A 57,191-nucleotide genomic window follows, 5' to 3' on the forward strand; every position below is an offset into this window, starting at 1 on the left:
CTTCACAACCGAAAAAACTTTTTGCCATGTTTTTAGCTTCCGCTTTAATTTCTGTAAACTGGTTTACTTATATCTGGGCTGTTAATCACAATCATATTATAGAAACCAGTTTGGGTTACTATTTAAACCCTCTCATTAGTGTATTGCTTGGGATCATCGTATTAAAGGAGAAACTCTCTTTTTGGCAGATGTTTTCTTTCTTATTAGCTACCCTAGGGGTTTTGAATATGGCTCTGCACTCAGGTGCCATGCCTTGGATTGTCATTATCTTAGCTACAAGTTTTGCCTTATATGGCTTAAGTAAGAAAATGGTAAATGTAAGTGCTATCACCGGTATAGCGATTGAAACACTATTTATGACACCCTTTGCCCTAGGGTATTTGTTATATGTTCATAAAAACGGCGCCGGTGCCTTTGGCCTAGATGTTCCCTATCTATCCTTGCTGTTAATGGGAGCTGGTGTGGTTACAGCCGTACCGCTGATTCTGTTTGCCAGTGGGGCAAAACGCCTCCCCCTCTCTCTGGTAGGTTTTTTACAATATATTGCTCCCACATTGGCATTAATGATCGGTGTATTTATATATCACGAACCCTTTAACCATACCCATTTACTCTCTTTTTCAATCATCTGGTTTGCCCTGGTTATTTTTTCCCTGGCCAAAACGAAGCCTTTTATTCAATTGGAAACCATCCTTTACAAGAAGTTATCCCACGGGAAGCGACAGGTTACCTAGGAAAAGCCAGCATACTGTCACCCCGAGCAAAGCAAAGGATCGTTAGGAATCCACAAATTGTTAAAAAAGGAGTATTGCTTGCTACTTGAAAGTAGTTTTGCAATACTCCTTTAACTTTTATCCTAAAAAGTACAGGGGAAAATTTTCATTATGACGGGCAATTATTATTGATTTTTTCTAAATCTGAGTACATAATTAATTTGAGGAGTCTTCTATGCCGCCCTGCAGTGAAATCGCTGTGGGACGGCGTCTTGTTTTTGTTACCACTAAAGCGCTTTGTGACCGAATGGTTTCCTAATACTTAAATCGATTAATCTCTTCTCTCATATTGGCAGCCAAGTTGTTTAATTCTTCTGCAGAACTGGTTAACTCCTCAACTGTGGCTGTTTGCTCCTGGGTATATTCCGCAATACCAACCGCATCTTCTGCAGTCTTAGCAATAATTGAAGCAAATTGCCCTACCTCTTTTTCTATTAATTGACTATCACGTCGGATTTCCGAAGACACTGCAACCAAAGATGCTACTCCGTCCGATGTAACCTGGCTTTTTGCCAATATATCCTCAAAGGCACTAACGACATTATTCGAATTACCCTGTTTTACAGTTAGGACAACCACTGAGTCAATGTCACTTCTAATATCCTGGACTAAGGCCCCGATTTTGTTGGTAGCATCAGAGCTTTGGGATGCCAGCTTTCTTACTTCCTCTGCTACCACGGCAAATCCACGGCCCGAATCACCTGCTCTGGCAGCCTCAATGGCCGCGTTTAGGGCCAGAAGATTCGTTTGATCAGCAATAGAACTAATGGTATCCACAATTGTATTTATTTGGTGGGTTTTTTGGTTCAGTGTCTCAATTGAGGAAGCCATTTGTTTTACCAAATGCTGGCCATTTTTTGCAGTAAAATAGGCCTGGTCTGAAGAACTTTGGCTGTTTTCCAGTTCTTCCTGCATTTTTAATAGTTGCTTATTTAACTTGCTGATAAAGGTATTAATTTCAGACATTTTACCCCTTTGAACCTGCGCTGCTTCTGCAATATTCTGTACCTTTCCAGAAACGTCATTGGCAGCTGTGGCAGAAGTCTCTGAAATATTTTTAAACAACTCAGAAGATGATGTTAGTTTTTCAATTCCACTGTCAATCGATGCCAGCATCCTTTGTAAATCATTAGCTAATTTTTTAAATGCTGTTCCTAATTCATCATTCCCTGTAATCCTGTAGGAAAAATCGCCTTTTTCAACCAGTGTCACATATTGCTTAATTGGTTTAAGAATGGAGTTTGTTACGAAGGTGACTACTACTAAGAGAAGCAGCGCAATGATCAGCATTGCCTTCCAGGTATCCTGCTCCAATTTGTCAGACAGAGCATAAACTTCTTCCAGAGGGCTTACGGCAGCAATAGACCACCCGTTTATATTGGCTGGTTTATAATTAATAATCATTTTATGATCATTAATAACCGTTTCCTCAACACCACTTCCCTGGGCCAGCATCTTTTTTAGGATATCTTTGTATTGTTGATTCGTGGCGTTATCTTTGAGAGGGTTTTCCTCCAGTAGCTTTTTCGTTTCTGGGTGACCAATGTATTCACCATTTTTATTTAGCATAAAGGTATAGCCATTTTGGGATATCTTCTTACTGGTTACACGATCGGATATAAATTCTAATTTAATAAAACCAACCACGACCCCAATCTTTTCATTGGCTTCATTATAGATAGGGGCACCCAAACCGACAATTTTGCGACCTGTGCTGGTAGAAAAGGTAGCATCGGCAATAACAGATTTACTCGTTTCCCAAGGTGTTTTGAAATACTCCTTATCCGCAATGTTTTTCCCATGATGTTCAGCACCCTCTGAGTGGGCAATTTCAGTTCCTGTGGGATCACAAATTAAAAGGTGAGAATACTGTGGGTTATCCTTAATAAAACGTTGAAAATATGGCTCCGCTTGTTGGTAATTCATCGATTTTACAATGGGGGTATGGGCTAGTTCCATGACAATTCTTTGTTCAGCCTCTAATATGTCACTTAAATTGGTGCTTAATAACTGTTGTGTTTGGATACCATATTGTTCTTTAAGAATCATTTTTGACTTGTTAATGCTATAAAAACTGTAGCCACCCAGGGGTAGTAAAGTTATTACAATAAATGAGATTAACAACCTCACTCGTAAACTTCCCCACCATACTTTGCCCGCTCCCTTCATTATGCAACCCCTTCCAGAATATTATAAATTTTTCATGGCATTAATAACATATTTTAACAACTATCTAGATTGTGAAATGTCTTGTAATTGACAATGCCAAAATATTGACCTAAAAGGGTCAATTAAATCAAGGAATGTACAAGGTATACGGCTGTACCCCAAATAATCAATGCTGAAATTTTGTTTAACCCTTTAAGCCACTTGCCCTCCCCATCTTTTTTGCCTAATAGTCTACCTGCCAAAGCTAAGCCAATAAACCAAAACCAGGAAACTAGAATGGCTGCTAGGGCAAACAGCCACTTGTCATTACCGGAATAATGAAGTGAGCTGGTGCCAATGACACCTACTGTATCAAGAATAGCATGGGGATTGAGTAACGAAACTGAGGCCGCAAATAATATCTGCTTTTTAGGAGGCGTCGCTTCTGGTTGTTCCTCGGCGTTGCTGCCAACTGTGCTGCGCCAAGTGGCCCAGCCCATATAAATTAAAAATATTATTCCTAAACCATACAATACAGTATTTAACCAGTTAAGCTTTAGTACGAGGACGGATACACCTAGTACAGCCATCGCTATAAGCATGGTATCGCAAATTGCGGCAGTAATAATAACCGGAGCTGCCTTAAATAGGGTGGGTTGGTTGGCTCCCTGGTTAAATACAAAAACATTTTGTACCCCCAAGGGGAGTATTAGACCAAAGGCCAATAAAAACCCGTGAATAAAAGCATCCATTTCTAATCCTCCCATCCTCTGTTACTTCTAGTACGAAGGACCAGAGCAAAATTAAGCTCAGCCTATTTAATATCTGGCTGAGCTTGGTTAACGCTATTTATGATAGAGCGTTTTAAACTGAACAACAGCCTCAGCAATGGCCTCGGCTATTAGCATCTGATTGCTGTCTTCAAACAAGAACTGATCTTCCTGGGGATTTGAAATGAAGCCTGTCTCCACTAGAACGGACGGCATTTTGGTATGTTTAATAACATAGAAGCCTGCTTCCTTCACCTTACGATCCACTTGATGGGTCTTGGTTAAAATAGCTCTGTGAATTAAATCCGCAAGGGTTTTATCGCTACCGTAAAATGCATAGGTTTCTAATCCTGATACCCCGGAATTCGCCGCAGCATTGGCATGGATGCTAATAAAGCAAAGGGGGTTGAGCCGATTGGCCAATTGAGCTCTCTCGTCTAAAGATAGGAAAGCAGCATCTTCTTCCCTTGTCATTACCACAGAAAAGCCACGGTCCTCCAGAGTATTTTTTAATTTCTGGGATATGGCTAGGTTGACGGTTTTTTCCCATCTGCCGCTGGCTCCAATCGCTCCTACGTCTTTACCTCCATGGCCCGGATCAATGACAATAAGGTTACTCTGACTGTTAACCACTTTATTGGTGTACCCTTCTTCGGGTGGTGCTGGTTCCCTTTTGGTCAAAGTGATCATCAGCTTGTCCTCCAGCTGGTTTGCTTGATACCCAGTGGTACTCCGGTCCTTCAGTTGGAGCACCACCCTTGTTACGTCACCAGGGTGAACACCCAATTTTATCGCATCTAAAAATTGACTCTCTATGGTTGGGTCAGCACCCACCCTTTGGGCTGTATTCGCTAGATCAAAGACAATCCGATCTGGATTCTTTAACTCAAAAACATTGTTCGTGCCTTGTTTTACGGATATTTCAATTACCGCTTGGTCTTCTGTTTCTACAAGGGAAATATCCGTAAGTTCTCTGTTAACAGACCCACTTCCATCCGCATCATCATCTTGGTCCTGGTGGTTATTCTGAACCCGCTCAATAATAACCCTTTTTTCATTGCCCTGCCAATTTACCGTTGCACCTAGCTGTTCACTGATAAACCTCAGTGGTACCATTGTCCGATTGGCCATCATCTGTGGCGGAACATCCATCTGGTTGGGTATGCCATTTATATATGAAGTTTTATTATTAAGTTTTAATTTAAGTACATTGTTCTGGTCCGTAATCGTTACAGTTTGCGTGCTTTTTTCCCAATCCACAAATGCCCCAAGGGATTCGGAAATCACCCTTAAAGGAACCAATACCCGGCTATTAATAATTTGTGGTGCAACATCGGTCTCAATGAATTGGTCATTAATCATCAATTCTGGTGTCTTGGCCAGTGCCGGTGTTGCTGCGAATAGGAAGCAAACAATCATTATGATACTGTATAGTTTTTTCAATGTCCTCTCCTCCCCTATCAAATTATACTGTAAAATTAAGTGGTTTAGGGGGGAATTTATAACTTTTTAAGATTATGACGGACAAACGCCCTTTCCTAAAAGGAAAATTAAAGGGTATGAAAGGCCGTTAGCCTTCATACCCTTTGTGTCCTCCGCTAAATTGCGATTCTCCGGCTGGTTTTCCAATGTAATAACCCTGGGAAAAATTTACCCCCAGTTTCCTGAGTTCTTGAATAATTTCATCATTTTCAACAAACTCCGCTACGGTCTTTTTGCCTAGAGAATTGGCAACTGTTTGAATTGCCTGCACAAAGGCCAGCTGAGTAGGGTCTTGGTGTATATTACGCACGTAGGAACCATCAATTTTTATATAATCCACCGGTAATTCCCGAAGATAATTAAAGGAAGAAAAACCAATACCAAAGTCATCCAAGGCAAAGGGGCAGCCCAGTTCTCTTAATCTATTAATCCAGTGCCCTGCTTGAACAAAATCCTTTACTGCCACGGTTTCCGTTATCTCAAAACCCAGACGAGAGGCATCTATCCCGCTGCTAAAAATCTCTCCCTCAATGATTTGTAACAGTTTCTTATCTCCCAGACTTACGCCAGAAAGGTTGACAAAAAGTTTGATTTCCGGATTCTTTTCTAGGATTTTTATGGCACTCTCTACCACTAACTGATCAATCTGTGACATTAAGCCAAATTTTTCTGCGATGGGAATAAACTCCCCGGGTAATAATATCTGCCCCTGTGGGTCCCTTAAGCGCAGCAGAACCTCGTAGTGTACGATGTTTTCTTCGTAATTGTTTACCACCGGTTGAAAGAGTAAGATAAAGCGGTTTTCTCTAATTCCCGTCCGAACAATATCAACCATTTCCGTGGTCCTAGAAAAATTGGCAGCCGCTATTTCATTGGGGGAAATAAGCACGACCCTGTTTTTCCCCCTTTCCTTGGCCATACGCACTGCAATATCAGCATGGGTTAAAAGTTCCTTGCTATCCAGTGTTCCATCCACCATGACAACACCCATACTGATGGTTAGGTAATAACAAACCCTTTGTCTGACAATACAGATCTCTGCTTGTTCAATGGACATTCTGATTTTTTCCGCTACCTCATTTACTTGCTGTAAATTTTCCGCTTCTAGCAATAAAGCAAATTCGTCCCCGGATAAACGGGCAATGAAATCATCCGCTCCAAGATGATTTTTTAAAGCTGACACCAGTGATATTAATAGTTCATCGCCGCCAGCATGACCCAGCACGTCATTAACCAGATTAAAATTATCTACATCGATCAGTACCAGTGCCTTTGCCTGGCCGCCCTTGGCTTCCTCGATAGCCTTCTTTAGCCTTTCCTCTAATGAATATCGGTTGGGTATTTTGGTTAAATAATCATGGGTAGCCAGATAGGCCATTTGCTCTTCGGCTTTTTTTCGTACGGTTATATCCTCCACCAGACAGATAAATAATTTTTGTTGTATAGAAGAAACAATAAGCCTAGCCCAAATAATTCTGCCGCTCTTATGAAAATACCGTTTAACCATTTCGAAGGAGTCACGTTTTCCCGTTAATATTTCCTGATATAAATTCGTACTTTCCTGTAAGTTACCAGGGTGAGTAACTTCCTTGTAGGATTTACCGATCAATTCTTCTTCACTATACCCCAGTATTTGCTGCAGTGCTGCATTGCTTTCAATTAAACTGCCATCTAAATCTGTGATAGCAATACCCATGGCTGCCTTTTCGAAAATAGTTTTAAAGTATTCTTTATCAAACTGCTGCAAGTTCACCTGTTCACAATGCACCTAACATCACCCCCTCGCCTGTTAATCTAGCTAAAATAGTTTATTCACTAACTTCCATAAATAATCAGGATTACCTTCAGTTGGTAATAAAAAAAGTACTGTCATCTATTTATTTTTGTATGACCTCTTCGGTTTATGATAGAATAACAGAAATTAACTCTTGGGGAGCAATTTATGGAAACTACGATAAAGAGGCATTATCAAAACAACAAGAAACAGTATGAAGGTCAGCTAGCTGGGCTAAGGAAGACAGATAATTCACTTGTTCTATACCGCAGTCTGGCCGCCCTAAGTATGGTTGGCTTATTGATTTATGGCTATATGAAGGGTTTCCCAAACTTTTATTTTTATGTTCTACCCGTTCTTTTCGTGTTTGTGCTAATGGTACAAAAGCATAAAAAAGTAAGAAGGAAAATAATTCATATAGAAAACTTGCTTCAGATTAATCTTTGGGCCTTGGCCAGAATTTCCGGCCACTGGACAAAGTTTTCCTGGCGTGGGGAATCATTTCTAGATCCGGAACATCCCTTTGCCAGTGACCTCAATATCTTTGGTCAAGACTCACTCTTTCAATATATCAACGCCGCCAATCTGGTTACGGGAGAGCAGGCACTAGCAAAGCTGTTCCTTGGCCCAACCCGTGCGGAGGATATTAACGACCGCCAGATGGCGATTCAGGATTTATCCTCCCGCTTGTCCTGGCGCCAACACCTGCAAGCCACTGGTATGTCCACCCAGTACAGGCAAAATGACCTGGTTAATTTATGGGAATGGGCCAAACAAGGACCCCTTTTGGCAAATAAAACATACATTTATCTACTCTGGCTATTGCCCTTGACCACCTTGGTCTGTTTAATTTTAATGGCATATCGCATCGTTCCTACCTCTGTGCCTTTGGCCCTCTTAATTTTGCAAGTACTATTGGTAGTTGTGGGTCAGGTTTTTATAGCCAAATCCTTGCAAAATACGGAAAGAATCTCAGAAGAATTGGAACGTCTTGTGCTGCTTTTGAAGCATATTGAGGAAGCAACTTTTCAGGCCCCACTGCTGGTGACACTCCAGAAAAAATTGATGCAGAAGGATCAAAAGGCTTCCCAACAAATTAAGGCACTGGCTAAAATAGCTACTTTAATTAATTTAAGAAACTCGGTGGTCTATCATTTTATTAATGCCTTAATCTTCTGGGATCTCTATACAATACGTGCTATGGATCAATGGAAGTCTCGGTATGGTCTATTTTTGGAAGAGTGGTTTGAAATTATCGGTCAATTCGAAGCTTTGTCCAGCATAGCAGCTCTGGCCCATGACAATCCACATTGGGTCTTTCCCAAGGTCTCTGAGGCTGGGCCATCCTTTTCGGCCACCGACCTGGGACACCCATTAATAAATGAAGCATCCCGAATCTCTAACAATGTCTCTTTGCCTCAGCCCGGGACCATCCATATTATTACCGGTTCCAATATGTCCGGCAAAAGTACTCTGCTGCGCACAGTGGGTATTAACCTTGTGCTGGCCTATGCCGGAGCACCTGCCTGCGCCAAAAACATGCACTGTTCTCTCATGAACATTTACACCAGTATGCGAATTCAGGATAACCTGGAGCAAAGTATTTCTTCCTTTTATGCGGAACTGAAACGCATAAAATTAGTCATAGAAGCTGCCAACCAGGGCCACCCTCTGATTTTCCTGTTGGATGAAATATTCAGAGGTACCAACTCCCGGGATCGCATAGCCGGCGCCAGAACAATTATTAAAAATTTAGCCAAGCAATCGGTGATTGGTTTTGTTACCACCCATGACCTGGAGCTTAGTACCCTGGCATCAGAATATCCGCAACGCATTAAAAATTACCATTTTACGGACGCAATCATAAATAATGAAATGACCTTCGATTACCGCTTGAAGGAAGGGGTTTCCCAGACTACCAATGCTATCGCTCTAATGAAAATGATTGGTATTGATGTTTAATCTACACAAACAAGCAGTCATTGTGTCGACACGACAAATACTTCTAGCGAAAAGAAACCAAAATTTAAAACCCGGTCCTTATCTTTCAAGGCTTACCGGGTTTTGAGTTATTCATCAGGGTTTAAGACTGTTTCTTATCGATTCAACTGCAAAAGTCAGGTTGTATAACTAGACCCCCCCTTAAATTCAGGATGCTTTTTATCAAAAAGGCATTCATCATTGAAAAGTACCTTTTTTACCTGGAAACAACATATTGTCCTCTGCCATTGCCCTTTGCCTGATATAGGGCAGCATCCGCCACTTGAAACACTTTTTCATATGGTTTTGTTTCATTCACCAATACGATGCCAATGCTGACGGATATTGTTATGCCATCTATGGTTTTATGCACAAACTTACTCAATTGCTGACATTTTCTCTGCACAAATTCACCCGAAGGGATATCCTTCATATATATGCAGAATTCATCACCACCAAGACGTCCAATGATATCGGTGTTTCGGAAGATACGTTTCAAATCCCTTGCTAAATCTTGCAGTACCCGATCACCTGTATGATGGCCAAGACGGTCGTTTACATTTTTAAACAAATCCAAATCTACCAGCAAAAAAGCATCCATGGTACCATGGCACCGCTGAGCGATCCTTTCCACAATCAGCTCCTTACTGGTTGCAGCATTATACAGACCGGTTAAGCCATCCCTTTGGGCCTTGGAAATAAGAGCTTCTTTTTCTGCAGCTTCCTCACTGATGTCAATTAGTTTTCCAATGATATATTCTACTTTTCCATTGCTGTCACATACACTGGAGTTAATTACTTTAAACGTGCCCACCCCACCGTCAGCCAGAGGCAGTTTTATTTCGTAGGTTGTGTTATATCTTTCCGGTTTACATAGCAATTCCGCATTGGGGTTTTTAAACTGTAAATTCACCAAGCTATTTTTCAGCATGCCGCTGGATTCATCAATGGTTCCCTGCATTTCAAAAAGCTGGCTGCACTTCTCAGACAACACCAGCAAATCCTTCTTTATGTCATATTCATAAAGATACTCGTTGGAAATTTCAGCCAGAACCTCATACCGTTTATTCTGCACTTTTAGCTTGATATTTGAGTTGATATTGCAATAAATTCCATATGTCAGTAAAGCAATGACGACAAAAGCAATGACCGCTATTTCTGAGCCATAGGATTTAAAAAGCATTGCGGGGGTAATTTTTCTTTCAACATGGGAGGTAACATCCAGAACGATATTCTGCATTTGATTTTCACTGATTGCACCCAATGATTTATTTATAATAGCTTCTAATAATTTATCTTTGTTGATAAACCCCAGGCAGTATTCCCTTGGCTCCTTTTCCTGTGGAATAGTCACAATATGATTATAGCCATTCTGAAGTGTATAAAATACCACCGAATATGCATTACCATAACCATAATCTGCTTCTCCAGATTCTACGGCATCCAAACTCTCTTCCCGGGTGTTAAAGTAAATCGCATTTTCTTCTTTGATTCCTTTCGGAAGTTTACTGCCTTTTACAGCAGCATAGATTTTATCATTCAGTTTATTTGCATTGACTGAAGAATGTACATAGAGAATCGTTGAGGACTTTAGAAACGGTCGGGATAAAACCATGTCAGGAAAGGAATAACTGGAATAATTATAGGGAATCCCAACAAAAATATCCGCTTTTTCTTTTAAGACTTGATCCAACGAATCTACCATCTTATATTCAAAAACAAGCCCTGTCAGCTTAGAGATTTCATCCATTACATGACGGGAAATGCCCTGCATTTCTCCATTTTCATCAGCATATTGAAGGGGTGCTGCTCCATCTAGCGTTATTACCTTTAGTACCGGATTTTTTGAAATATATTCCTTTTCCTCCTGTGTCAAATTTAAGGGCCGGGCCTCTGCCGTGATTGCCAATACCATTACAAAAAACCAGCAAATACTTACCAGCAGGGTTTTTTTAACCATCCGTTTGTAAAAAATAATGTTTTTGTACCCATCAAGAATCATGTAGCATTCCCCCATCAGCTAAGCAACGGATATATGTACCCCACATGGATTATTTACTCAACCAACCCTCTATGCAAAAAACACAATTCAAAATTTTGCAGGCTAAGTTAACCCTTATTATACTATCTAATATATATCTCCTCCATACAAGTTTAAGGTTTTCAACTGCCATAATAACCCAACAACGGAAGACTTAAGGAAACTGAATGGGGTCAGGCCTGCAGCATGGCAATATTGTAAAAGTAAAACATAATCCTGCCATGCTGCGGGCCTGACCCCAGCTACTAATCTACTTTCATTTTTACAACACTCAAAACGCCGTCCCGTTCATTGGTCAGGACAATTTCACCCTGATGTAATTTAAGTATTCGCTGTACAATGGTTAGACCCAGGCCATATTTTCCTTCATGGCCTTTCTGAAAGGGCTTGAATATACCCTGTAAAATATGGGGCTCGATCTGGGAACCATCATTCCAAAGGGTGAGCATTACTTCGTGATTCCTATTAAACTTGAGATTGATCTCAATTCGTGACCTTGCATAACGCAGATGATTGTCGAAAAGGTTTTCAACCATGGCCCGCAAGGTTTCTGCATCACCCATTACGGTACCTTCCTGGAGGTCTAACTGCAGGGTTATGTCAGGCCTTTGCAGGCTTAGCCGCTGGACACTTTTTTCGATCAACTTATCAAATTGTACCTCTTCCTGCATCGGCTTTCTGTTTGACAAATAATCCAGACGTGTTAAATAAAGAAGTTGTTTAATTAATTTCTCCAATCTGGCCCCTTCTTCGTCGATCACCTCGATACTCCCGTTCGGATCACCCTTTGGGTAGATACCATCCTTCATCGCTTGGGCATAGCTGCGAATAACCATCACCGGTGTTTTCAATTCATGTGATATATTTTGCAGCATGGTTTGCTGCGTTTCATCTTGTTGAATGAGTTGCTGTCGCATGGTATCAATCGAGGCAGCCAACTGGCCAATTTCATCATTTCTCTTTATTGCCAAAGGCTCATGCCAATTCCGATTGGCAATGCGCTTAACATGCTGTTCCATCAGCGTAAGGGGTCGGGTGAGGTAGCGCACGATGAATAGCGACACAAACCAACTGGCCACCAGAGCAAGCCCCACATAGAGCATCAGATTAAATAAGAACTCCTTGACAAACCGATCCTCCTCCGGTTTTCTTAAAAACATAACCTGATACAGGGGGCGTTCATAAGCCATGTCTTTGATTATAACGTAGCGAATGGCAATCTGCCCATTGCGGCTTTCATAGAGTTCCTTAGACAATAGCTGGGATTCTGCATTTTGCTTTATTTCTTGTAAAAAGGACTGCTGAAAAGCTTGTTTAGCCTGCAGGGGTAAGGTTGTTCCATCCCCCAGCATGATAAAACTGCGGATATGAAAACCCCGGTCATTCAGTGGTTCCACTTGACTCCTGGGTGGTTCGCGGGGCGGCACCGGTTCCAGCATTTTATCATTAAAGAAACTGCGAATGAGATGAGGGGTGAAGATTAGTACCACCAGGTATAAGGATAAGCTAACCACGGAAATGGCCAGCCATATTTTAACCGTCAGCGATAGGTTTTTCATTTTGCCAGCACCCTGTAGCCATAGCCATAAACCGTTTCAATGCGTAACTCCGGCAGCTTTTTTCTGATGCGCCGTACCAAGTCATCCACCGAACGGTCGGTACCAACATAATCCTCTCCCCAAACCCAGTTAATAATTTGCTCCCGAGAAAGTGCCTGCCCCTTGTGCTTAGTAAAAAATAACGCTAAATCATATTCCTTTGAGGTTAACTCAATAACCCGGTCATCCCTGCTGATTTCACGCTTCGACTCATCCAACAGATAGGGTTCCAGATATAGGTTTGGTTTTTCTAACTCTGCAAACTTATTGTATACCCGTTCCAGAACCCTCCGGGCACGGATAACCAGTTCCCTGGGCAGGAAGGGTTTAGCCAAATAATCATCGCTGCCCATTTCTAGACCCATGATACGATCTATATCAGCATCCCGGGCTGAGATAAAAATTACCGGCATGCCTGGTGCTTCCTCTTTAATGCGTCGCAGCAGTTGGTAACCATCAATGTCCGGCAGCATAATATCAAGAATCCAGAGATGGGGACATTCATCAATAACGCCCAAGGCAGATTGCCCATTTGTAAATGACCGCACTTCCCAACCTTCCTTTTGCAAATAGGAGGTTAGGATCTGGTTTAAGTTTAATTCATCCTCAACTAAAAAAATTTGATACATCTCCCACACACCCTACCTGTAAATTGGCCTTCCGCCCCATATGAAAAAGCCCAGACCCCCAATCAGTAGGGAGTCTGGTTTTGCTTCCTTAATTTGATTCTGTTAATTTATTGGACAACTGCTGGTTTTTCTCCTTCAATTGTTCTAACATCTGAGGCAAAAATTCTTTAATTTTAGTTTCATCGTTGGCTGCTATTGCCTCATGGAACGAAGCCATTGGGTTATCTTTAGCGTCTTTTCTAAGATCAAGATTGCGTTTTTTCATTTCTTCTTTCGTTTGTTCCTTGGTCAATTTACCGCTTTTTACATCTTCCCGGATCGCTTGGAGTTGTTGCTTTGCTTCATCGGATAGTTGAGGTTGCCCTTTGAAGCCTTTTTTATCTCGGATCTTTTCTAGGCCAAGGGCCTGTAGTTGTTCCTGTGCTTGTTCTTTGGTTATTTTTCCATTTTTAACATCTTCACGGATGGCCTCTACTTTAGCTTTTACTTCCTCGGATAATTCCGGCCTTTGCTCATTGACAGGCCGCTTGTCCTTCATCTCTTCCCTTAACTGGTCCTGCTTAGCCAGGGCACTTTGCCATTCTGTCAAGCTGTCTGGTGTATATTTGGTTACCAGTTCAATAAGCTTCTCATTGAACTCCTGCTGTTTTTCTTGATTAAAGGGTTGGTGGTGGGCAAAGCCTTTATGGCCTGCCAACTCCGCCTTACCATTGACTGCATCAGCGGCAAAGGCAGCAGAGGGTACCAATACAGCAAAGGCCAAAAGAGTGGATACAGCTTTGGTTTGCCAATTTTTCATTTTGTTTATTCCTCCCTTGAATTTTTTCAGTGTGACCATGCTTATACGATAGGTCAAGAATGCAGCACAATTATCAAAGAACTGTGAAAAATTGTGTAAAAAACATTTCTTGTCAAAAACCAGCAGACTGCTTATGCCTGGTCTGACGTTTGGAGCATCCAGGTTAAATTAATTCATCACAATACCCTCTGCAGCCAATTTTAAAGAATGCTGGCTCAAATAAAGGCTATAGCTGGCTGTAACCTTTTGATTTTTTACGTTTAGATAGTTTAGCTCGCTCTCCAACAGAGCTAGCTTGGAAAGCTGCCCCATTTCGTAGCGTTTTTGGGCCCACTCATAGGATCTTTGGGCATTGGTGTAATTGGTTAATGCCACTTGATAGTCCTGTTGTTTGGAAGTTATATCTGTCAGCAGATTATTGACCACTTCGTTTAAATTATTTTTTTCGTCAACCAGTTCTAATTCCTTGGCCTTTATTTCTTGCCTTAAGACCAAATATTTGTAATAGTCAAAGTCATCTTCATCGTCCAAATCGTCCTCCATGTCCCTCAGATCCCTTTGCAGTCGGGAAAGGGTGCTATAGGCAGAGCTGACATCGGACAGTAACGTTGCGTACTCAGGTAGTTCAACCTTTTGCGAAGTCTCAAAGGGGACCAACTGCAGCTCAGCGTCATAATCCCTGCCCAGCAAATCGTTAAACTGACCCTTCTTCGTTTTGATACTATTCGTTTGATCCATGACCTTTGTCTTTAGGGTCGTAACACTGGCAGCCAATTCATCTACCTTATATTGACTGCTGCTGCCTAAAGTAAGTTTTTTTCTTTCCAGTCCGAGCTGATATTGTTTCAGTTCCTGCTCCTTATGTAAACTGTTTAAGGAGTCCTCCTGGTTTAAAAGGGAAGTATAGATTTCTTCCACAATGTAATCCATTTGTTTACGATAATTTTCTTCATCCTGCACAGCATCATGATAATTATTCTCTGCATTTTGAATATTACTGGAAGCTGATTTTATTCTTTCATAGTCTTCGCCATTATATTTGTCAATGGCCTCATAATATTGGTAATTGGCTTGCTGTTGCTGGTACTTTGTTCTGTCTGCATTAATTTCATACTTCTTTAGGCTGCGGCTGTTTTCTTTGACCAACCCCTTAGCTTGTTCCAAGGTAATAACCTCTGTCTGGCTAACCACTTCCGTGTCCGCAAAACAGAGGGAAGCACTGCCCAGCACAAAGAACATGGCCAATAGAAGGATTCGCATTTTGCCCATCGCTATCACCCCTTATTCATAACGTAATGCTTCCAGGGGACTAAGTTCCGCAGCCTTCCAGGCCGGGTAAAAACCAAAGAACACCCCTGTCACAACCGAAAAGGTTAATCCTAGGAGAACCCCACTGATTGAAGGAAGGGCCGCCAGCTCAAAGTATTGTAATATTGGTACCGTCATAAAGCCCACGCAGACACCAATCAGGCCCCCTACTAAGCTGATAATCACCGCCTCAATCAAAAACTGGCTTAATATCTCCTTTTTTTTGGCTCCAATGGCCTTCAAGGTGCCGATCTCCTTGGTTCTCTCCTTGACCGTGACGAACATGACATTCATAATGCCGATGCCGCTCACCACCAAAACCACCACGGCCACCGCCAATAACAGCAACGACATGGATCTGGCCGTCTCTTGGGCCGCAGCCAATCTGCTGCCGGCATCCATAATGCGGAATTGATCGGCCCCACCTGCCCGGTGATTTTCATTGAGACTATTGGTAATATCCTCAATGGCGGACTGAACGGTCTCTAGGCTGGTGGCCTGCACATTAATGGTGGGGTTCGCCCTGGTTCCTAATAAAAATCTTTCTCCCACCGTATAGGGCACAAAGGCGGCATCATCATAACTCTGGCCGGAGCCGGTATCGCCCACCCGATCGTAGATACCGATTACCTCAAACCGCCTGCCACTGATGCTGATACTTTGGCCAACAATTTCTGCTGAGTTACCATCCGTCAGGGTATTGGCAAGTTCCGCACCCACCACAGCAACCCGGTTCTTTTTCGTTTCGTCTTCTTCCTCGATGGCCCGACCTGTTTCTACCATTAGGTTGTTACTGGTCTGAAAATCTGGTTGAATTGCCATAAAGGTTCCAGAAGTAGAATAATTATTGAAGTTAATATCTCCATTGCCGCGCAATAATGGATAGGCCTGGGCAATGTTTTCGCTGGCTAAAAATAGTTCGGCATCTTGTTTGGTAAGGGGATCGGCCACCCTTCCCCTTTGGGCGGGCATAACGATAATCGTGCCGACATTCAGCTTGGAGTATTGCTCATTGACCTGGGCTTCACCACCGTTACCAATGGCTACCACCAGGAAAATGGTGGCGGTTCCCACGATCACACCCAGGGTTGTCAAAAAGGTCCGCACTTTGTTTTGGGTGATATTGGTAAAGACTAATTTAAGCAGTTGTTTTAATTTCAAAGCATCACCTGCTTCTTTGGCTAAAGTTTGTCTGGGTGGCAGTGGTTGTTTTGCCTGTGCTGGCCCGTTGGTAAACAACCGTTTCATTGCCCCGCAGGCCTTCTATGACCTCTACGCTGGTGCCATCCGTAAAGCCTGTCTTGATTTGTTTTTCCACCTGTTGCCCCTGTCCATCAAGTACCTTCACCACTTGTTTACCCTGCACCAGCTTCACAGCCTGGTAGGGAACAATTAAACAGTCCTTAACCTCTTTAATGACAAAGGATACCGAACAGGTCATCCCATCCTTAAGTTCTAGCCCGGGATCATGAAGGGTCACTTCCACCGCATAGTTAACCAAACCGTTGGACCCTTCACTGGGTAAGGCATTGACCTTGGTCACTTGACCAGTAAATTTTTTGTCTGGTACAGCTTCCACCGTTGCATAGACCCGTTGTCCCACTTTGATTTGGCCAATATCATACTCAATCACATTCGTAATGGCCTTGATGGTATTGTTTTCATGGATCGTGGCAAAGTCTTGTTCATCCGTAAGACTTTCCCCAACCTTGTTAGCAAAGTCCAAAACAACACCGGAAACCGGGGCATATAAGATCGTATCTTCTAAATTTTCTTTGGCCATTTTGACCTCTAATTCATTTTGGTCTAAGCCCCTGGCCCTTTGCAGCTCAAACTTTTGCTGCAGATTGCCATATTCTGACTCTTTGTTAGCCAGCTCTAATTTTTTTAGTTTTAACTCATTGGCTGCATAGGCATCCGCAATGGTTTCCATCTCTGTATATTCATCCCGTAATTTTTCCAATTCAGCCTCTGCTTTTTTGAGGGTCAGTTCATTGTCTAACTGATTCGTTATGTTTTGGTCCTGGGCCTCCTGCAGCTTGGCTAAGGCCAGTTGGTATTGGTCTTGATAATCCCTGTCATCTAATTTGGCGATCACATCTCCCTTTTTGACCTGATCACCTTCCTTGACTAGAATTTCAGCAATGGTCCCCCTGACATCAAAACGTAGGGTTACTTTCGAAAAATCAATGGTTCCATCCGAATCCAAACCAACCAGAATGTCACCCCTTTGCACCTGAGCCTGCTGGATTTGAACCTCTGTACTTGGCTGGCTGCCTTGTCTTTGCCACCAGTAGCCAGTGCCGCCGATCAAAACAAGGACCGTTAACAAAACAATCCAAAATGATTTTTTCGTTTTTAGTTTGGCTAAATTCTTCAACCTCTGTTCACTAATGATTTTCATATAACTTACCATCCCGTATATAAACTAACTTTTTGACCTGATCAGCCACTTCAACATCATGGGTAATAATGACAATGGTATTTCCTTGTTCATTAAGCTCCTTAAATATTTGCATGGCATCTTCACTGGATTTGCTGTCCAGGTTCCCGGTGGGTTCATCCGCCAATAACAACTTAGGGTTGCCCACAATGGCCCTGGCGATGGCCACCCTTTGCTGCTGACCGCCGGAGAGCTCATTGGGGCGATGACCCAGCCTTGCTTCTAAGCCTAACAGCGTTAGTTTTTCTCTGGCCAGGGCCAGAGCCTCTGCCTCAGGCTGCCCACGATAGAGCAAAGGGAGCATAACATTTTGCAGTGCCGTTAATCGAGGCAACAGGTTAAATTTTTGAAAGATAAAGCCTATTTTTTTGTTGCGAATCTCCGCCAATTCATTTTCTGTGGCTTTTAAAACATCGAACCCATCCAACGAGTATTGGCCGGAGGTGGGAACATCCAGACAACCCAGTATATTCATCAATGTAGATTTTCCCGAACCGGAAGGCCCCAGAACAGCCATGAAATCACCGGCAAGCACCTTGATACTGACATCATCCAGCACCTTAAGTTCCTCGGTGCCATTTTGATAAATCTTTACCAGGTTCGCAGCATCAATTACGCATTTTCCTTCCATTATATTACATCCCCGGCGGCGGGCCACCCATGCCACCCATGCCACCAGCACCACGTTGGAAGCCACTGTTCTGGTCGTTGCCCGTCCTTTCTCTTGTAGTTCTTGTAGCACTACCTCCCATCACCTGAACAAAGGAAATCTCACCATTGGTTTCCCAAATGCGTAATAGGGTATCCTTTTTAATCTGGGAAAGTCCTACCTCCGTTACCTCTTGGCTCCCCCGCTGCATACTTACAATGGGAACCCCAACCGGTATCAGCAAGGTCTCGGCTTCTTCACTGAAACTCATTCCCGGCCCTCCCTGATTAGCCCTTGCCCCGGAATTTGCTGGTTGGCTACCGGCTTGATTGGTTGGCCGCTGGTTTTGGCTTTGTGGCTGGTTTGCCGGTGCTCCTTGGGGTACCTCCCCATTTGGATCGATTTCCGCTTTAAAAATAGTTGCCTCATTACCGACAATCTCCTTCACTTTCCCCATAAAGGCCGGCCTATCCTCTGGCATGGTAACTTTCTGAGTTCCTGAAGTCTCCGACTGCACCGCTTTTTCATTCGTTGCTGTTCCACCGCCGCTGCAGCCAACCATGGCTACGGCAAGAAAGATGCCTAGAAAAATATGTACTCCTTTTTTAAAACACATAACCTCCACCCCATCTGCTTCTTTTGGTAAAACTTTACTTACTGAATGCAAGTGTACAAAATAATTATGGGCAAAGTATGGCCAAATTGTGGGAAATTGTGAAATCCGCTAAATAGGGGTCCGGTTTGACCCCTATTTAGCGGATTTTACGGTATAGCCTTTCCTTTGCATCAATCTCATGATAGCAGTGTGCTAATTCTGAGAGAGCAAGGGTCTCCTTATTGCCCAAGCCAAGAAATCCATGGGTACTCAGACTGTCATGAAATAATCGATATACTTTTTGTTGGAGGATTTTATCAAAATAAATCATCACGTTGCGGCAAATAATTACATCAAATTCATTAAAGGACCCATCCGTTACCAAATTATGTTGGGCAAACAACACCCTTTTGGAAAGGTATGGTTCAAAAATCGCATTCTCCCCGATAACCTTATAATAGTCGGAAAAGGCCCTAGCCCCCCCAGCCTTAATATAATTCTTGGTGTAAACCTGCATTTTGGAGATTGGGAAAATTCCTTGTTTAGCCCTATTTATTACCTCATCATTTATATCCGTAGCATAAATATTGGTTTTATCAAACAAACCCTCCTCATTTAAAAGAATAGCCATGGAATATACCTCTTCCCCGGTGGAGCATCCTGCATGCCAAATCCGAATCTGAGGTTTGTTGATTAACAATGGCAATATCTTTGTTCTAAACGCTAAGAAAAAAAGAGGGTCCCTAAACATTTCTGTCACACGGATACACAAATCATCTAATAACCTCTTCATCGATCCCGTGTCATGCAAAACCTTTTCTTGTAAACCAGATATGCTTTTTACATCTTCAGCCCAAATCCTATGCCATATTCTTCTACGAACAGAGGGATAAACATAATTCCTAAAGTCAAAGCCATAAAGCTGGAAAATTCCCTCCAGTAGAAGACTTATTTCAAGCTTCTCCAATTGACTATCATAATCTTTTTCTTTATCCTCTCTGCCCATCGTCTGCACCTAGCTTCTCGTTCCCTTCAAATGACTATAAATATGTAATAATATTTTTTCGATGGCAAACCATGGTTTCCTCTTACAAAATATTTTAATTTAGGTATTTTTTCACTATTTGTATCATAAAAAAATGCCCCCGGAGTAAACCCTAGGGCATCAAATATTTTTCTGATGTATATAATAGCCAGATTTTTTATATATCTTGTTTAACAAAGAGGCGATATCCTTTTGTTCTGGCCAGGGCAAGTCTAGTTCCTGAAAGATCAGCTTTACAAATGCAAAACCCCGTTGCACTTCTTCCTCTGTCAAGGCCTTCGATAACGCCTCTTCTGCCACTTCAAAATGGCCAAGTATAGATAGATCTAGATTATACCCTGCTTCATCAGCCAGGGAATAAAAACCATTTACACCATTAATAAGCTGCAAGCCATGGCTCAGCCCACCGGATTTTATGGGCAGGGATACTTCTGCCACCTGAACCTCTAATTGGTGGTTATTTAAGAGATAGCCCTTTAATTTCCCTATTTCAGCCTCGGTAAAAAGTTCATTTAATAATAATTGATCACACCAGGCCTCCTGATCTTGTTCATCGTAATTCTCAATTAGTTCCTCATAGGAACCCACAGGAATTTGCCTGCCTACTGCGAACCAGTCAAACTTCACCCGATCTTGTCCCCTATAATGATCAACCACTGACCAAGCTCTAAATAACCGCACCATCGTTTCTATCCCCCTACCTAGCCTTGTGCAAATACTGATTATACCAGCAGCGGACTGGCTACTCTTTTGTTTTGATCGTAACCTTGATACTTCTGCAACAATGATCATTTTGTACAATAATGCACTCTGGTTTATCAATCACCTTATATCCGCCATTGGATTCAATAACTAAATCTTCTACCTTTAGATCCCCTTGTTTGGGAATAAATAAGGGACGATTAAGCGGAATGATTACCGAATCTTTTATAATAGCCATTTATAAACCCCCATTCTAATTTTTAAACGATTGGATTTGGTAATGACCAATAGGTATAAAAATCTCCGGGAGAAAAAATTCCCCGGTCTGTGATTATTCCCGTAAGTAAATGGGGCGGTGTGATATCAAAGGCAGGATAAAAACCCTCTACCTTTTCACCACTGATCTTTGTCCCATTAAAAAATAAGATTTCCTTGGGATTCCGTTGTTCAATTGGTATGTCCTGGCCCCTTAGACATTTTTTATCCGGTCCCCCATAGCCCAAAATATAAAAGGGCAATTGATGGTATTGGGCGGCAATGGCCAATTGAAAGGTACCTACTTTGTTAGCCACCGCTCCATCCAAGGCTATTCGGTCAGCAGCAGTAAAAACCTTTGTTATCATACCCTGGCTCATACAATAGGCTGCCATATTATCGCTTATTAAGGTTACTGATACGCCCAGTTCGGAAGCCGACCAAGCCGTAAGCCGGGCACCCTGCAGATAAGGTCTGGTTTCGTTGGTGATTAGTTTTATTTTTTTGCCATGCTCCAGTGCCAGCCGCAGCATATATAAAAGGGCTGGGCCGGGAAAGCAGTGGGTCAGGAGGCAGTCTCCGTCTTGCAGCAAAGTCTCAGCCCATTGGCCCGTTAACCGAGAACGTACATCTGATTTTTTATTGATTGCGGTAAGGCGATTTAATATCTGTCCTGACCAGTTATCATCTTGCCAAATTACTTTATCTAACAATCTTTCCAAGAGAACCTTGATATGAAAACCAGTGGGACGGGTATTAACCAAGCGATCCTTGACCATTAATAAGTTTTTCCGGGCTTCTTCAATACCGATGCCCAGAGACTCCTGCCGACGCGCTGCCAAATAAAGTCCATAGCCAGCTGTAATGGCAATATCCCCTGCCCCTTGTACTACCATAGCTTCAATACTCTTGGCTACTTCTTCATAGTTATGACAAACCACCTCTAAAATTTGCTGAGGAAAATGACGGCGATCTAAAAGTACCAGACAATCATCCCTTAGATAAACATTGTGATCGATGTTCATTAACAAAGGTTCTGCCAAATAGCTTCCTCCCCTCTAAGCTATAGGATTAAAGGTTCAGATTATTATTATTAAGCCAAGCGATAATCTTACTGACGGGGGTACCTGGTTCGAATATTTCATCCACCGCGCCTAAGGCCTTTAGCTCCTGCCTATGCTGCTCAGGAATCATTCCTCCCCCAAAAACCAGGATGTGGCTTGCTTTTTGGGCAGCGAGCAATTCCTTCAGCCGAGGAAACAACTCCCGATGGGAACCATTGTGTACGCTCAACCCAACAAAATGCACCTTATCCTGCACAGCCGTTTGAACAATTTCTTCCAGTGTACCATATAAACCAGTATAAATAACTTCCATGCCACCTTGATCCCTTAAACCACGAGCCAATAAACGGATTTCTTTATTTTGATGATCTAAGCCAACCTTTGCCAGCAAAACCTTAATGGTCTTCTTTTCCATATTTAACACCCTTTATACTAAATAATATTCGATGATGGGTTCGTTAATTTAACTACCCATCATCGAATCTAGGTTTAAATGGCCTTATTTAACATACTTACTGGCTATTTGATCCGCTAATGTATAGGGATCTATTTCCTTTTTCAATACCTGCTCAACCATTTTTTCAATCTCGCCATCTTTTTCCAGATTGTTTAATACTGGCTGAAGGATTGCTCCCCAGAGGGCTTCATTAATCTCCGCTGCGGTCTTACGGCGCATACGTTCGACCAGCAGGTTATTATCAACCAGATATTGATAATGCTCCTCCACCTTTTCCCGAATAGCATCAACACTTTCGGCAAATTTGTGGGGTTCAAGGACACTTTCAACCAATAGTACCGGTATATTCCAACTATTATCTGCAGCAGCACCCTTAGACATGTGTACCATATTTAAGGTTTCCTTATATAATTTGCCGGCCCCATCACGGTCCGCCTTATTAATAACAAAGATATCTGCCACTTCCATTAAGCCAGCCTTGAGGGCTTGTATTTCGTCCCCCATACCAGGTACCAGTACAACGATTACAGTATGGGCATGATTGATAATTTCTACCTCTTGCTGTCCGACACCGCAAGTTTCAACAATTATTTTCTCCTTGCCCAGGGCATCCATGACATGGATACCTTCACCAACGGCCTTGGATAGGCCACCCATCGAACATCTGGTGGCTAGGCTCCGGACAAATACTTTTTTGTCCTCAGCATGTCTCAGCATGCGGATTCTATCACCCAAAAGGGCTCCCCCGGTAAAGGGGCTGGTGGGGTCAACTGCTAATACTCCCACACTTTTATCCTTTTGACGAAAGGCATAAATAAACTCATCCGTAAGGGTACTCTTGCCGGCACCGGGTGCCCCGGTGATTCCTATGACATGGGCATTACCGGTATTATTAAAGATTTCCTGCATGGCTATATGGGTATTGGGGATTTGGTCTTCCAGATTTCTGATGAGGCGGGAGGCAGCACGGATGTCTCCGGCTAAAACCTTTTTGCCCAGTTCTTTCATGTTACTCACGCCCTCGGAGTTATGTTTTTATTAATCCACTCAACCAATGAATCAAGAGTGGCTCCCGGAGTAAAAATAGCCTTAAGTCCTGCCTCATACAGGGCATCCATATCCTGCTCTGGTATAATCCCCCCACCAATAACCACGATATCCTCGGCGCCTTCATCCTTTAGGAGTTTGGCTACTTGGGGAAATAGGTACTTATGAGCACCTGATAAGCAGCTTAAACCAACAACGTCAACGTCTTCCTGTAGGGCAGCAGCAGCTATCTGCTCTGGGGTTTGGTGACAACCAGTATAGATTACCTCAAAACCGGCATCCCGGAAGCATCTAGCCAATACTTTAGCACCACGATCATGGCCATCCAACCCGGGTTTAGCGAGTAATATGCGAATTCTTCTCTCCGACATCACGTTACCTCCTTTAGGGATTTAAAAAGATTTAATTAATAAATGCCAGGGTCACGGTATTCACCGAATACTTCTCTATAAACATCGCAAATTTCTTGCACGGTGGCATAGCTCTTAACTGCTTCAATGCAATAAGGCATCACATTGTCGCCTCTTCTGCAGGCATTTTCCAAATCCTTCAAGGTCTCAGCCACTCTGCGGCCGTCACGCTTTCTCTTAACCGCAGCGAGACGCGCTAACTGTTCGTTTTCAACAGCATCGTCGATTTCCAGGAAGGGAATGTCAACCTGTTCATCGGCTTCTACATACTTGTTGACACCGATCATAACCTTTTCCTGGGCATCAATTTGCTGTTGGAACTTATAGGCCGCATCGGAGATTTCCAGTTGTGGGAAACCTTTATCGATGGCTGCAATCATGCCGCCCATTTCATCAATCTTATGGATGTATTCCCAAGCCTTTTCTTCCATTTCGTTGGTCAGTGCCTCTACGAAATAGGAACCGGCTAATGGATCAATGGTGTTAGCAGCACCGGTTTCTTCGGCAATAATCTGCTGGGTTCTTAAAGCAATTTGAACGGCATGGTCCGAAGGCAGGCACAAAACTTCATCCAGCGAGTTGGTGTGCAGGGACTGCGTTCCTCCCAGAACAGCAGCCAAAGCCTGTGTGGCGGTTCTGACAACGTTGTTGTAAGGCTGCTGAGCAGTTAGTGAACAGCCGGCTGTCTGGGTGTGGAATCTCATCCACCAGGAACGTGGGTCCTTAGAGTCATAACGGTCACGCATGGCCTTCGCCCAGATGCGGCGGGCAGCTCTTAGCTTAGCAATTTCCTCAAAGAAATCGATGTGTGAGTTAAAGAAAAAGGATAATCTGGGAGCAAACTCATCTACATGCAAGCCCTTACGCCGAATGGCGTCCTCCACATATTCCATCCCATCCCTTAAGGTGAAGGCCAATTCCTGAACGGCAGTGGCTCCGGCTTCTCGAATGTGATAGCCGCTGATACTGATGGTATTCCACTTGGGAACATATTTGGTGCCAAATTCAACGGTATCACTGATTAATTTTACCGATGGCTCGGGCGGGCACATAAAGGTTTTCTGGGCAATAAATTCTTTTAACATATCATTCTGAATGGTCCCGCCGATTTTGGTAAGGGGAATTCCCTGCTCCTGTGCCGATGCACAGTACATGGCCCATAATGCCGTGGCCGGCGGGTTAATGGTCATGGATGTTGTGATTTTATCCAGGGGGACGCCTTTAATCAGATCTCTAAAGTCATCAATGGTATCGATGGCTACACCACACTTGCCGCACTCACCCTTAGCTTTGGGGGAATCCGTGTCATAACCCATCAAGGTGGGAAAATCAAAGGCGGTGCTTAGGCCGGTTTGGCCAGTTTTTAAGAGGTAATGCCAGCGGTTATTCGTCTCTACGGCAGTACCCATACCTGCAAACATTCGGAAGGTCCAATATTTTCCACGATAACCAGTTGCTTGGTTCCCTCTTAAATAGGGGAATTGTCCGGGGTAAGCAATGTCTCTTTCAAAATCCATATCCTTGATGTCTTCAGGTCCATATATCCTTTTAATTTCCAGATCAGAAACAGTGGTCCATTTTTCCTTTTGGTCAGCGCGCTTAGCAATGGTTTTCTTGACTTCATCTTCCCACTTTTGCCTTAAACTACTTGCTTGATTCAATAATTCTTCAGTAAACAAAAGGTATTCCCTCCTAACGTATATTTTGTGATAAGGCTAATACTCTATGCCCGCCCTATCTTTAATCCCTGCATTGTAGTGATGTTTTATTTCCGTAACTTCACTTACTAAATCAGCTATATCCCTGAGTTTCTCTGAAGCATATCGACCTGTTAAAACCAGATCCAATTCAGTTGGTTTGTTTTTGGCCAGGTTTAAAACGTCTTCCTCGGGAATTAAATTAAAGTCAACTGCAACATTAATCTCATCTAAAATAACCATGTCATATTGACCACTGGCAATGATCTCTTTGACCTTTTCGAAACCCTGCCTAGCCAAATCAACATCCACCGGCGCAGGATTATCTCTCATAACAAAACTGTCCAGGCCAAATTGGTGAATCTTAAGATCCGGCAGATATTTTTCAGCGGCTAAAACTTCCCCATATTTTCTCCCCTTCATAAACTGAACCAAACACACCTGATAACCTTGCCCAACTGCCCGTAAAGCCTGCCCAAAGGCAGAGGTTGTTTTACCCTTTCCATTACCTGTGATTACCATTACCAGGCCTCGTTTGGCTATGCTGGCGGTGGATTTCATCTCCCCCAACTTTTCACCCCCTATTAATTGTCCATGTGTCTAAATAAGTAATAGTTTGTATCTAAAAATTCTGAATGTTTAATCTTTTAATAGCAACTTTCATGCCAGTATTAAATAATCTATTTCTGAGCAATAACTGTTTTATTCAGAACATAATTGCTCCTACCTAAGCAGCAGAGCAACACCTTTGGTTTGCAAGAGCTGTTGCATCGTTTTTCAGAATACTCCTAATCTTATGCAATCGCCTACATCTACTGTTGTTTTTTGACAATTTCTCGCAAAGAAAGGAATAGTCCCTCAGACTATTCCTTTCAATTTGGTTTTTTGTGGTTTTAACCTGTTGCTGTCTAACAACATTTGGCCTAAAAACATGCTGTTGCACATTTGGTGCACTGTTGTTGTAAAGCAATGCTTTACGGACTAGGATCATCAATGCTGCTGACTCTTAGTTTTCTTTGAAAACGTTTTAAAATTTTAACAAAATTTGCCCCAAACAATAAACAAAAAACAATATTCCCCACAGCATGAAAAGTATCAAACCAGAAGCTGGCAGCATAGGTAAGGACAAAGGATTGCCAATTTAGAGGTTGAATAAAGGCAGCCCATGACCATAGAGTCATGATGCAGCCAAAAAGATAGCCCCAGATAAAGTTAAAAAAAGCTAATCCCTTAATCCCTATATTGGGATAAACCCCTTTGAGCAGCCCCGCTGAGGCGCCGGCCAGTCCCCAGCTAAACATTTGCCACGGTGTCCACGGTCCCTGACCTAAAAAGAAATTTGATACCAAGGCTGCCGTTGATCCAATCATAAAACCAGCGTTAGGTCCTAAAACAAACCCAGAAATGATTACGATAAAGGTTGTTGGCGTAACACCGGGCAGAGCAGCAAAGGGTATGCGCCCCACCGCAGCAATGGCCACCATCACAGTAATAAAAGCTATTTCCCTGGCTGTATCCTCTCTCTGCTCAAAGCCCCAATAAAGAAAAATCAATGCTATCATCAGTATTTCAAAGGAAAGCATGCCCCAGCCTTGTTTGGCCACAATATTATTATTATTTATACTGACTAGCAGTAACCCCAGCACAATCACTAAAAAAATCGGCAAAGCAAATCGACGTACTCTCACCTAAATCCCTCTTTCAGCACTGGTCTGATAGGTTTTTCTCTCCTGCATCAAGGGTTGGATCTTTTCATAGGCCTGTTGAACCGTCAGGATTCCTGGGCAGTATCCCCGGAAAAGTTTACCCATCTGTGTGGAATAATAGATTGATCCGGCAAAGGTTTCACCGGTTTTTCCGTCACTAACAATCCTTCCATCAAACATCATGATCACCCGGGAGGCATATCTGGCGGCAAATTCAATATCATGGGTAACCATGACCACACTTACCCCTTGTGTCGTCTGGTTCATTAAGAAATTAGCTAACTCATCCTTTAAGCGATAGTCCAGTCCACGGGTCGGTTCATCAAGAACTAAAAATTCTGGTTTGGTTACCATGATCGAAGCCAATGCCACCCGCTGCCTTTCACCGCTGCTTAAATCCCGAGGATTTACTTGCCTGTTAACGCTTAGCCGCAGCTTCTCCAGCAGTTGGTTGACAATTTGCTCATCCCGGATCTTAAAATTTTTCAAGGTAAACCTTAATTCATCTTCTACCGTATCCTGAAAAAGATAGTCGTTGGGATTTTGAGAGAGATAGGCCACCCGGCAGTCTTTATGATTAAATGTCACCTTGCCTCGCCCTGGTTGCAGCAAACCCACTAAGCTCTTTAATAAAGTAGATTTGCCGGCCCCGTTTTCTCCTAAAATAACAATAAATTCTCCCTGCCGGATGGTTATATTGATATCCCGCAGTACCTCCCCGCCATCATCATAGGCATACCATAATTTCTTGACCTCCAACAAATTTCCTTGCCCCAAGACTCTTTCGGTGCATGGTTTTTCCCCTTGCGGCAGGTTCGTTTCGACAGATGCAGACTTTACTTGGAATAATTTCTTTAACTGCTCTCTGCCCTCCTTTATCGTAATAGGCACTGAATAAAAGCCCAACCCAGAAAACAGTTTAGCCACCGGCGGAATAATAGAAATACCTTTAATTGCTGCCCAACGGGCAACCTGTTCCGGTTGAGCGTCCTTTACCACTTTGCCCCTTTCCATCATGATTACGCGATCGGCCAAATGAAAACACCTTTCTAACCGCTGCTCTATGAGTACCACGGTAAATCCCAGTTCCTCGTTAAGCCGCTTGACCAGGTTTAACAATTCTTCCGCTGCCACAGGGTCTAACTGTGATGTTGGTTCATCCAGAATTAAGACACTTGGCTGCATGGCTAAAACAGAGGCCAGAGCGATTTTCTGTTTTTGCCCCCCGGATAGGTTCACAACATCTTTCTGCTTAAGTGCGGTTAGATCCAGGAAGCCAATCACTTCTGACACCCTGCGAAACATTTCCTGTTGGGAAAAACCCAGATTTTCCAGGCCGAAGGCAATCTCCGTTTCTAAATCCGTCATAACCAGTTGCTTTTCCGGGTCCTGAAAGACCATACCCACTTCCCCGGCCAATTGCCGCCGATCCATTTTACGTATGTCCTGTCCTTTGAAGTAAACCTTGCCGCCAAAGCGACCGCCATAAAAATCCGGCAGCAAGCCAGCCAGCACCCGAGCCAGGGAAGATTTGCCGGAACCGGATTCCCCGGCCACCAGAATAAACTCCCCCTCTTCAATATTCAGTTGTATTTTATCTAAGGAAGCCTTTTCGCTTTCAGGATAAAAAAAGGTTAAATTTTGGATTTGATAAAGAGACAATGCTGTCCCCCCCAACTCAACATCACTGGCATGGATAGACATAATAGTACCAACAGTAAAACAACCATGGATGCATTGCTACTAATCAAATAACCAATTAGGGGATAAAAGGTATAGGTACCATAGTCGTGGGCCAAACCCCAAAGACCTATTCCTAAACCTAAGCCACAGCTAAAGATGCAGATAAAATCCCGGGGCCGTAATAAATTTCTTGCATAACTGGATCTGGGTCCACTGCCAAATCCCCTGGCTTGCATGGATTCAGCCATTTCCAGGGAATTTTCCAGAGAGGATAAAAGCAATATACTGACTACAGATGAATAATTTTTCATTCTCTCCAGGAAGGTGCCCTTGTTAAAATCCACGCCCCGCATCCTTTGCACCGTCTTAATCCGTTCAAATTCTCTAACCATAATGGGAAACAGTCGCATGGACATATTGATAACCAACGCGGTTTTACCCGTAAACCTGGCAAAGAAACTTACGGCCTTATCTGGGTGGACCATTCGATTAAACAAGCAAAAAACACTTATTATTTCAATCAATCGGATACACATGGAAGCACTGTAATAGATTGCTTCCATTGAGATCGTCAATTGTCCCACCACCGGAACCTGGGGACCCAGCCAAATAATTGTTTTGCCATTTTGCCCCATTAGGCTATTGATCAACACAATGGGTATCGCTATAAACAAACTAAGTTTTAAGTATTTTTCCCAAACCATTAACCCATCTACGGACCAAATGGCCAGCAGCAGAACCAATAGCAATCCAACTTGGTAAAGAGGGTTGTTAAAGCATAATGCCAATACAAACAATGTTCCCAAGTAAAACAAGGATGCCGCTGGGTGGAAACTTTGTAAGAACAGCCCCTTTTCTTTATACATCAACCAGTCTGTCATTTTAAAATACTCCCCGTCCTAAGCTTTTCAACCGCTTTGCGCGTTTACATGGAACCCTTTCGTGTAACAGAAGTCGGGTTCTTTGCTTCACGTAACCGTTGTTCAAAGGGTTTGCCGTAATATAGATCGGCTAATGCCATTAAAGCATGCTGGGTGGCCATCTCATTCGAATCGGTACCCGCCATATGGGAAAAGGAGCCATCCTTTAATTGAAAACTTAATAAGGCTGTCACAGGATTGCCACCTGGTTTGCTTAACTCGGCATCTAAGGGATTTATGCCTACGGCAAGAAGGCCCCGCATGGCAATGGCACAAGACTCAGCATTGACTGCCCCCCAAGAAGCATACTCCCCTTTCGTTCCCTGGACACTTTTTAAAAAGGTATAGGCCCTTTGGACCACCGGGCTATCTTTCTTCTCACCCAGGGCCCCTAAAGCCATTAAGGCCATGCCGGTTGAGTCCACATCCGACGTGTTATCCTTGGTATACCAATTGAAACCGCCATCCCGATGCTGTTGGTCGATTAGCCACCCTTTGGCTTTTGCTTCATCCGGGATGTCCGCCCCGGCAGCATATAGTGCCAGTATGGCCCAAATATGTGCATTCACCAGCACTTGGCAATTATTGTCGCCCTGTCCGCTGCGGTCACTATTATCAGCAAACTTGCCGTTAGGCAGTTGATTGGCCTGAATCTTTTTGATCAAGTTTTGTCCTTGGAAATTTGTCGGGTCATGGCCTGCGGCAAGCAAGGTTAAAATTAAGATGCTATCATCTGCGGTGGTCTGTGCTGAGGCCAATTGTTTTTGACAAACCTGCTTAACCGGGTAGCCGGCAAGATTTTGGCCTGCCGCAGCAAGGGCCAGATAATTCCAGGTGGCAAACTGTGCTTCCGGTTGTTTAACGCTAGCCGTAATTGCCTTTGTTGCTCGCTCCAGGGCCAGCTTGTGATCAACGGTGGGCTGGGCCAAGGCTTGCATCGGAAAAATCAACATGAAGACAAATAACCCAAGTAAATAGGCCATTGGTTTTTTTCTGTATCGCATAGACTTCTCCCCCCAATATTATTTTTGCATTAACTGCTCCCACTGAGGAGGTGGTACACGAATGCTTTGGCTATACCACCAAATAACGGTATCTCCCTTTTTTACTGCCATTTTGCTGGCACCCTGCATCGGACTTTGATCATTAATTTTATACATCCAACCTCCTTGCCCTCTGTTACGCTGGCTAACAATGGACTCTACCAGGCCGGGATAACGGCTGGACATGGTATACTCTATGCCAGATGCATCCAATACTTCTAATACGGTGCTGACCCCCTGATTCGGTTGCGACACGGTAACACTGCTAGGCCCGTAAAGCAGTTCACCATTCATGCCTACCACTGCCAGATTAATAAGCAACTGATTTTCCTCTGTCTCAGATGTTATATTTCCCTGGCTTTGGGCTGTCACGGAAGCACTGCCGCCCGTGACAGCAGCAGCTTCCGTGACAACAGCCTGAGATACCGGCGGGGCTTTTTCCTGATTTGTGTTATTTTGGGGGATTATTTCACCTTGCTGGTTGTTTGTTGGCACAGCATTGGCTGAAGTTTTATCCTCCGTCTCTTTTTTTACTTCAGGCATGTTTTTCGTGATACTTTCGTCCTTTGCCGCAACCTCCGTTTCCAGCACATTATTAAGGGGGGTAGCTTGGGAGCTAACCTTTGTCTGGTCAACGCTGCTGATTTTATTGCTGTAAACAGCGGGTCCCAAAAGAAAGGCCAATATTACAAAAAGCAAAAGAATAACCTTCGTTTTCCCTTTCATTAAACACACTCCAATAAAGGAATTACATACCTGCCAACAGGCGGTAAATCAGCACCGCACATTCTGCCCGGCTGGTGGTACGATCTGGCCGAAATGTTTCATCGGGAAAGCCTTTAACGAGTCCTCTTTCGGTAACGGCCAACACACTGTCTCTGGCCCAGTCTTTCACATGATCACGATCCGCAAAGGGCAATTTTTGTTCGGAGGGCTGCAACTCCAAGGCCCGGGCCAAAATAGCAGCCACTTCTTCTCGGGTAATGGTATTGTCAGGACAGAAGTAACGATCTTTATATCCCTTAATCAATCCTGCTTCATAGGCAGTTGCCAGATCTCCGGCATACCATTCGCCGGCTTTTACATCTTTAAAATGGTCAGCCGCATCGGCCTTGGTCTGTAAGGCTAACGCTTTGACTAACATACTGGTAAACTCTGCCCTGGTTACCGGCCTTAGGGGCTCAAAATTAGTACCATCTACGCCAGCCAAAAGATTTGCTCCAGCTAGCACTTCGATGGGGTCTTTGGCCCAACCGCAGGAGCCAGCGTTAACGTCAGCAAAGGATTTTACGGTTTCTTTGGCAAAAATGGCATATTTACTAAAATGTTGGATTCTGGCCCAAATTACACCCTTGTTAAGATCCACTACCGAAGGGATGATCACCCAATTGCCGGCATTTGGATCATACCAGGCCAGATATAGGTTATCTGGTTTTACCAGGGGAGGAATAACCACCTGGATGGCTAGGGTTGCCGGTACGGTAAAATTCGTTCCAGCGGGACCAAATTCATAGGTGGCAGACAATTGTTGATAGCCAGGGGGTAAGGTTGTGTTATCCATATCCAGTTTATTTACGGTTATTTCTATATCCTTGGTCAGGGACTCAGCCGGGATAAGCAAGCCTAATTGGCCCCCTTCCTCTACCACTGCCGCACCCTTAGCTGCTTCAACCTTCTGTTGCAATTGCAACTGTCTCTGCAGCATACCTCTTTGGAAAGCCAAGTCCGTCCTATTTATCGGCTGTCTGTCACCCACGACAATCACCGCTTGACCCCCTTGGCCAAGGATACCCAATTCAAATGTATTTCCCTGTAAGCCAAGGATTTGGCTAATATTTTCCAGGGCTGCCAGAGTATCCTCTGAGGCCCGTAATGACTCAGGCAGGTTTTTGTTTTGTTCCTCAAGGTTTGGTGATAAAACAGGCTCCGGCAGTACCTCCCCCTTGGAGACACTATCCCAGGAAGGACCGGGATTACTCACATCACTGCTGTACCACCAAATAATCTGATCTCCCTCTTTAACGGTTTTATCGGAGGCTGCAATGGCCGGTGAACTTCCATTTACCTTATACATCCACCCCTTCAAACCCTCGTTTCTTTGGCCGTCAATACTTGTGATCAGTCCACCCGACTCCGTGTAGCCCAGCCCAGTGGCTTCCAACGCGCCTAGTACCGTGAGTTTTCCCTTGCTATCTTTACTTACCACAACACTGCTAGGTCCGAAAAGTGCTTCACCGTTCTTACCCACTACAGCAATTTCAACACTGCACTGATCCAACTCTGGGTCTGTGGGAAGATTCCCACCGCCGCCAGGAGTTCCTTCACCTGTGACCAATCGGTAAGCAGCTAATGCCTCCGTGGCACCTGGAACATTTTTCAAAGTACCAAAGCTGCCGTCGGGATTCATGGTATTGTTCAGAAGGTAATCGAATGGTGTTAAACCATTGGTATGTTTCCATGCGGCGCTTGCCGGATCGATACCCAGTTTATTCAGGGTGACGATCACGCCGGAATTATCCATTGCCGGGTCGTCCCAGGTAGCATAAACGCCGCCATCCATTTGCTGCAAACCCTTTAAGTAGTTTAAACCACTGACAATGGCCGACTGAAGCTCTTGATCCGCAGCAGCATTCGGCAGGTAAGTAAGTGACCGGATAGCCTGGGTGGTCGAGAGAAAATCAGGGTAATAATAGCTGTCAAAGGTTTCCCCCCAAGAACCGTCTGCCTTATTTTGTTTGGACAGGATATATTCCTTAACATCAATAGCATTTAAGCTGCCCAGCGTTCCCGCTTCACCGAGGGCAATATAGGCCAACATATCACTATAAACACTATTTTCAAAGGATTCCTTGCCGGCGTGCCGCTTTACTAACTGATCAGCTAATTTTTCCTTTTGGGGGGTATCATTCCATTGGTTAAGGGCCAGTAAACACTTTGCCAGCGTATTTGTTCTAGATTTTTTTGTCCAGGCTGAACCGGAACCGGCATACTCATCATAGGATCTTTTCAGGGCCTTTAGGGCAATCAATGTTTCAGCCGTGTTATAGGTACTATCCCAGCTATTAATAGCGATGGCAGCCCTATCCGGGTCTTGCACATCCCTAAGATAGCTCAGACCGTCCTGGATAGTCTCATTTACATCCTTTGTTGCATCAAAATAACTAAGGGCAGTCATAACCTGGGCAGTGGTGTCTGCTTCCTCCGGTGTCCATTCAGATCCCCAGGCTACCCCGGCGTCATAACCAAAAATATCTTTGTGAATCTTTTTTAAACCATCAATATAGGCAAAGGCCTTTTCTTGGTCAATGCCCTCCAGCAGGCCTGCTTTACCCAATGCATGAAGCACGGTCACATGATCATAGATACTTGTTCCAAAGCTGCCATCTGCCGCCTGTTGTTGGGCAATCGAATTCGCTAGGACAGCTGCATCCGGTGCCTTATATTTTTTTTCATGAATTGGGGCCATGCTATCTGTGGGAGGTAAGGTCTGCTCAACTTCAACTACGTTTAAATTAATTTCGGTAACAATGTCTGAGTATACTTCATCCGTAACAGATAATTCCCTTGCAACGTTTTCGTTTAACGCAACCTCATTGTTCATTTCCTCCGTTGTTTCCTCTATGCTTGGGGTTGATTTAGCCTCAAACGTTACTTCTGTTACTTCTGCTTCAATTTCTGTCGTTACTTCTAATTTAGGTTCATCAATTGCTTCCTCGGATGTAATCTCGATTGCTGAAAATGATTCGGCCTCAACGAATGTTTCTGTTTCAATTTCTGGGGCTGCTTCTAACTCGGTTTCATTTGTTGTTTCTTCTGATATAACCTCGCTAGCCGGGGTTTCCCTCACTTCAGCGATTGTTTCTGTTTCTGTTTCAATCTCTGTGGCTTCGTCTAACTCAACATTATTTGCTGCATCCAAACCAATTGCTGCGGCCAGGGTGGGTGCTTCTGCATTGGCTGAGTATGCTTGCACTGCATCAAGGGCTGCCAATTCTTTAGCCAATTCCACCGCTGTGGCTGCTGGGTTGGCGGCAGTAACAGCGGCAGAAGCAAGCACAGCATCCCGGAGAGAGGTTCCTTGGTATATCCACCCGTCTGCTGAAAGGTCTTCGCCTGCCTTGACCAAGGCTTCGATACAGCGATAATCAAGGCTAAAACCTTGTGCATCATAGGTAATGGTACCGCTCTGATATTTCTCTTGGAAGTAATGAATGGCTTTATGAATGGCATCCTCTACCTGCTGCCTCTCTACTCCAGGCACCAGGTCATTTTTAATGGATGCTAAGGCCAGCAACGGGCCTTTCGTTCCATATTCATTGCCTAAAGGTCCAAAGCTGCCATCGTCATTCTGGGTGTTGCATATATAACTGATTAAGGTAAGATGATCCCCCAGCAAATTGGACAATTCTTTGATTTCTTGTTTTAATGTTTTGCCATTATTGGTCCATTTTTCAGACCCCAGATCCTCGCCGCCTAGGGCTAATACGTAGGCAGTATAGCCATCGATTTTTTCACCGGCCTGATATTGCTTATGTATAAATTCAATGGCTTTTTGGGATAACTGACTGGCGGTATAGGTCTTACCCGGTTCACTGGCCACTGCCAGGTTGGGAATCGTTAAAAATGTCGTATTCAAAATAAAACAAAGGGTGATTAGTATTGAAGTAATCCTTAAGCAAATTCTTTTTTTCCTCATTCCGATACTCACCTTTTTCATTCATGTAATTGCGATTTGTTTGTATCCTAGTTGGGCAAATTAAAAACCCCGGTTCTACAAATGTACCGGGGTTTTATGACGATGCCGGGAAACAGCACATACACCATGAAGCCACCTCCTATACATCCGTAGGGATAGTGGTAACCTGGCATAGGCAGATTTCCTGGCTTCGGATCATCGGAACCCCACACCTTCCCAGGTTTTTTCCCAGTGGTATTTTGTGGGGCTCCTCCTCATTACAGTGGCGGTACCGCGTCGGCCTTGCACCGACTTCCCTTTTAAGCTTTACCTTTTCAGAGTAAAGCACCTATTCCAGCAACTAAAGTATTAAGTTAATCTAGCAAGTGGCACTAAGCTTCCTCAACTAAGATAAAACGCCAAGCACAGAACCACTCTTCAGGGTGGGCGTCCGGTGGGCAGCCGATACATTCGGTCTTAATTCTCGAATCAATGGTCCTGGCAAATGTTGCATACTCAACCAGACCGGCAGATTTACAGGGGTAATCATCTAAACCTTGGCGTTTCCGGGCAGACTGCACCCGGCAATCATTCATCTGAAAGACAATACTATTGGGACTTTCATCAATAATGGATTGTACATTGATCCTAGCATACATTCTAAACTGCAGGGCTTTCTTAAGGCCTTCCAGACCTGGTTTTTCCTCTAAGCCTAAGAAACGTTTAATTGAATCTGCCTCGAAGGGTGAAAATTTTCCCCAGCAGGAATCATTGCAGCGTTTAGCATCATTCATGCCATGTTTGAATTCAACAGCCTGGAACCACACTCCATCATTGGCCAGCCAGTTAACTGCTGTATCGTTAAGCAGGGCCAAAAGTTTTTCCCTAGGCATCGCTAAAAAGGGTTTTGGTACACCATTTTCCATTTCAAAGCCAAAGAATTTACCAAAACGCTTCATTTGAATATTAAAGCTCTTCTGGTAGGCTGCATCCAAAATCTTCAGTGCCTCAGGAAAACCCAGCTGATGCTGGACTTCATTAAACCATAAGGCATGATGAATGACAATACGATGAAACATCTCCATGGACAATTTGGCTAATTGCTCATTGCTAAGGTTTTCGTCCCACATTACTTTCTTTTCCATTATTTCCCCTCCTAATTATTTTATATAGGTAATCACATTGGGTGTCATACTTAAATAATCTGGACCATGCTCGGTCATTACAAAACTGTTTTCAATACCAATGGCGCCCTCAGCAAAGATAAATTTAGGTTCCAGGGCAAAGGTCATGCCAGGTAATATGGAGGTCTTCAATCCCTTGGCAAAGATCGGCAATTCATCCACTTCCAAACCTATACCATGCCCGATAAATTTAACCTTATCCTCCTGATAGCCCATAAAATTATCCTTTAGACCCATTTCCTCTGCCAATTTCATGGCCAATAAATAAGGTTCCTCTGCGGGGGTGCCTGGCTTAATTGCTTTGATAATTTCCGACTCAATAAATAAAGCAGCTTCAAAGGCCTTAACCATCCGAGAACTTAATTCACCTATGCAAAAAATTCTGGTTTGATCCGAGGTATAACCATTTACCACACAGGTATAATCAATATAGACAGCTTCATTGCGGCTAATCTTTTTCCATCCGGCACCGTGGGGATGGGTTACAGAAACTCCCGTGCCGCCAATTGGCCCATCTAAGAAACTTGGTGCGGTGGCACTATACCCTGAACAGGTATTTCCTAAAAATAAATCCTGATTAAAGGATCTCATTTTGCAGCAACCGGAATACCCTCTTTTACGCATTTCTGCCTCAAAGAGTGCAGCCAACTCAATCTCCAACATCCCCTCACGTAAAAATGACGGTACCGCTAAATGGGCTTTTCCTATTACGCTTGCGGAATCCCTGATCAATTCTATTTCATAGGGTGATTTAATGGCTCGAATCGTTTTTATAGTTGGTGAAATATCGATAAACTCTGCCTTGGGGAAAATTTTCTGATACCTTTGATACAGATTTACCGGCAGTACATCTAATTCCCAGCCAATTTTTTCAAACTTCGTATAGCCAAATGCACCGAGAATGGAGGGAATTTCCTTAGGACTTCCAAAAGGAACAATATGCTTTAGGGGTGACTCGTTTTTACCCCGTTGCAAGCTCTTTTTAATCGCTAATACCGGTTCACCGCTGGCCGGCACAAACAAAAATGCGTTCTGTACCGTACCCGTAAAATAAAAGAGATCACTATTAAGTAAAATAATTGCTCCATCTAACAGCTGTTCCGTTATTTTTTCTTGAAACCGAGAAACCCTTCGGTCAATTTCCGATTTTGGGGTCAATTTCAACGCCATCCGCATTACCCCCTTTCTCTAAAAAACTAACTGCAAATTGAATATTTCAAATTTTTACTTTATATCAATCAATATTCCCTCATGAATGAGGTTGTCTAGTATTTTCTCAACACCGTCTTCCTTCGTTTCAATATTTTCAAGTGTCAGCAAGATATAATTTGATTCAATGGTTACTTTTAGCAAATCGTCGTTTTGCAGGTTAAGTAATTTGCCGACTTCTAAAGGCAGCAGTAATTGACCGTGCTCATTAATTCTTGAATCCATCTTTCCAACTCCTTTATAATAAATTTTTATAGTGTGATAACCTGTTCAAAATTAGGTTGTGAAATTAAAGGAAAATATTTAGCCTCTTGATTCCTTAATCTAACATTTATATAAGCAACTACTGTGCCAGAAGCCTTCAAATCTAGAATTTAATTATTTTAATTCCCTTTGAAGTATAGAAAGTGGGATGATATCACCCATTACCATCCCCCTTTTTATTCACCGACTATTTATCTGTCTGTGGTTAAATCCTTAGAAACTTGGTATTTTGCCGCCTTTCTGACGATGGTAGAAGCATTTACCTGTAGTTCTTTAGCCATTTGTCTGGTACTTTGATGTTTGGCATAAACCTTTTCAATTAACTGTTTCTCAACACTTTCTATGGCTTCTTTTAGTGGAATGATGCCGGATACCATAATATAGGAGGAACTAAGACCGACTGTATTATCCCTCATGTGGAAAGGCAGGTCTTCGTTCGTTATGATATCCTTAATGGTAATAACAACCATTCTCTCAATCAGGTTTTCCAACTCTCTGATATTTCCCGGCCAGTCATGTTGCATGATAATATCCACTACTTCCGGGGATATACTCTTGTTTCTATTATATTTGCGATTAAATAACTGCATAAAATGTGCCACCAAGGCAGGTATGTCCTCTTTCCTATCACGCAAGGGTGGTATATGAACCGGCACTACATTTAATCGGTAATAAAGGTCTTCTCGAAACTGCTTTTTCTGCACCATGTCCCAAAGGTCTCGATTCGTGGCGGCTACGATACGCACATCCACGTTAATATAATTTTTACCTCCCACCCTAATAATTTCCTTGCATTGTATAAAGCGAAGAAGTTTTACCTGTAAGTTTAAGGGCATTTCACCAATCTCATCCAAAAACAAAGTGCCTCCGGAAGCCATTTCAATATATCCTGGTTTACCCTCTTTTTTAGCCCCGGTAAAGGCTCCACCATCATAACCAAACAACTCTGACTCCAATAAATTCTCGGGAATAGCTCCACAGTTCACCTTAATAAAGGGCTTTTTGGAACGCAAACTATTACTATGAATAATTTCTGCGATTAATTCCTTTCCGGTACCCGACTCACCATTTACTAATACCGTTGAATCAACGGATGCTAATCTAACAACCATATCAATTAGATTTCTCATCTTGGCAGATGTAGCAATAATTTTCTCAGACCCAGCGTACTTTAATTTTAAAGTACGAAGTTCATTTTCATAGTGTTGACTCAGAACTTTAGCCTGTTCCAACTTGTGTTTCAATATATTTAGCTCCGTTATATCCCTTACATTACAGACAACCCTGATTATTTCGCCATCTGTATCCGTTACCGGATTTCCGGTAGTTAGTGTGAGTTTGCCGCTTCTGCTCTTTTGCATCATCGTAATCGATTTCTTTTGTTCCAACACATGGCAAGTTACTGGTTCAGAAATAATACCGTCCTTTTTAATATCCTCGACGCTCCGGCCCAGATATTCATGGAGATCTATACCGGTTAGTTGTCCAAAGGCCTTATTGTAACGTAAAACGATTCCTTGGCCATCTGTTATGAATAATCCATCGTAGGATGATTCGACAATAGCATCTAGTTCTTCATTTAATTCCTTGACATAGCATAGCTCGGTTGACATTTTCTCTATTTCGGATATATCTTGTAAAACTGCCACAGCACCAATAATTTTGCCATCCTTAATCATTGGCGAACGGTTCGAAATAAAGGTACGTTTATTAAATACTACTTTCTTTAGTGTATCAACTTCCCCAGTCTCAATAACATCCATCAGGTCACTGTTTGGAAGTACATCTAATATATGTTTACCTACAGCGTCTTCGGCCTTCACATCAAGAAATTTTTCAGCTGACAAATTCCAGACCTTAATAATTCCCTTATCATCAATTGAAACAATTAAGTTATGGGTAGAATTAATAATTGTATCTAGTTCCAGGGCTATGTTGCGATGCAAATAAAAAAATTTCTTTGCTATATCCCCACGGGTGACGATCCCCACAACCCGTCCCTTTTCATCAATCACTGGCAGTCGGGGTACCGTTGCGTTTATTACATCACTAAACTCATCATCTGGATGACCGGTTAGAAGCTGTCTGGTCATTAAATCTTTCACTTTGGTTTTATTTAGGTCCATACCATTATTGATAACGCGGTAAATATGACTTTTTGTGAAAAGTCCTATTAATTTACCCGTTTTATCCGTCACCGGTGCACCATCAATTTTATTGCCACTAAAAATGGTGACTACCTCACTGACTTTTTGGTTAGGGCTTAAGGTTAAGACAGGCGATGTCATTATTTCCCATACTTTCATGTAGATCACTCCTGGTCAGTGAATTTTTCAAAGGACTATTCTGTCTCTTCCCTCTTGATTTCAAGTTCACTTCGTAAAACTTGGCTTATTTGTGCCCTAAAATAATTTGTCACTACCACAGTTGCCAGTTGCGCCATATAATTTATATTTTACACGTAGCAATTGGTTTGAAAAAGTAAAATTCACAAAATTAATTCAATATTTAGACTAATTTTTTTGTTGAAAATAGTTTTGGGTTGTAAAAATGCTCAACCTGTGCGGCAGAACAACAGTCAAACCAAATCCGCAACAGAGTAATTAAATCAAAGTGTTGGCTCTGTGCAACAGCTTTTTCCGAATAGTCAGTAAATAATCGCGGGAAGCAATCACCTTTTGTGTAGAAATAGGTCAGAAATGTTAATTATTTCGTTGTTTTTTAGACCTAAGAAAAAAACAACCGGGTCTATTCAAAAAGATGCAACAGTGGTTACAGATCAGCAGTGTTGCAGCGGTGCCTTTTGGTATCTTCTTATTTTAAGTTAATACTGGCATGAATGTTGCTATTATTTTAGTAAATAAGATTTGATTATGAATACCGAAGGGAGGAGGAAAAACTTAATACTTCTTTTGCTTTACTGTAATATACCATATATTTATACTAGTTAGTATACTTGTCAACACAGGTAGGTATGCAAATTTTGTACGAAATAAAAATAAATGGGAGGGCGTATAATGAGTCAAGAATTAATTACGGAAGCTCGTAATAAAGCAGGTGGTAATTTCAAGGAAGGTTATAACTGTGCAGAAGCCATCTTTTTGGCCTTTCGGGAGTATTTGGCCCCAGAAATAAGCCCGGAAACAGTGAAGCTGATCACTGGTTTTGGCGGTGGCCTGGGACATGCCGGCTGTATGTGTGGTGCTTTAACAGGCTCCATCTTTGCCTTAAATACAGTTAAAGGTAGAACTTCCAAGGAAGAATCACGCAATCCTGCCTACGAAACAGCCCGTGAATTCCATGACCGTTTTCTCCAACAGTTTGGTTCCACCTGCTGCCGGGTATTAAACGAACATCCCTTTGACAGCAAAGAACACCTCAAAAATTGTTTAAAACTCACTGGTAACACAGGTAAATTACTGATGGAGTTCCTTCTTGAAAAAGGCTATTATAAGGCTGGTGAATAACCCTCTGGTTTTAATTGATTAATTATCGGGTGGATCAAAGGATTTGCCCTGAAAGTTTTGCTACGTACTCATCTATATTTTTCCCTGGGCAGTTGCCTGCCCAGGGATTTTTTTATTGCCTCTAAATTATCCACATGATCCCCCTAATGAATTTTCTAGTTGCTTTGGTGAATAATACAAAGGAGCATAACTTTCACTAGGAGAGGGATACATGACTGCTAATATTCGTTGCAGTATTAATAACTGCCACTACTGGGGTCGGGGAAACAGGTGTCACGCCTCAGAAATATTAATTACCTCCGATATAATGGCCCAGAACCTGCCGGACATGGTTGATGCCCCCTATGCAACCCAAGTCACGGAAACTCCGGTAGCAAAATGCATTGAATCCTGTTGTAAGACCTTTGTGCTAAAGACCGACTATGAGCAAAACTTTGATGGGGTTTTCAAGCAATAATACGCCCCGTCTTCAATGTGTTTCGTCATTATCAATCGTACCGGGAGGGAACCTCGTGCAAACCGTTGGCATTGGTGTCAGTGTCCCTAGAAAGGAATCCCAAGACAAGGTTACTGGTATAGCAAAATATAATACCGATTACCTTTCACCAAAATTACTCTATGCCTGGTTGGTAACCAGCCTCTACGCCCATGCAGAAATTAAGTCCATCGATACCTCGGAGGCCTTGCAGGTTTCAGGCGTCCAGGCTGTGATCACCGGCAATTCATATAATCTGCTCTGTGGCTCAATTATTGAGGATCGTCCCCCCCTGGCCAAGGAAAAGGTCCGATATTTTGGTGAACCCCTGGCAGTTGTCATTGCCAATCGTGAGGCAGAGGCAAAGGAGGCTGCGGGTAAGGTAAAAGTTGAATATAACCCCCTGCCGGTGGTCAATTCCCCCAGTGCCGCTTTGGCAACGGGTGCCCCTTTGCTACATGAAAAACTAGCCTTCTATAAAAGGGTAAAGCCAAGTGAAATATTTCCTCTGCCGGGAACCAACATTGCCCAACATATTAAGATCCGCAAGGGTGATCTGGAAAAGGGTTGGCAACAAAGCGAGGTCATTGTGGAATCATCCTTCTCCCTTCCCCAGTCCAACCATATTGCTATGGAACCCAGAAATGCCATTGCCGAGATTAAACCGGACGGTAAAGTAATCATCCATACCTCCACCCAGGCACCCTTTGATGTTCAAAAGATGCTCAGTCTCTATTTTAAACTGGATGAAACGCAAGTTATTGTGCATACTCCCCTGGTGGGAGGAGGATTTGGGGGAAAAACCGCTGTTCAATTGGAAATAATCGCTTACCTTGCTTCCCAGGCAGTGGCTGGCAGGCCCGTTAAACTTGTTGCATCCAGAGAGCAGGATATGACCAGTTCACCCGGTCATTTGGGACTGGATGCCCAGGTGAAAGTGGGGGCAACCAAGGCCGGCATGATTAAAGCGATGGAAATTACCTATCAGGTAGATATTGGTGCCTATGTTGATTCCGGTTCGCAAATGACCCGGGCCATCTCAGCAGATTGTACAGGTCCCTATAAGATCGATCATGTTTGGTGCGATGCCTATAGCGTATATACCAATCATACGTATGTCACGGCCTTTCGAGGTTTTGGTCGTTTATCCTATGTCTTTGCCATTGAAAGAACCTTGGATAAGCTGGCCTTTGCCCTAGGCATGGACCCCTTCGAACTGCGATTAAAGAATGCCTTAACACCGGATGCCACAACCCCAACCATGGTTCGGTTGAATAAAAGCAATCTCGGGGATCTGCCCGCCTGTCTGACCAAAATAAAAGACCTGATCAACTGGGATGAAGGTGTAAGAAGGGAAATTGGCCCTAAAGTTATCGCCAAAGGCATCAGCTGCCTTTGGAAAACTTCCAGCAGCCCGCCCAATGCCGGTTCCGGAGCCATTATCACCATTAATGTGGACGGTACATTGAATTTAAATGTAGGTACGGTGGAAATTGGCTCCGGCTCCAAAACCAGCCTGGCCCAAATCCTGGCCGAAAAGTTAAAAATGGACGTCAGCAAGATCAATGTAGTCATGGAAGTGAATACCGAAATCAGCCCCAAACACTGGAAAACGGTGGCTAGCATGACCAATTTCATGGTTGGCAATGCGGTTTTGGATGCAGCGGAGGATTTAGTACACCAGCTTACTAATATTGCTGGCATCGTCCTGCGCTGCCCCCCAGAAGTGCTTGAGGTTGGCGGTGGCAGGGTCTATTTAAAAGAGGACCCGGACATTTACATCGAAATCAAAGAAATCGGCAATGGCTATCAATACCCCGGGGGCAATTCCATTGGCGGGCAAATCATCGGGCGGGGTAATTTTATCATGCAACACATCGTCAATATGGACAAGGACACAGGTAAAGGTAGACTTGGACCGGCCTGGGCTGTTGGAGCACAGGCGGTGGAGGTGGAGTTTGATCCCGTAAATTACACCTATCAGATACTTAAGGCAGCAACTGTCATTGATGCCGGCAAAGTTCTTAATCCCAAGGGGGCCAGAGGTGTAATTATAGGAGGCATGTGCATGGGCCTGGGCTATGGCAGCAGGGAGCATTGTCTATATGGTGCAGGGGGCAAAAGGGAAAACCCCCAGTTAAGAACCTATCACCTGATGCGGTTTGGGGAAAACCCCACTTATTTGGTAGACTTTGTGGAAACTCCCCATATTATTGCCCCCTACGGCTTACGGGGCATTGCCGAACACGGTATCATTGGAATACCCGCCGCCCTGGCCAATGCTTTGTCTGCCGCTGCACAGGTTGAATTAAACCAGACTCCCCTGACACCGGAAGCCATTTGGCAAGCCAAAAAGGGGGTTAGCCAATGATTCCCTTTGATTTCGAATACCATAAACCCACCTCCCTGGCAGAAGCGATCGAACTTTTTGCGCGGCTTACGGAACAGGGCAAGGAACCTCTGTATTATGGTGGGGGGACGGAAACAATTAGCTTTTCCAGGCTTTACCAGCTTTTCCCCCGGGCCGTCATCGATATAAAAGGAATCCCAGAATGTAACACCCTGGCATATCGGGAAGGTAAGCTAGTGATTGGGGCAGCGGCCACCCTCAGCCAAATCCAGGCATCCAATATGTTTCCCCTGCTAAGCTGGTGCGGCGGGCGGGTGGCTGACCATACCATTCGGAATAAAATTACTCTGGGAGGAAATATTTGTTCCAGGATCCCCTACCGTGAGGCAATATTGGCCCTGCTGGTCAGTGATTGTGAATTAATAATCTGGGGCCAACAGGGTCAAAGAAGGGTCCCTATCGGCCAGGCCTATAACCAAGCCTTGCTTTTGGAACAGGGTGAGCTGCTGGTACAGATTGTCCTGGATCAGGAAATTACTAAAATGCCCTTTGTTAGTATGAAAAAGACCGCTGATGGCCTTGTAAATTACCCCCAGGATAGGATTGGCTACCCTGTTGTATCTGCCGCCGCACTAAAAAAGGATGACCAAATAAGTTTTGCCTTTAGCGGCCTATGCAGTTTCCCCTTCCGGTCAAGGGAACTGGAGACCTTGCTTAATCACCCCAGTCTTTCTTTGCCAGAAAGAGTTAAGCGGGCCGTCCAATGCCTACCCTCAAATATCCTCAGTGATATGTCAGGGTCTGCGGCCTACCGTGAATTTGTTTGGCAGAATATGCTTACCGCTATGCTACAAAACCTGGAGGGTTAGGATGCTTAACATCGTCAAAAAGGGTCTCATTGAGCTTAACATTAATGGAGAAAAGAAACTTGTGGTGGCTAGACCTGCCGATACCCTTTTACATGTCCTGCGAGAACAGTTGGGGTTAACCGGGTCCAAACCTAGCTGCAAAAACGGTGACTGTGGGGCTTGTACCGTACTTATTGACGGCAAACCCATCAAATCTTGCCTAATGCTGGCGGCTGAGGCCATCGGGCATGAAATTACTACGGTTGAAGGGCTCAGAAATTCCCCTATTCAGCAGGCCTTTGTGGAAAAGTTTGCTTTCCAATGCGGCTATTGCACCTCGGGTTTTATTATGAACTGCCATGCTCTCTCCGTTCACCAGCCTAATGCCAAGGATGAAACAATCAGGGAGTGGTTGCAATCAAATTTATGTCGTTGTACAGGCTATGAGGAAATAACCGAGGCTATCAAAAGTGTTTTAGCCCAAAAATCTGAATCAACTCCTTAAAATAATGGGGAGATTCTTGGTCTATGGAATGAGGTGAATAAATGCACATTATTTATTATGATGTTGGCGGGGCCCATTCGGTACAGACAGCCGCAGGTATCCATCTAAATATCCTGCCTCAAGAAGGGACACCGCAACCGGGAGATCTCTTTAAGATGAAAAAGTTTGATAATATCACCAAGTCCGATTACGGTAGGATTATTTTTATTGGCACAGACGAGCAAGGAAATAGGGTTTATACCCTTAGTTGCCAATATGCCAGCCCAATCGTGGTGCCAGCTATCAAGGATATGCATCGGATTGCGGGAGGTAACCCACAGGAGTTACTGCTGGTCAGCACCTTGGGAACCATTAATCTTCTGATGAAAATAGGTGGTTTTACCTCCCGGCGTCTCAAATGGGTTTCTTTTGGACGGCCCATTGTTGTTAAGGGAACCCTACAGGCATATCCCCAAATTGCTAAATTGGTTAAAGAGGTTAAGGCCATGCTGCCTAAACTACAGGAAGAAAAAGCCTGGTCAAACCAGGGAACACCTGTTTTCAAATCCCCCCGGCCTAGGTGGAGTAACTAAGCATGGCTAATAGCAATAAGCCATTAGCCATGCAACAGGTACTCAATGAATGGGTCTCACGGGGATCATTAGCTAAGGAAATACTGGCCGATGTAGCTAAAAGCCAGGAATAGAATCAAACAGGTAAGAATGATTTTAATCACCTTATCCGGCAGGAACTTTTGGATACTGGCACCAACATAAGTACCCAGCAAGCCGCCAACACCAAAGAGTGCCCCCAACAGCCAATCCGGGGTCACAGCGGTCTGGCTGGCGATACTGGAGGCAGCCAAAATATGATAATAGGTTACACCGGCAATGGAAGTAATAAAAGTACCAGCCATTGCTGCCCCAGCCACTGTATAGATCGGCAAACCCAGCACCGCCACACAGAAGGGGGAAATGAAAGCTCCACCACCTATGCCGTAAATACCACCAATTAAACCAACCACCAGGGAGAGACTGAAAATAGCCACCGTACTAAAGGAGTAGGTTTCACCCCAAAATTCATACTCGATCTTTTTCCAGGAGATGGATTTCGTTTTGACCACTGCCTCAGCAGGCAAACCGGCTGCTAAACGACTGGCGTTTTCCCCCTTTAGCTTTGCTGCCTGTTCGGCAAACTTTTTCTGCATCATTTTGTTTTGCCCTTTGACCCTTTTATTCCAGCCCAGCACCTCTGACAGCAGCCTATAACCCAGAACCAGGAGCACCAAGCCCACAAAAAGCTTGAAAGACTTCGGATCTGGCAGATAGAGAATACGTACCCAAGCCCCAAAGAAAACCCCCGGCAGAGTACCGATAACCACCGCCCAGGTCAGCGGCCAAGCCATACGTCCCTCTTTAATATAACGATATAAACCGCCGGGTATGGCCACGATGTTATAAATCAAATTAGTGGGACTTACCGATGGACTTGTGTAATGCAGTGCACTAACCTGAAATGGCAGCAAGAGAAAGGCCCCGGAAACACCGGCAGAAGCAGTTAATGCAGAAACCAAAAAGGCCACCAATGGTGGTATAAAGGGGAGTACATCAACACCGGAAACAGGAAAATGCATAAGGTTTCCCCCTTAAAGCATATTTCAACTAATTAATTGACTCCCCATAAGTGCACGTTGCATATAGGGTTAGAATAATAATATGTTGTGCACAAAATATTGTCAATACCGGCATGTTAAAATTTTCCCAAACTCAAAAACTGAGCAACTCGCTGAGCCGTGCTAAACTCTTTATGGATCTCCATATGACCAAAGGGTAAAATAACAAAATCCGTTAATCCCGCCAGTCGCACAGATTCCACTGTCACCCGGCCATCATTTTCTCCCTTTAGTAAGCGTCCCAGCAGAAGATTATTTTTATTGCCTGCGATGGCACCTATTTCCCCAGGGCATTTGCTTAGACCTGGCAATTTCCTTACCTGGGAACTTTGTAAGGATGCTAGGGTTTTGCAAATGGCAGGCAATACCCCGAAATACTTGCCTGCCAAATCAGCCAGTTCGCTGCCTTGGTTTGGTGTGGCCAATAAAACACTTCTATTTATTTTACTTCCATGCTTTGATTGGGCCAGCCAACTTCTGATCACTAATCCTCCTGTACTATGTCCCACCAGATATATTTTTTCCTGCTCCTTTAGATTTAAAATAAGATCGTTTAAACTATCTTCAAGCACCCACACACTATGCTCCAGCCGTTTATAGGTAAGTGGTAAATTAACCAGCATACCTTCATACCCCAATATCTCCAGGTTCTTTTTTAAAGGAAGCATATCCCGGCAATCTCTCATAAAGCCGTGTATAAGAACAACTTTATTATTCACCGCTGCACCTTCCTTTCAAAAAGCAAACAGCTTTTACCCGTTGCTCTGAACACTTCCAGGGCTGGAGAGTACTTTGCCTTTATACCATAGGCCCTGCAACCATTGGGAAATCGGGCATCCCAGGTAATATAAAAATGCCTGCACCTTGGGCAGACTGGTTTTTGATCCGTCATCGTGATGCGCCTCTTTCAAGGTTAGATTAGATGAATCTTATTCATCACTTAGATTATTTTTACCTGCAATTTCTACTCTAAAGAATAGAAAGGCCCCTGGAAACCTGCTTATTGGTACAATGCTTACGGGACAGGTATCCAAGGGCCTACTAACTTTAGGGTTGGTTTTAAGGTTGATCAAGAGGTAGTACGATATTGAAAGTGGTTCCTACCTTTCGTTTACTCTCTACATTAATTTGACCCCCGTGGCCTTCGACAATCTTCTTAACGATGGCCAGTCCCAAACCCGTGCCGCCCTGGGTTCTGGTGCGGGACTTGTCCCCTTTATAGAAACGCTCCCAAATCATCGACAAATCCTCCGGCGCAATACCCTCACCCGTATCACTTATACGCAGGTACACCTGATTTGCTTTCGTGGTTGCAGACAAGGATATTTTACCTCCGGTGGGGGTATGTCTGATGGCATTGGCCATTAGGTTTATTAACACTCTTTCAATGCGATCACGATTGCATGTAATAAAAGGAAGCTTTTTTTCGATGTTAGCCTCCAGGTAAATACCTTTTTCAATGGCTATTTGGCTGAACTTCCGCTGTACCCCATTGATTATCGCCCCTAAGTCACAGGGTTCTTGATCAAAATTAAAATCCCCCCCTTCCATGCGCTTTAGGTCTAACAATTCATTAACCAACCGTTTTAGCCGATTAATCTCATCCAAAATATTGTGTAAATATTCTTCCCGTTGCTGCTCCGTCTTTGCCAAGCCATCAATCATCGTTTCGGTAAAGCCCTGCATAACTGCCAAGGGGGTTTTTATTTCGTGGGCTACATTGGTTACAAATTCCTGGCGAATTTGCTCCTGCTGGTCCAGTTGGCTAATTTTTTCCTGAAGCCGGGAGGCCAGGGTATTAAGGGAGTTGGCCAACAAACCGATTTCATCATTGGTATCAATATCTATTCGCTGTTGGTAATTGCCACTGGCCATGGCCATGGCCGCCTTATTCATTTTCACCAGAGGTTTAGAAAGAAGTCTTGAAAAAAGCAGACTTAACAAGGCGGCTAAAAGAATACCACCCACAGCCGTGTAGATGGCAAGTCTTTGTAATCTTTTTAACCCTTCTGCCAGTGGTTCTAGGGGGGCATGGATCATGACCGCCCGATTTATATTGTTTGGGTCTTTAAAAGGAATACCCACGGACAATACATCCGTATGAAAGTAGGGGTTATTTCCTCTTTGTACTACCGTCTGCCCTTGGTATAGTTTCCTTATATCAGCCATTCTCATGGGTCCGTGGTGGTGTCCGTTCCTATGCATGGGCATGTTTTTGCCACTCATACCCATCCCTTGGCACTGGGTAATGTTACCCGTTTCATTTAGTATCATCACATTGGCATTATACAGGCTGGCGATGAGTGCCACTTTCTGCTCCAAGGCAACGGGATCTTGCTCCCCTAGGGCAATGTCGGCTACCTTATTGCCCAGGACCCTTAGTTGCTTGGCCTGCTGTTCATAATAAAGGTCTGCCATAAAGCTAGTCTGAGCCGCGCCAGCGGTGCCGATCACCAACAGTACCAAAATGGTCATAATTAGCCAAAGTTTGGTGACAAAATTGTTGATCCTCATGCTACCACCTCAAATTTATAACCCACCCCCCAAACGGTTTTAATATAGGAGGGAACATCATCAACCCTTAGTTTATCCCGAAGACGGTTAATATGGGTATCCACCGTCCTTGCATCGCCGTAGTAGTCAAAACCCCAAACCTCCTCTAAAAGTTGTTCCCGGCTGTAGGAACGTCCGACGGATCGCGCCAATAAAGCCAGTAGGTCAAATTCCTTTGGTGTCAAAGTGATTGGCTTTTCCTTTATAAATACTTCCCGACTAATTAAATCGATACTCAGACCGGGAAACTCTAGAAGATGTCCTTCCTTTACCTGCCTGGTGCCCACCCGGCGCATCACTGCTTTAATGCGGGCCACCAGTTCCCGTGGGCTAAAGGGCTTGCCCATATAATCGTCGGCGCCAAACTCCAAGCCTAAAATTCGGTCCACCTCATCATTTTTGGCCGTCAACATGATGATGGGTACCTTGGAAACCTTGCGGATTTCCCGACACACTGTTATTCCATCCAGCTTGGGCATCATCACATCCAAAACAATGAAATCCCAGGCTTCGGAGCGAAATTTTTCCATGGCTTCCTGACCATCTACTGCTTCCCCCACTTGGTATCCCTCATTGGTTAAATAAATGCCAATTACCTGGCGAATTTTATCTTCATCATCTACCACTAGAACCCGCAACTGATTCATGGTAAAACCCCCTTCATTAAGCCCAGCGGTTTAATGTTTCTATCGTAAAGCTATTCTATACCTCTGTCAAAGGGCGCAAAGAATTATCACAAAAATGTTAAACTTTCGAGAAAGTTTTGTGACATTTATTTATTATGATTAACCTATAGCACGGGCAGTAAAAACAGGTGGTTCTTGAAACTGCCCCACCGATTATAAAGAATATAGGAGGAATGCAGATGAAACGTAAAATTTCTGCCGTTATTGTAACCCTGGCCTTAGGAGCCCTGCTGGTGCCTGCTGCTTTCGCTGCGGTTGATAACAATCAAGCGGCACCTACCCAAAACCAGCAATTTTTTAATCAAATGTATGAACAGCAAAAAAACTGGTTGGACAATGCTGTTAAAAACAATCAACTTACCGAGGAACAAGCCAAAGCCTGGAGCCAGCATTTCGACCAAATGAAAGAATTTCACAGCCAAAACGGCATGGGACCTGGCATGATGGGCCAAATGATGGGCAATGGCCAAGGAAGATGCCCCGGTTTTGGCAATGCCAATGGCAATGGATTTGGCCCCGGCATGATGGGTAATTTCAGATAGCTTTAATGGGGTCTAAATCGAGCTTTATAAGAATTACTTAGGAGAACCCTTTGGCCAAAAGGCCCCTGTGCTTCTCCGTACTCATTTTGAAGTAAGGGAAAGAATGTAGCTTGACAATCCAAGCAATTATATTAACAAAACCCGCTGGTGCAATGCAGCGGGTTTTGTTAATATAATTAATGTCAAACATTTGGACGTAATATTAAGAAGAAAGAATGTCTGCAGTAGAAAGTGAAAAGGGGCGTGGTTCCAATGTTAAGAATATTGCTCATCCTGTTTATGGTGCTGCTTTTTCCCGCAGCATCTTTTGCAGCAGGCTGGAATAATTACTGGGTGAATGGCTGGCATGATGATCATTCCAATTACGATGTCTATAATCTAAGCCCAGCCAATGAGAAGGTAAAAGACCGGACGGTGATTTTGCATAACCTGGATCAGGATGAATGGGTGCTTCTGGAAGAAAGAGTTCAGAGCCTTTGGCAGCCAAATGAGCCAAACGATGTCAAATTTCCCGAAGCCTGGGTCTTGGGGAAAGGGAAGGCCTTCAACCCATATGAAAATTATTATTATGACATCGATAATAACCGATTGATCTTAGGAAAACAGTATAACAACTCACCAAATGAAAAGTGGGGTATTCAGTATAATGAATACTATGATTCAAAGAGTAAAATCAAAAGTTTCCTGCTGAAAAACTTGGAGAATGGTACGATCGAAGAATGGTTAACAACGCGAAACAGCACCTGGTATTACTGGCTTCCAGATAATACGGTATTGTTTTGTACATATAGTCAAAATGAGAAGCAGAATGTAATTTATGTCTTTTACCCTGAGACAAAGAAATATGAAAAATTAGTTTCGGGTAGCTTAGATGCTTATGCTAGGGATAAAAATCAAATTCTCTTTACGAAAAATGAACCCACGCGGCAAACCTGGGTTATGGATCTTGCCACCAGAATGGAGAAACAGGAAATGAATAGGACAAGGTTTTATCCTACCCCTGATGATGCGGCAAAAGTACCTCTGCTTCCCGGGGATTTGAATATTGATAGTTTAAGGGTAGTAGCTCCGGAAAAGAGTGTCCAGTATGAACACCAAATCGGGATAGGTGATCAGGTTATTCCCGTACCTTACATTTTCCAAAGAGAAAACCAGGAATTTATTCCGCTGCGTCCTTTAATGGAGCCATTTGATATCAAAATTAACATAAATCAGTTAGACAGTAATGTTAAGGAGTATCAGGTTTCTTACCAGGAAAAGAAGTTTACCCTTTTAGAGGGCGAATATATTAACTATAGATGGCAGTTATTTGTTACTTCGGAAGTGTTAAAGAAAATAGGGCTGCGGGAATTTACGATCAAACCAATAAATTAAGGAGTAAACAAGGGGACGGCAGACTGTGCGATCCGTATTCACACAGTCTGCCGTCCCCTTGTCACCCAACTTCACCACAACTATTAGCCCCGCAACTCTACCCGTCCGTACACCTCTATAGAAGTTTTCTCTCTTTTGGCCGTTGTCGAAGCAAGGCTTGCCATGTTGATAAGGTCAGAAACTGAGTATGTTCTGCTGTCATTGGAATTCGTGAACCACCTCACCCCCCCGGCAACCCCCACGGACCCGCTGACCTTAATCCCCTGGGGCCATTCCTCCAAAGAAAGGGCTTCAATAATGCGTTGTGCAAAATGTTGGGCATCCTCCCAAGGTCTTATGGTTACGATAGCAAACTCATCCCCGCCATAACGGCAAAGACCATCCATATTTTCACGAATTACACCTTTTAATACCTTCGTCGTCTGACACAGAATTGAATCTCCTACTACATGGCCAAACTGCTTATCAATCTTGCCAAAATTATCTAGGTCTAAAAAAATAATAGTAATTTCTTGTACTCTCTGCAAAAATTCCAATGCTTTAACATGTAGAAAATCTGCCCGATTAAGACCTGTAAGACCGTCGATATGCTTTCCTAATTCAGTAATAAGATTGGTTTTTGTTAATAATCCAACGATATATCCGTCTTTAGCCACTGCCAAACGTTCAATACGATACTGTTCCATAAGTTCTTTCGCCTGCCACAGGGAAAAATGAGGTAACGCCACTATAACCTCCTTACTCATAGCATCAGCCACCAAGCGATTCAAATGCGCTCTCCTCACATCCCGGGAGGTAATAATGCCCACAAGTTGTCCATTTTCCAATACGGGTAATCCTCCGATTCTATACTTGTCCATTAAATCAACCGCTAGTTTGACAGAATCGTCCGGAGTAATGGTAATCAATTCTTTTTCCATTATTTGTTCCACACAAATCATTACAAATCTACTCCCCGGTTTACTTGAATCACAATATTAACCTGAGCCTTTAATAACGTATTATCCGATGACATAAGCTCCCCTTCTTCTAGAATAATAGGTAATAACTTTTCTTTGGGAATTAGCTTCATTATAGACTTCCTTAGGACAACTGCTTCAAATACCGGATGATTAATACGAATTATCTCATACTGCTCCGGGGATAGTGCATCAACCATACGACGTACTGCCTCCGGTCCTATGGGTGCTTTTTTTCCTACCAACAATACATCCCTCATTGGGGGGAGTTCAAACTCGGATAATCGAATAAAGAGTTCCGCCTTTCGAACAGGTTCGGCCGAACGGGGGGGAATTTCAAAATCACTGGACAATTCTATTATCACCCTTTTTCACTTTATATTAATAGCTATTCTATCTGACCATGCTTTGCATAAGTAAAAATTATAAATATATTTCCTTTCAAATTATCTGTCTAAAATTAAGACTTTTTACCTATTTACCTATATTGATTTCTAACCTTTCCTTATATTTCCTGCTTATCATATTTTTTTTCTAATATTTATATGTATCTATTGCTATTCTACAATCATTCTACCAAAATCAACTGATTCGTTCCAAACTTCAGCCCCGGGTCCCTTATGGTTCTTTTCCTTTTTATCATCCCATTCTGCAACCACTTCCTGCACTTACCTGCTGACAAAATAAAAAACCAGCAGTTATCGTAAACTGTTGGGTTTTCTCTAAAATTACTCTGGCGACGATCTACTCTCTCAGGAGCGTGAGGGTGTACCCCCTCTGGTATCGCCACCAGAAACTTATGTTATTGGGTAGTCTTATGTGTTCTTTGAAAACTAAACTGCTTTGAAGTATTGTGTCTTTTTCTTGGTCAAGGTTAAACACGGGGGGGCTCTTGTCTACCCGTGTCTATATGTTTAACGATATGATAGTATACCCATACAGTGGCGTGTTGTATATGGCCGATTCTCCGATTTTTATAGGTATACTTGTGGCAGATATCAGTGAATGGGGGAAGTGTGAATGCTGCACATTGAGCATGAAAACCAAAAACCAATCTATCAGCAAATATATGAACAAATAAAACATGATATTCTTATGGGAAATTTGCCTATCGGCACACGGATAATATCCACGAGGGCATTGGCAAGAGAATTACAAATTGGAAGGAATACTGTCGAAAACGCTTACGCGCAACTCGTGCTGGAGGGCTACATTACAAGCGTGGCAAGCTCTGGCTATGTGGTCAACAATTTGCAATTTAATCTTAACCAGAAAGCAACGGGTCGATTAACAACCAGTGAGGCGGTGGTGGTTGCTGCCAAGCGTGGGATTGAAAATATCCGGTATAATTTTCAATATGGAAATCTCGATGCTGCGAGTTTTCCGTATAAGCTGTGGAGAAAGTATATGGCTGATGTATTGGATGGACCGGAGGCACAAGAAGTCCACAGCGACTGTGACGTAAAAGGAGACATCGCTTTGCGAATCCAACTCATGGAATATTTGTATCACAGCCGTGGAACCAACTGCAAACCGGAACAGCTTGTAATTTGTAGCGGCACACAATCAGCCCTTGAAACTCTGATAAAAATATTTCCCTACGCGGAAAAAAAAGTTGCCATGGAGGAGCCCTGCTATAATGGTGCCAGTGTCATCTTCCGAAGTAATGGATTCAATATTTCGCCGATACCAATTTATGAAGATGGGATTGGATTAAACGAGCTTGCCGCATCATCCGCAAAAGTGGTTCACATTGCACCATCTCACCAGTTTCCAATGGGCACCGTTATGCCAATCCATAAGCGAATCGAAATATTGAACTGGGCACGAGAACATGACAATATCATTATCGAGGATGACTATGATAGCGAGTTTCGCTATAACGGGCGGCCAATTCCATCTCTTCAATCCATTGATCAATATGAGCGTGTAATCTATGTTGGCACATTCTCCAAAGCACTTTCTCCCGGCCTTCGGATGGCCTATATGATCTTGCCGACATGGCTGCTACCGGCATATCAAGAGAGGTTTACAGGCTACCAATGTACGGTGCCATTGATAGAACAAAAAATTCTGGCCCGGTTTATGGTGGATGGGCATTGGGAAAAGCATATACGGAAGATTTGTTTATCTCAAAAAAAGAAGCACGATATTTTGATTGATGCAATCAAACAAAACATCGGAAATAAGGTGCGAATCCATGGTCACCAAGCTGGATTGCATATTCTTCTGGAGTTTTTGGATGGACAGCAGGAAGCTGAACTTGTCCGAAAAGCACTTGAATACAAAATCAAGGTATGTCCTGTATCCCCTTTCTGGCTGAACAAACAGAATTATAGGAATAATGCCCTTGTCTTGGGATATGGCATGATGTCAGAAAAGGATATCCCGAGGGCTGTGGAGATTCTATCTCGGGCTTGGTTCAGTTAATCCAACTGTATCCTATGAAATTATCAAAACCGGCTCTTATAACGGTGACGGTTTTGCAGTATAGTAAAGGAAATAAGGAACCGTATAATAAGGAGGCTATCTTATGCAACACCGCATGAAAACACACCCTTTGACCGAACAACAGATCAACCAGTTGCTTCAACGAGCACAAACCGGCAGCTTGGTGACACTGAATCCAGATGGCACACCGTACAGCACCCCAATCCATTTTGTCTATTGCGGTGATGCCATCTTTGTCCATGGGTTGCCCAAGGGCAAAAAGCTCGACAATATTGCCCACGATTCCAGAGTTGGATTTTCTGTTTATGAAATGGATAAACTGCTGTTGGACCCGCATGGAAAACCATGCGATACCAATACAAAATACGAAAGTGTAATTATTTCCGGTACTGCCAAACTTGTGAACGATATGGAGGAAAAAAGAAATGTGCTGAAAAAAATCGCAGAAAAATATACACCTCATTTGGTAAACAATGAAATTCCAAACAATATGGTTAAAGGTACCGCGGTGATACGAATTGCTGTGACGGAAATGACCGGAAAATACTATTTATAGTCAACGCAGAATGTCCATTTGAGAAACCGCGAACTTCTCAAATGCTGTAAGAACCGCGGCATGGTGCGGGTGTTCAAACGCCGCCTTTCGAGACAAAAAGACGTCGTTTTTGTATAAATACAATAAAGCAATCATCCTTACATGTTGTTTCCTAACTTTTGAGCAAAAAATAAGCCCAGGCGTATTGTTAAATAACTCCTGGGCTTTTGTCCCACCGTGTACACAATCTATTGATTGTGCATTTTACGCCTCTATTATCCAAAAACAAAACCCTCCAGTTGCAATAACTGTAGGGTTTTAAAAATACTCTGGCAACGACCTACTCTCCCAGGAGCGTGAGCTCCAAGTACCATCGGCCCTGAAGGGCTTAACTGCTGTGTTCGGGATGGGAACAGGTGTACCCCCTCCGGTATCGCCACCAGAA

At 43.4% G+C, this 57,191-nt stretch carries 52 protein-coding genes, 1 rRNA gene and 1 riboswitch (1 of these 54 only partly in view); of the genes, 13 read left to right on the top strand and 40 right to left on the bottom strand.

All coding sequences use genetic code 11. From position 1 onward, the window contains the following. On the top strand, nucleotides 1-734 hold the 3' portion of the coding sequence (gene rarD / locus AC1U9Z_RS07860; RefSeq protein WP_333530570.1) for an EamA family transporter RarD. Its footprint begins 220 nt before the window's first position; the window shows 734 of its 954 coding nt (coding positions 221-954); the start codon falls outside the window, past its left edge; the stop codon is at nucleotides 732-734. A 294-nt stretch (nucleotides 735-1,028) separates the two neighbouring features. Here the strand turns inward: rarD and AC1U9Z_RS07865 are convergent, their stop codons facing one another. The 4 genes from AC1U9Z_RS07865 to AC1U9Z_RS07880 all read right to left on the bottom strand — a co-directional run bounded on the left by AC1U9Z_RS07865 (nucleotide 1,029) and on the right by AC1U9Z_RS07880 (nucleotide 6,941). Beyond that, entirely contained in the window at nucleotides 1,029-2,942 is a 1,914-nt protein-coding gene (locus AC1U9Z_RS07865) for a methyl-accepting chemotaxis protein (RefSeq protein ID WP_333530569.1), read from the bottom strand. A gap of 122 nt (nucleotides 2,943-3,064) precedes the next feature. Beyond that, nucleotides 3,065-3,673, bottom strand: coding sequence for a LysE/ArgO family amino acid transporter (locus tag AC1U9Z_RS07870; protein WP_479956786.1), 609 nt, complete (start codon nucleotides 3,671-3,673; stop codon nucleotides 3,065-3,067). Nucleotides 3,674-3,766: 93 nt separating this feature from the next. Then, nucleotides 3,767-5,134 (bottom strand): N-acetylmuramoyl-L-alanine amidase, encoded by a 1,368-nt coding sequence (locus AC1U9Z_RS07875; RefSeq protein WP_479956788.1) that lies wholly within the window; start codon nucleotides 5,132-5,134, stop codon nucleotides 3,767-3,769. Between the two features lie 127 nt (nucleotides 5,135-5,261). After that, nucleotides 5,262-6,941, bottom strand: coding sequence for a putative bifunctional diguanylate cyclase/phosphodiesterase (locus AC1U9Z_RS07880; RefSeq protein WP_479956790.1), 1,680 nt, complete (start codon nucleotides 6,939-6,941; stop codon nucleotides 5,262-5,264). Nucleotides 6,942-7,115: 174 nt separating this feature from the next. Between AC1U9Z_RS07880 and AC1U9Z_RS07885 the strand changes: the two genes are divergently transcribed. Then, nucleotides 7,116-8,909 carry a MutS family DNA mismatch repair protein gene (locus AC1U9Z_RS07885; RefSeq protein WP_479956792.1) on the top strand — a complete coding sequence of 598 codons (1,794 nt, stop codon included), beginning with the start codon at nucleotides 7,116-7,118 and terminating at the stop codon, nucleotides 8,907-8,909. A gap of 235 nt (nucleotides 8,910-9,144) precedes the next feature. Here the strand turns inward: AC1U9Z_RS07885 and AC1U9Z_RS07890 are convergent, their stop codons facing one another. The 28 genes from AC1U9Z_RS07890 to AC1U9Z_RS08025 all read right to left on the bottom strand — a co-directional run bounded on the left by AC1U9Z_RS07890 (nucleotide 9,145) and on the right by AC1U9Z_RS08025 (nucleotide 40,656). Next, nucleotides 9,145-10,929, bottom strand: a complete 1,785-nt coding sequence (locus AC1U9Z_RS07890; protein WP_479956794.1) for a transporter substrate-binding domain-containing diguanylate cyclase — start codon at nucleotides 10,927-10,929, stop codon at nucleotides 9,145-9,147. Between the two features lie 284 nt (nucleotides 10,930-11,213). Then, a complete protein-coding gene (locus tag AC1U9Z_RS07895) occupies nucleotides 11,214-12,527 on the bottom strand; it encodes a sensor histidine kinase (protein ID WP_479956797.1) in 1,314 nt (437 codons plus the stop codon). Further along, nucleotides 12,524-13,195 (bottom strand): response regulator transcription factor, encoded by a 672-nt coding sequence (locus AC1U9Z_RS07900; protein WP_333530562.1) that lies wholly within the window; start codon nucleotides 13,193-13,195, stop codon nucleotides 12,524-12,526. The genes AC1U9Z_RS07895 and AC1U9Z_RS07900 overlap by 4 nt, the downstream gene beginning before the upstream one ends. Nucleotides 13,196-13,283: 88 nt before the next feature. Continuing rightward, a complete protein-coding gene (locus tag AC1U9Z_RS07905) occupies nucleotides 13,284-13,994 on the bottom strand; it encodes a hypothetical protein (protein WP_479956799.1) in 711 nt (236 codons plus the stop codon). A 168-nt stretch (nucleotides 13,995-14,162) separates the two neighbouring features. Then, the gene (locus AC1U9Z_RS07910; RefSeq protein WP_479956800.1) at nucleotides 14,163-15,263 is read right to left on the bottom strand and encodes a TolC family protein; all 1,101 of its coding nucleotides are present in this window, start codon (nucleotides 15,261-15,263) and stop codon (nucleotides 14,163-14,165) included. Between the two features lie 12 nt (nucleotides 15,264-15,275). Then, nucleotides 15,276-16,550, bottom strand: coding sequence for an ABC transporter permease (locus AC1U9Z_RS07915; RefSeq protein ID WP_333530558.1), 1,275 nt, complete (start codon nucleotides 16,548-16,550; stop codon nucleotides 15,276-15,278). Beyond that, nucleotides 16,468-17,706 (bottom strand): efflux RND transporter periplasmic adaptor subunit, encoded by a 1,239-nt coding sequence (locus AC1U9Z_RS07920; RefSeq protein WP_479956803.1) that lies wholly within the window; start codon nucleotides 17,704-17,706, stop codon nucleotides 16,468-16,470. Before AC1U9Z_RS07920 ends, AC1U9Z_RS07915 begins: the two co-directional genes overlap by 83 nt. Next, nucleotides 17,693-18,376 (bottom strand): ABC transporter ATP-binding protein, encoded by a 684-nt coding sequence (locus tag AC1U9Z_RS07925; protein ID WP_479956804.1) that lies wholly within the window; start codon nucleotides 18,374-18,376, stop codon nucleotides 17,693-17,695. The genes AC1U9Z_RS07920 and AC1U9Z_RS07925 overlap by 14 nt, the downstream gene beginning before the upstream one ends. A gap of 4 nt (nucleotides 18,377-18,380) precedes the next feature. Then, nucleotides 18,381-19,010 (bottom strand): hypothetical protein, encoded by a 630-nt coding sequence (locus AC1U9Z_RS07930; RefSeq protein WP_479956806.1) that lies wholly within the window; start codon nucleotides 19,008-19,010, stop codon nucleotides 18,381-18,383. A 136-nt stretch (nucleotides 19,011-19,146) separates the two neighbouring features. Then, nucleotides 19,147-19,995, bottom strand: coding sequence for a CheR family methyltransferase (locus AC1U9Z_RS07935; RefSeq protein WP_333530555.1), 849 nt, complete (start codon nucleotides 19,993-19,995; stop codon nucleotides 19,147-19,149). A 159-nt stretch (nucleotides 19,996-20,154) separates the two neighbouring features. Next, on the bottom strand, nucleotides 20,155-20,718 hold the full coding sequence (locus tag AC1U9Z_RS07940) for a hypothetical protein (RefSeq protein WP_479956808.1): 564 nt from the start codon (nucleotides 20,716-20,718) through the stop codon (nucleotides 20,155-20,157). A gap of 58 nt (nucleotides 20,719-20,776) precedes the next feature. After that, nucleotides 20,777-20,974 (bottom strand): hypothetical protein, encoded by a 198-nt coding sequence (locus AC1U9Z_RS07945; RefSeq protein WP_333530553.1) that lies wholly within the window; start codon nucleotides 20,972-20,974, stop codon nucleotides 20,777-20,779. Nucleotides 20,975-20,996: 22 nt separating this feature from the next. Beyond that, the gene (locus AC1U9Z_RS07950; RefSeq protein WP_333530552.1) at nucleotides 20,997-22,034 is read right to left on the bottom strand and encodes a s-methyl-5-thioribose-1-phosphate isomerase; all 1,038 of its coding nucleotides are present in this window, start codon (nucleotides 22,032-22,034) and stop codon (nucleotides 20,997-20,999) included. Nucleotides 22,035-22,062: 28 nt separating this feature from the next. Then, nucleotides 22,063-22,470: a cobalamin B12-binding domain-containing protein gene (locus tag AC1U9Z_RS07955; protein ID WP_479956811.1), complete on the bottom strand. Its 408-nt coding sequence runs from the start codon at nucleotides 22,468-22,470 to the stop codon at nucleotides 22,063-22,065. An 84-nt stretch (nucleotides 22,471-22,554) separates the two neighbouring features. Further along, nucleotides 22,555-23,520, bottom strand: coding sequence for a methylmalonyl Co-A mutase-associated GTPase MeaB (meaB, locus tag AC1U9Z_RS07960; protein ID WP_333530550.1), 966 nt, complete (start codon nucleotides 23,518-23,520; stop codon nucleotides 22,555-22,557). Nucleotides 23,521-23,525: 5 nt separating this feature from the next. After that, nucleotides 23,526-23,930 carry a cobalamin B12-binding domain-containing protein gene (locus AC1U9Z_RS07965; RefSeq protein WP_333530549.1) on the bottom strand — a complete coding sequence of 135 codons (405 nt, stop codon included), beginning with the start codon at nucleotides 23,928-23,930 and terminating at the stop codon, nucleotides 23,526-23,528. Nucleotides 23,931-23,965: 35 nt separating this feature from the next. Continuing rightward, entirely contained in the window at nucleotides 23,966-25,648 is a 1,683-nt protein-coding gene (locus AC1U9Z_RS07970; RefSeq protein ID WP_333530548.1) for a methylmalonyl-CoA mutase family protein, read from the bottom strand. Between the two features lie 36 nt (nucleotides 25,649-25,684). Beyond that, nucleotides 25,685-26,236, bottom strand: coding sequence for a cob(I)yrinic acid a,c-diamide adenosyltransferase (cobO, locus tag AC1U9Z_RS07975; protein ID WP_333530547.1), 552 nt, complete (start codon nucleotides 26,234-26,236; stop codon nucleotides 25,685-25,687). A gap of 404 nt (nucleotides 26,237-26,640) precedes the next feature. Then, nucleotides 26,641-27,354: an ECF transporter S component gene (locus tag AC1U9Z_RS07980; protein WP_479956814.1), complete on the bottom strand. Its 714-nt coding sequence runs from the start codon at nucleotides 27,352-27,354 to the stop codon at nucleotides 26,641-26,643. After that, entirely contained in the window at nucleotides 27,355-29,034 is a 1,680-nt protein-coding gene (locus tag AC1U9Z_RS07985) for an ABC transporter ATP-binding protein (protein WP_479956816.1), read from the bottom strand. It lies immediately after the preceding gene. Beyond that, nucleotides 29,007-29,936 carry an energy-coupling factor transporter transmembrane component T gene (locus tag AC1U9Z_RS07990; protein ID WP_333530544.1) on the bottom strand — a complete coding sequence of 310 codons (930 nt, stop codon included), beginning with the start codon at nucleotides 29,934-29,936 and terminating at the stop codon, nucleotides 29,007-29,009. Before AC1U9Z_RS07990 ends, AC1U9Z_RS07985 begins: the two co-directional genes overlap by 28 nt. A gap of 44 nt (nucleotides 29,937-29,980) precedes the next feature. Then, nucleotides 29,981-30,979: a prenyltransferase/squalene oxidase repeat-containing protein gene (locus AC1U9Z_RS07995; RefSeq protein WP_479956819.1), complete on the bottom strand. Its 999-nt coding sequence runs from the start codon at nucleotides 30,977-30,979 to the stop codon at nucleotides 29,981-29,983. An 18-nt stretch (nucleotides 30,980-30,997) separates the two neighbouring features. Next, a complete protein-coding gene (locus AC1U9Z_RS08000) occupies nucleotides 30,998-31,744 on the bottom strand; it encodes a DUF4430 domain-containing protein (protein WP_479956821.1) in 747 nt (248 codons plus the stop codon). A 22-nt stretch (nucleotides 31,745-31,766) separates the two neighbouring features. Next, nucleotides 31,767-35,714: an S-layer homology domain-containing protein gene (locus tag AC1U9Z_RS08005; protein WP_479956823.1), complete on the bottom strand. Its 3,948-nt coding sequence runs from the start codon at nucleotides 35,712-35,714 to the stop codon at nucleotides 31,767-31,769. A gap of 157 nt (nucleotides 35,715-35,871) precedes the next feature. Beyond that, nucleotides 35,872-36,061: riboswitch (cobalamin riboswitch) on the bottom strand. 24 nt (nucleotides 36,062-36,085) lie between these two features. After that, a complete protein-coding gene (locus tag AC1U9Z_RS08010; RefSeq protein ID WP_333530540.1) occupies nucleotides 36,086-36,838 on the bottom strand; it encodes a DUF6125 family protein in 753 nt (250 codons plus the stop codon). A 15-nt stretch (nucleotides 36,839-36,853) separates the two neighbouring features. Further along, nucleotides 36,854-38,047, bottom strand: a complete 1,194-nt coding sequence (locus AC1U9Z_RS08015; protein ID WP_479956825.1) for a M24 family metallopeptidase — start codon at nucleotides 38,045-38,047, stop codon at nucleotides 36,854-36,856. 54 nt (nucleotides 38,048-38,101) lie between these two features. Then, nucleotides 38,102-38,311 carry an AbrB/MazE/SpoVT family DNA-binding domain-containing protein gene (locus AC1U9Z_RS08020; protein ID WP_333530538.1) on the bottom strand — a complete coding sequence of 70 codons (210 nt, stop codon included), beginning with the start codon at nucleotides 38,309-38,311 and terminating at the stop codon, nucleotides 38,102-38,104. 230 nt (nucleotides 38,312-38,541) lie between these two features. Beyond that, entirely contained in the window at nucleotides 38,542-40,656 is a 2,115-nt protein-coding gene (locus AC1U9Z_RS08025; RefSeq protein ID WP_333530537.1) for a sigma 54-interacting transcriptional regulator, read from the bottom strand. Nucleotides 40,657-41,367: 711 nt separating this feature from the next. Here AC1U9Z_RS08025 and AC1U9Z_RS08030 point away from each other — a divergent pair. The 6 genes from AC1U9Z_RS08030 (at nucleotide 41,368) to AC1U9Z_RS08055 (ending at nucleotide 46,567) form a co-directional block, all read left to right on the top strand. Beyond that, complete coding sequence (locus AC1U9Z_RS08030; RefSeq protein WP_333530536.1) at nucleotides 41,368-41,817, top strand: C-GCAxxG-C-C family (seleno)protein; 450 nt, start codon at nucleotides 41,368-41,370, stop codon at nucleotides 41,815-41,817. A gap of 211 nt (nucleotides 41,818-42,028) precedes the next feature. Then, nucleotides 42,029-42,274 (top strand): DUF1540 domain-containing protein, encoded by a 246-nt coding sequence (locus AC1U9Z_RS08035; protein ID WP_333530535.1) that lies wholly within the window; start codon nucleotides 42,029-42,031, stop codon nucleotides 42,272-42,274. Nucleotides 42,275-42,329: 55 nt separating this feature from the next. Next, nucleotides 42,330-44,663: a xanthine dehydrogenase family protein molybdopterin-binding subunit gene (locus AC1U9Z_RS08040; protein WP_479956827.1), complete on the top strand. Its 2,334-nt coding sequence runs from the start codon at nucleotides 42,330-42,332 to the stop codon at nucleotides 44,661-44,663. Further along, nucleotides 44,660-45,511 (top strand): FAD binding domain-containing protein, encoded by an 852-nt coding sequence (locus AC1U9Z_RS08045; RefSeq protein WP_479956829.1) that lies wholly within the window; start codon nucleotides 44,660-44,662, stop codon nucleotides 45,509-45,511. The genes AC1U9Z_RS08040 and AC1U9Z_RS08045 overlap by 4 nt, the downstream gene beginning before the upstream one ends. 1 nt (nucleotide 45,512) lies before the next feature. Next, complete coding sequence (locus AC1U9Z_RS08050; protein WP_479956831.1) at nucleotides 45,513-45,995, top strand: (2Fe-2S)-binding protein; 483 nt, start codon at nucleotides 45,513-45,515, stop codon at nucleotides 45,993-45,995. A 41-nt stretch (nucleotides 45,996-46,036) separates the two neighbouring features. Beyond that, entirely contained in the window at nucleotides 46,037-46,567 is a 531-nt protein-coding gene (locus AC1U9Z_RS08055; RefSeq protein ID WP_479956833.1) for a DUF3189 family protein, read from the top strand. Between the two features lie 68 nt (nucleotides 46,568-46,635). Here the strand turns inward: AC1U9Z_RS08055 and AC1U9Z_RS08060 are convergent, their stop codons facing one another. From AC1U9Z_RS08060 to AC1U9Z_RS08080, 5 genes are all read right to left on the bottom strand, one after another. Then, nucleotides 46,636-47,607, bottom strand: a complete 972-nt coding sequence (locus tag AC1U9Z_RS08060) for a sulfite exporter TauE/SafE family protein (protein ID WP_479956835.1) — start codon at nucleotides 47,605-47,607, stop codon at nucleotides 46,636-46,638. 116 nt (nucleotides 47,608-47,723) lie between these two features. Continuing rightward, nucleotides 47,724-48,365 (bottom strand): alpha/beta fold hydrolase, encoded by a 642-nt coding sequence (locus AC1U9Z_RS08065; RefSeq protein ID WP_333530529.1) that lies wholly within the window; start codon nucleotides 48,363-48,365, stop codon nucleotides 47,724-47,726. Further along, the gene (locus tag AC1U9Z_RS08070; RefSeq protein ID WP_479956837.1) at nucleotides 48,362-48,538 is read right to left on the bottom strand and encodes a uracil-DNA glycosylase; all 177 of its coding nucleotides are present in this window, start codon (nucleotides 48,536-48,538) and stop codon (nucleotides 48,362-48,364) included. The genes AC1U9Z_RS08065 and AC1U9Z_RS08070 overlap by 4 nt, the downstream gene beginning before the upstream one ends. Nucleotides 48,539-48,705: 167 nt before the next feature. Further along, complete coding sequence (locus AC1U9Z_RS08075) at nucleotides 48,706-50,160, bottom strand: sensor histidine kinase (protein WP_479956839.1); 1,455 nt, start codon at nucleotides 50,158-50,160, stop codon at nucleotides 48,706-48,708. Next, nucleotides 50,157-50,846, bottom strand: a complete 690-nt coding sequence (locus tag AC1U9Z_RS08080) for a response regulator transcription factor (RefSeq protein WP_333530527.1) — start codon at nucleotides 50,844-50,846, stop codon at nucleotides 50,157-50,159. The genes AC1U9Z_RS08075 and AC1U9Z_RS08080 overlap by 4 nt, the downstream gene beginning before the upstream one ends. A gap of 218 nt (nucleotides 50,847-51,064) precedes the next feature. On the opposite strand from AC1U9Z_RS08080, the gene AC1U9Z_RS08085 reads away from it, so the two are divergent. The 3 genes from AC1U9Z_RS08085 to AC1U9Z_RS08095 all read left to right on the top strand — a co-directional run bounded on the left by AC1U9Z_RS08085 (nucleotide 51,065) and on the right by AC1U9Z_RS08095 (nucleotide 52,801). Further along, nucleotides 51,065-51,427 (top strand): hypothetical protein, encoded by a 363-nt coding sequence (locus AC1U9Z_RS08085; RefSeq protein WP_479956841.1) that lies wholly within the window; start codon nucleotides 51,065-51,067, stop codon nucleotides 51,425-51,427. Between the two features lie 16 nt (nucleotides 51,428-51,443). Beyond that, nucleotides 51,444-51,536 (top strand): iron hydrogenase small subunit, encoded by a 93-nt coding sequence (locus AC1U9Z_RS08090; RefSeq protein WP_479956854.1) that lies wholly within the window; start codon nucleotides 51,444-51,446, stop codon nucleotides 51,534-51,536. 143 nt (nucleotides 51,537-51,679) lie between these two features. Continuing rightward, entirely contained in the window at nucleotides 51,680-52,801 is a 1,122-nt protein-coding gene (locus AC1U9Z_RS08095) for a hypothetical protein (protein ID WP_479956843.1), read from the top strand. Between the two features lie 83 nt (nucleotides 52,802-52,884). Here the strand turns inward: AC1U9Z_RS08095 and AC1U9Z_RS08100 are convergent, their stop codons facing one another. Both AC1U9Z_RS08100 and AC1U9Z_RS08105 read right to left on the bottom strand, forming a co-directional pair. Beyond that, on the bottom strand, nucleotides 52,885-53,742 hold the full coding sequence (locus AC1U9Z_RS08100) for a CBS domain-containing protein (protein ID WP_333530524.1): 858 nt from the start codon (nucleotides 53,740-53,742) through the stop codon (nucleotides 52,885-52,887). Then, nucleotides 53,742-54,113 carry a hypothetical protein gene (locus AC1U9Z_RS08105; RefSeq protein WP_479956846.1) on the bottom strand — a complete coding sequence of 124 codons (372 nt, stop codon included), beginning with the start codon at nucleotides 54,111-54,113 and terminating at the stop codon, nucleotides 53,742-53,744. Before AC1U9Z_RS08105 ends, AC1U9Z_RS08100 begins: the two co-directional genes overlap by 1 nt. Nucleotides 54,114-54,780: 667 nt before the next feature. Here AC1U9Z_RS08105 and pdxR point away from each other — a divergent pair. Then, the gene (pdxR, locus tag AC1U9Z_RS08110; protein WP_479956848.1) at nucleotides 54,781-56,190 is read left to right on the top strand and encodes a MocR-like pyridoxine biosynthesis transcription factor PdxR; all 1,410 of its coding nucleotides are present in this window, start codon (nucleotides 54,781-54,783) and stop codon (nucleotides 56,188-56,190) included. 103 nt (nucleotides 56,191-56,293) lie between these two features. Continuing rightward, complete coding sequence (locus AC1U9Z_RS08115; protein ID WP_479956850.1) at nucleotides 56,294-56,767, top strand: pyridoxamine 5'-phosphate oxidase family protein; 474 nt, start codon at nucleotides 56,294-56,296, stop codon at nucleotides 56,765-56,767. Between the two features lie 306 nt (nucleotides 56,768-57,073). Here AC1U9Z_RS08115 and rrf read toward each other — a convergent pair. Continuing rightward, a 5S ribosomal RNA gene (rrf, locus tag AC1U9Z_RS08120) occupies nucleotides 57,074-57,190 on the bottom strand. Between the last annotated feature and the right edge of the window lies 1 nt (nucleotide 57,191).

Source organism: Desulfotomaculum sp., from assembly GCF_982386235.1.

What these genes read in the sequence shown, in the direction of transcription:
- AC1U9Z_RS07865 (WP_333530569.1), bottom strand. Translation starts at nt 2,942, where the DNA reads ATGAAGGGAGCGGGCAAAGTATGGTGGGGAAGTTTACGAGTGAGGTTG.
- AC1U9Z_RS07870 (WP_479956786.1), bottom strand. Translation starts at nt 3,673, where the DNA reads ATGGATGCTTTTATTCACGGGTTTTTATTGGCCTTTGGTCTAATACTC.
- AC1U9Z_RS07885 (WP_479956792.1), top strand. Translation starts at nt 7,116, where the DNA reads ATGGAAACTACGATAAAGAGGCATTATCAAAACAACAAGAAACAGTAT.
- AC1U9Z_RS07890 (WP_479956794.1), bottom strand. Translation starts at nt 10,929, where the DNA reads ATGATTCTTGATGGGTACAAAAACATTATTTTTTACAAACGGATGGTT.
- AC1U9Z_RS07895 (WP_479956797.1), bottom strand. Translation starts at nt 12,527, where the DNA reads ATGAAAAACCTATCGCTGACGGTTAAAATATGGCTGGCCATTTCCGTG.
- AC1U9Z_RS07900 (WP_333530562.1), bottom strand. Translation starts at nt 13,195, where the DNA reads ATGTATCAAATTTTTTTAGTTGAGGATGAATTAAACTTAAACCAGATC.
- AC1U9Z_RS07905 (WP_479956799.1), bottom strand. Translation starts at nt 13,994, where the DNA reads ATGAAAAATTGGCAAACCAAAGCTGTATCCACTCTTTTGGCCTTTGCT.
- AC1U9Z_RS07910 (WP_479956800.1), bottom strand. Translation starts at nt 15,263, where the DNA reads ATGGGCAAAATGCGAATCCTTCTATTGGCCATGTTCTTTGTGCTGGGC.
- AC1U9Z_RS07915 (WP_333530558.1), bottom strand. Translation starts at nt 16,550, where the DNA reads ATGAAACGGTTGTTTACCAACGGGCCAGCACAGGCAAAACAACCACTG.
- AC1U9Z_RS07920 (WP_479956803.1), bottom strand. Translation starts at nt 17,706, where the DNA reads ATGAAAATCATTAGTGAACAGAGGTTGAAGAATTTAGCCAAACTAAAA.
- AC1U9Z_RS07925 (WP_479956804.1), bottom strand. Translation starts at nt 18,376, where the DNA reads ATGGAAGGAAAATGCGTAATTGATGCTGCGAACCTGGTAAAGATTTAT.
- AC1U9Z_RS07930 (WP_479956806.1), bottom strand. Translation starts at nt 19,010, where the DNA reads ATGTGTTTTAAAAAAGGAGTACATATTTTTCTAGGCATCTTTCTTGCC.
- AC1U9Z_RS07935 (WP_333530555.1), bottom strand. Translation starts at nt 19,995, where the DNA reads ATGGGCAGAGAGGATAAAGAAAAAGATTATGATAGTCAATTGGAGAAG.
- AC1U9Z_RS07940 (WP_479956808.1), bottom strand. Translation starts at nt 20,718, where the DNA reads ATGGTGCGGTTATTTAGAGCTTGGTCAGTGGTTGATCATTATAGGGGA.
- AC1U9Z_RS07945 (WP_333530553.1), bottom strand. Translation starts at nt 20,974, where the DNA reads ATGGCTATTATAAAAGATTCGGTAATCATTCCGCTTAATCGTCCCTTA.
- AC1U9Z_RS07955 (WP_479956811.1), bottom strand. Translation starts at nt 22,470, where the DNA reads ATGGAAAAGAAGACCATTAAGGTTTTGCTGGCAAAGGTTGGCTTAGAT.
- meaB (WP_333530550.1), bottom strand. Translation starts at nt 23,520, where the DNA reads ATGAAAGAACTGGGCAAAAAGGTTTTAGCCGGAGACATCCGTGCTGCC.
- AC1U9Z_RS07965 (WP_333530549.1), bottom strand. Translation starts at nt 23,930, where the DNA reads ATGTCGGAGAGAAGAATTCGCATATTACTCGCTAAACCCGGGTTGGAT.
- AC1U9Z_RS07990 (WP_333530544.1), bottom strand. Translation starts at nt 29,936, where the DNA reads ATGACAGACTGGTTGATGTATAAAGAAAAGGGGCTGTTCTTACAAAGT.
- AC1U9Z_RS07995 (WP_479956819.1), bottom strand. Translation starts at nt 30,979, where the DNA reads ATGCGATACAGAAAAAAACCAATGGCCTATTTACTTGGGTTATTTGTC.
- AC1U9Z_RS08000 (WP_479956821.1), bottom strand. Translation starts at nt 31,744, where the DNA reads ATGAAAGGGAAAACGAAGGTTATTCTTTTGCTTTTTGTAATATTGGCC.
- AC1U9Z_RS08005 (WP_479956823.1), bottom strand. Translation starts at nt 35,714, where the DNA reads ATGAGGAAAAAAAGAATTTGCTTAAGGATTACTTCAATACTAATCACC.
- AC1U9Z_RS08010 (WP_333530540.1), bottom strand. Translation starts at nt 36,838, where the DNA reads ATGGAAAAGAAAGTAATGTGGGACGAAAACCTTAGCAATGAGCAATTA.
- AC1U9Z_RS08015 (WP_479956825.1), bottom strand. Translation starts at nt 38,047, where the DNA reads ATGGCGTTGAAATTGACCCCAAAATCGGAAATTGACCGAAGGGTTTCT.
- AC1U9Z_RS08020 (WP_333530538.1), bottom strand. Translation starts at nt 38,311, where the DNA reads ATGGATTCAAGAATTAATGAGCACGGTCAATTACTGCTGCCTTTAGAA.
- AC1U9Z_RS08025 (WP_333530537.1), bottom strand. Translation starts at nt 40,656, where the DNA reads ATGAAAGTATGGGAAATAATGACATCGCCTGTCTTAACCTTAAGCCCT.
- AC1U9Z_RS08030 (WP_333530536.1), top strand. Translation starts at nt 41,368, where the DNA reads ATGAGTCAAGAATTAATTACGGAAGCTCGTAATAAAGCAGGTGGTAAT.
- AC1U9Z_RS08035 (WP_333530535.1), top strand. Translation starts at nt 42,029, where the DNA reads ATGACTGCTAATATTCGTTGCAGTATTAATAACTGCCACTACTGGGGT.
- AC1U9Z_RS08045 (WP_479956829.1), top strand. Translation starts at nt 44,660, where the DNA reads ATGATTCCCTTTGATTTCGAATACCATAAACCCACCTCCCTGGCAGAA.
- AC1U9Z_RS08050 (WP_479956831.1), top strand. Translation starts at nt 45,513, where the DNA reads ATGCTTAACATCGTCAAAAAGGGTCTCATTGAGCTTAACATTAATGGA.
- AC1U9Z_RS08055 (WP_479956833.1), top strand. Translation starts at nt 46,037, where the DNA reads ATGCACATTATTTATTATGATGTTGGCGGGGCCCATTCGGTACAGACA.
- AC1U9Z_RS08060 (WP_479956835.1), bottom strand. Translation starts at nt 47,607, where the DNA reads ATGCATTTTCCTGTTTCCGGTGTTGATGTACTCCCCTTTATACCACCA.
- AC1U9Z_RS08070 (WP_479956837.1), bottom strand. Translation starts at nt 48,538, where the DNA reads ATGACGGATCAAAAACCAGTCTGCCCAAGGTGCAGGCATTTTTATATT.
- AC1U9Z_RS08075 (WP_479956839.1), bottom strand. Translation starts at nt 50,160, where the DNA reads ATGAGGATCAACAATTTTGTCACCAAACTTTGGCTAATTATGACCATT.
- AC1U9Z_RS08080 (WP_333530527.1), bottom strand. Translation starts at nt 50,846, where the DNA reads ATGAATCAGTTGCGGGTTCTAGTGGTAGATGATGAAGATAAAATTCGC.
- AC1U9Z_RS08085 (WP_479956841.1), top strand. Translation starts at nt 51,065, where the DNA reads ATGAAACGTAAAATTTCTGCCGTTATTGTAACCCTGGCCTTAGGAGCC.
- AC1U9Z_RS08095 (WP_479956843.1), top strand. Translation starts at nt 51,680, where the DNA reads ATGTTAAGAATATTGCTCATCCTGTTTATGGTGCTGCTTTTTCCCGCA.
- AC1U9Z_RS08100 (WP_333530524.1), bottom strand. Translation starts at nt 53,742, where the DNA reads ATGATTTGTGTGGAACAAATAATGGAAAAAGAATTGATTACCATTACT.
- pdxR (WP_479956848.1), top strand. Translation starts at nt 54,781, where the DNA reads ATGCTGCACATTGAGCATGAAAACCAAAAACCAATCTATCAGCAAATA.
- AC1U9Z_RS08115 (WP_479956850.1), top strand. Translation starts at nt 56,294, where the DNA reads ATGCAACACCGCATGAAAACACACCCTTTGACCGAACAACAGATCAAC.